Source organism: Cellulomonas marina (assembly GCF_900111925.1).
Classification (GTDB): Bacteria; Actinomycetota; Actinomycetes; order Actinomycetales; family Cellulomonadaceae; genus Cellulomonas; species Cellulomonas marina.
Genome location: NZ_FOKA01000001.1, coordinates 57,672 through 115,342, shown reverse-complemented (window position 1 = coordinate 115,342; position 57,671 = coordinate 57,672). Strand labels below are relative to the sequence as shown.

The window sequence follows — 57,671 nt, the reverse complement described above, 5'->3', positions numbered from 1 at the left end:
AGTACTTGAGGCTCTTCGACGTGTCCGGGCCGGTGCGCACGTGGCCGCCGTCGGGGCCGGGGCCGCCGCTGTGGTCGGTGCGCTCGTCGGTGTCGTCGCGGTCGTCCTGGCTCACTGCGCCTCCTCACCTGCCGGCCGCCGCACGGCGGCCCGGTCTGCCCACGGCCCGCCACCTGCCAGCCGGCCGCGTCCATGCCACCCCGGGCCCCGCGACGCCGCAACCGCGGCGTCTCAGGAGGCGCGGGCGGTGGCCGTCGCGGTCAGGGGGACGCCGTCGGTGAAGGGCGCGAGCACCCCGCCGACGAGCGGGACCGGGACGACGGCCGCCAGGCGGACCACGACCGAACGTCCGTCCGGGCTGCCGGCCGACACGACGCGGACGGTGCCGAGGGCCGGGTCGGGGTGCGCGGCGACGTGGTCGCGCACCTCGGCGCCGACCGCCGCGTCCGCGAGCGGGAGCCCGTCGGACGGCAGCCCGCCGGCGTAGTAGGCGGAGGCGCTGAGCGCATCGGCCGCGTCGAGCGCGGCGAGGTCGGCGAGCGCGAGCAGCCTCTTGCGGTCGAGGTGCACCCCGGCGGCCCCCGTGACGACGAGGACGAGGCTCGCGGCGACCACCACGAACCCGAGCGCGAGCAGCGCGATGCGTCCCTCGTCGTCGCCGCGGCGCAGCCGGTCGACGAGGCCGGCTCGCCGACCCGCGCGCGGCTCCCCGGCCCTCACGGCGCGGCCGCCGTCGACCGGAAGCGATCCACGCCGGCGGAGCGCTCCGCGCTCACCGGCACCTCCAGCGGCACGGCGCCCCGGACCGCGGCGGGGACGAACGGCAGCGGCACGCGCACGGCCACCCGGGCCGTCACGGTGCCGCCCGGCGCCAGGCACGGCCCGGACGGGCACGCCAGCGCCAGCGCGGCCGCGGGGTCGTCGCCCAACCCGGCGTCCCGCAGGGCGATGCCGGTCGCGGCCACCGCGCGGACCGTGCCCGCCCGTGCGTCGTCCGCCGCGGCGAAGGTGCGGGCGGCGTCCCGTGCGGCGCCCTCGACCGCGAAGGTCGCCGCCTCGAGCCGTGCGAGCACGAGGACGAGGTAGACCAGGGGCACGAGGAGCAGGAGCGCGACGCCGAGCAGCTCGAGCACGGCGCTGCCGGCGTCGTCGCCCCGGCGCAGCGCGGTCGCGGCCGTGCAGCAGCGCTGCCCGGCACGGGTGCCGAGGCGGATGCACGCGGCGCGGAGGCGCCTCACGGGCCGTCCTCCGCCAGCGCGTGCCCGACGACCTCCACGCGGCCGGCCGGCCCGAGCAGGCCGAGGACCGGCAGCGGTGCGCTCACGTGCACGGCGACGACGTCGAGGCCGTCCAGCCGCTCCGGGCCTGCGGTCACGTCGCGGGCGTACGCCTCGTCGAGCGCGGCGACGACCAGGGCACGGGTCCGGGCGACGCCGTCAGCCGGGGTGCGTCCCCCGACCGCCGCGTACCGCGCGCCCTCGGCCGCGCTGTCGGCGAGGACGGTGCGCACGTGCAGGGCGAGCGCGAGCTGGAGCACGCCCGCGACGAGCACCGCCAGCAGGGCGGCGGCGAGCACGAACTCGACGACGGCCGATCCGGCGTCGGCGTCTAGGCGCCGGTGACGCCCGCGATCGCCGTGCGGAACACGTCCTCGAGCACCGGCCGCGCGACCACCCACAGGGCGGTGACGAGGCCCGCCGTCATGAGGGTCACGAGCACCCAGCCGGGCACGTCGCCCCGGTCCTCCCGCAGCCGCCGCCCCAGCCGCAGCAGGGTCAGCGAGGCCGCCGACGAGGCGCGCAGCGCGAGGGCGGACGGGTCGGCCGGACGGTCGCGCCGCGGCAACGACGGCGTCGCCGCCCGTCGCAGCGGGACGACGGCCGCGTGGTCCGACGACGGCGACGGCGACGAGGCTGACGACGCGGGTGCCGCCGTGCGCGGCGCGAGCCCCGCCGCGAGCGGGGAGGACGAGCGGGCGCCGCGGGTGGGGAAACGGGCGGTGGAGCGGGACATCGAGGACCTCCGTGGTGGGGGCGGGGGGACGGGCGAGGGGACGTGGGTGGTGCCGGACGCAGTGCCGGGAGGGGAGCCCGGAGTGGGGGCGGACGTGCGGCCCGACGCGGGGCCGGACGCGGGGACGGACGCGGGGACGGGGCCGCCGGCCGTCGGCGCTCACAGGCCCACCTGCAGGACCACGGCGCTGGGGAAGACCGCGAAGAGGACGGTCACCGGCAGGAGGAGGAAGACGACGGGCACCATCATCTGGACCTCCTTGCGGCCGCCGGCCTCCATGAGCGCGCGGCGACCCTCCTCGCGCACGTCCTGGGCCTGCGCGCGCAGCACGTCGCCCAGCGGCGTGCCGCGGTCGACGGCCACGGAGACCGCCTCGGCGAACCGGGCCAGCGCCGGGACGCCGGTGCGCCGGGCGAGGCGGTCGAGCGCGACGGTCAGCGGCGTCCCGGTCCGAGCCTCGGCGAGCACCGCGCCGAGCTCGGCCGCGAGGGGGCCGTGGGTGGTGCGCACGACGCGGTCCAGCGCGCCCGCGGCACCCTCGCCCGCGCCGACGGCGAGCGCGAGCAGCTCGGCGACCGTCGGGAGCTCGAGCAGGATCCGCGCCTCCCGCCGCCGGACGTGCGCGGTGAGGCGGACGTCGGGCAGCAGCACGCCGGCGGCTCCGGCCAGCACCGCGAGCAGCGCGAGGGCGAGGGGACTTCCGCCGCGCAGCACGCCGAGGACGAGCGCGGCGGCCAGGCCGCCCGCGAGCCCGACGGCGCCGTGCACCACCTGCTCGGCGCGGAACTCCTCCACCCCGCGGTGCCCGCCGGCGCGCACGAGACGCCGCGCGAGCTCGTCGCCCGGCCGCCCGACCCGGGCGACCAGGGCGGCCGCGTCCGCGACGACCGGGGCGAGCAACCTCTGCAGCGTGCCGCCCGCACCGCGCGCCACCAGGAGGTCTGCCCCGCGACCGCCACCGCTGCCGGCCTCGCCGAGGAGCCCCGAGGAGCGCCGTTGCGCGCGCAGGTAGGGCGCGAGCCGCTGGTCCAGCGTCACCCGGCGCGCCCGGTGGGCCGCCAGGACGAGGACCGTCCCGACCCCGGCGGCGAGCCCGAGCAGCGCTCCGACGGCACCCGGCGCGAGCGCCGCCGCACCGGCCCCCGACACGAGCACGGGGCCGCTCACCGCAGGACCCGCGGGTCGTCGGGCAGCCGCCCGAGCCGGACCATCGCCGCGTAGGCGACGACGGAGCACACGAGCCCGACGAGGAGCACCGTGGCCCCGGCCGGGGTGCGGTACGCGACGGCCGCCTCGGGCCGCGAGGACAGCAGCGCCAGCACCAGCCACGGCGCCGCGACCGCCAGCCGCGCGCCGTGCACGGTCCACGACTGCCGCGCCTCGAGCTCGCCGCGCGTGCGCAGGTCGTCGCGGAGGAACGCCGACAGCGTCCGCAGCAGGCGCCCGAGGTCGGTGCCCCCGACGTCCCGCGTCAGCCGCAGGGCCTCGACGATGCGGTCGGCCACCGGGTCGGCCAGCCGCGCTTTCAGCGCGTCGAGGCTCTCGGTGAACCGACCCGTGGCGCGGTGGTCCTCCGCGAAGGCGACGAACGGAGCCCGCAGCTCGGCCGGCCCGCGCTCCCCGACCTGGGCGAGCGCCTCGGGGACGGTCATCCCGGCGCGCACGGCCGACGCCAGGTGGTCCACGACGTCCGGCCACAGCGCACGCACCCGGGTACGGCGACGGCGCGCCCGCCCCTGCACGACGAGCACCGGCACGGCTGCGGCGAAGGCGCCGAAGCAGGCGGCGACAGCCGGCACGCGCACGGCCGCGAGGACGACCAGGGCGGTCACGAGACCGAGCACGGCACCGGCGGCGGCGACGTGCCCGGGCCGCACCCCGGCCATGCCCGCCTGCACGAGCGCGTCCTGCCACCGGGCGGGCACGCCGTCGTGACGGACCGCGCGGGCGGGGCGCACCCACAGCGAGGACCACACGCACGCCAGGCCGGCCCCGAGCAGGAGCCCCGTCAGCACGCCCATGCCGTCACCACCGCGCCCGCAGCAGTGCCGCGACGTCCGTGCCGGTCCGCGCGTAGCGGTCGGCGTGCGGCGGGAAACCCTCGCCCCGCACGAGGACGCCGTCGCGGGTGGTGAACAGCTCGGCCGTCTCGACCACCCCGGCCTCGACACGACCCGGCACGCCGAGCACCTCGCGCACGCGCCGGCGCCCCCGGGCGTCGCGCTCGACGTGCACGACGAGGTCCACCGCCGACGCGACCGTCGGCACGACGAAGCGGTCCGACACGTTCTCCCCCGCCAGGAGGGGCAGGGTGCACAGCTTGACGAGGGCCTCCCGCGCCGAGTTGGCGTGCAGGGTGCACATGGCCGGCAGGCCGGCGTTGAGGGCGATGAGCAGGTCCAGCGCCTCGGCCTCGCGCACCTCCCCGACGACCAGCCGGTCGGGGCGCATGCGCAGCGCCTCCTTCACCAGGCGGCGCAGCGGGATCTCGCCCTCGCCCTCGAGGTTCGCCGACCGCGTCTGCAGCGCCACCCAGTCGCGCGCGTCGAGCCGCAGCTCGAAGACCTCCTCGCAGCTGATGATGCGCTCGCGCTGCGGCACGGCGCCGGCCAGCGCGTTGAGCAGCGTCGTCTTGCCCGCCTGGGTGCCGCCGGACACGAGCACGTTGAGGCCGGCGCGCACCGACGCCGCGAGGAACGCCGCGACCGGCACGGGCACCGTGCCGAGCGCGACGAGGTCGTCGAGCGCACGGGCGCGCACGACGTGCTTGCGGATGTTGACGCTCCAGTGCCGCCGCGTGACGTCGGGGATGACGGCGTGCAGGCGCTCGCCGCCGGGCAGGCTCGCGTCCACGAAGGGGCTGGAGACGTCCAGCCGACGCCCCGACGTGCGGAGCATGCGCTCGACGAGCTCGCGGACGCCGTCCTCCGTGAGGATCGTCGTCGTCAGCTCGGCCTCGCCGCGGCGGGCGACGAACACCTGCGAGGGGCTGTTGATCCAGATCTCCTCGACCTCGTCGTCGTCGAGGTAGGGCTGGAGCGCACCCAGACCGGCCACGGCGTCGAGGACCCGGCGGTGCGCGACCGCGGGGTCCGGCAGCCGCGGCACCGCACCGCGCACGGCCCGCTCGTCGTAGTCGGCCAGCGCGTCGTCGAGCAGGTCGACCACGCGGGCGCGGTCGGTCACGGGGTCGAGGCCGCGCCGGCGCACGAGCTCGCGCACCTCGTCCTCGAGGATGGTCACCGCCTCGCCCGACATGCCCTGCCCGCCCCCCTTGCGTCCGGTCCGTCCGGTCTGACCGGAACGCTAGGGGCGGCGGGGCCCCCGGAAGCCGTCGTCCACAGGCCCTCACCCGTCCGCTGCACCGGTCCCGCCCGATCGGACGGCCGCACCTCACAGGCGCGCTAGCGTGGGTGCGTGAACATCCCCTTCCCCTCCGGGGGGCAGCACCCCCTGTCCCACGGCGACCACCAGGCCGTCGTCACCGAGGTCGGTGCGTCGCTGCGGCTGTACGCCGTCGGCGGCCGCGACGTCGTCGTGCCCTTCGCCCCCGAGGAGCTCGCGCCCGCGTTCTCCGGCGCCCTCCTCGCGCCGTGGCCCAACCGGCTGCGCGACGGGCAGTTCACGTGGGCGGGGACCGAGCACCAGGTGGCCGTCTCCGAGCCCGACCGCAGCACGGCCCTGCACGGCCTCGTCGCCAAGGCGCGGTTCTCCGTCGTCGAGGCGACGCCGTCGTCCGTCACCCTCGAGCACCGGCTCGTGCCCACCGACGGCTACCCCTGGCCGCTCGTCGTCGAGGTCACCTACGCCCTGTCCGACGAGGGCCTGCGCGTGACGACCCGCACCACGAACCTCGGCGCCGACGAGGCGCCCTACGGCCTGGGCTTCCACCCCTGGCTGGCCCCCGCCGGCACGGTGGACGACTGCGTCCTGCAGGTCGGCGCGGAGAGGCACGTGACCGTCGACGAGCGGCTGCTGCCCACCGGCACCGAGCCGGTCGCGGGCACCTTCGACCTGCGCGAGCCGGTCTCCCTGCGCGGCGTGGCGCTCGACGACGCGTGGGTCGAGCCCGTGCGCGAGGCGGACGGGCGCACCTGGGCCCGGCTGACCGGCGGCGACGGGCGGACGGCGGCGATGTGGGCCGACGACGCCTTCGCCGCCTGGCAGGTGTGCACCGGCGACGGCATCCCGCGCGTCGAGCGCGGCGGCGTCGCCGTCGAGCCGATGACGTGCATCGCCGACGCCTTCCGCACCGGGGACGACGTCGTCGTGCTCGGCGCCGGCGCGACGCACGAGGCGACCTGGGGGCTCACGCTCGTCTGAGCGGTTCCGCGACGACGCTCGCAGGACGACGGAGGGCGGCACCCGCGGGTGCCGCCCTCCGTCGTCGTCGACGTCTCAGCTGCCGTAGTACTCGCCGTCGGCCTTGACGCCGGTGAGGTACTCCCAGTGCCACCGCTCGTAGGGGCCCGAGCCGCCGGGCTGCGCCCAGTCCGGGTTCTCCCAGCCGAACACGCCCGCGTTCTCGTTGAGCCACTCCCACTTCGCGCCCGTCGTCGCGGCCGAGCAGATGTCGACCGCCAGGCCCCAGCCGTGGTTGCTCTTGCCGGGCGTCGCGGCGAGCCCGCCCTTGGCGGCCTTCACGGCGCGCTGCTGGGCCAGCGTGCGGTAGCCCGAGACGAGGCAGAGGTCCTCGCCGAAGCGGGCCGCGTACGCCTCGTTGAGGCCGGCCAGGGCGACGGCGGCGTCGGCCCGGATCTCCGTCGTGCCGTCCCAGAGGGTGCACAGGTCGGACTGCGGCACGAGCCCGTTCGACGGGCTCGACGAGGCGACGACGCCGGAGCAGCCCGGCAGCGGCGACCGCGCCTCGGAGCGGCTCGCGGCCTCGAGGGAGCGGGACGCGGGGGCCGAGGCTAGCGCGGGCGGGACCGCCGGTGCGTCGGCCGGGGCCGTCAGCGCGGTCACGGTCGAGGGCAGCTGCGTCGTGGCGGCGGCCGCCGCGGTGCCGGCGGCGGGCGCCTCGTCGTCGCCCAGGCCGTGCACGACGGGCACGACGACCGTGGCCGCGACGAGGGCGGACAGCACACCCGCGCGCCCGGCGCGACGGCGACGGACCGGGGCCACCGGCGCGGTCGCGGCGCGCAGCTCACGACGGCTGCGGACGGTGCCACCGCGCACCGCGTCGGCGGCGTGCGTGTGCACCTCGACCGGCCGGAGCACGAGGGTGTCGCCGTCCCCGCCCGCGTGGGTCCGCACGGTACGCAGGACCCGCTCGGAGGTGGCGGCGTCGGCGTGGGGCGCGTCGTCCGTGGCCGCGGTGGCGGCGCCGTGCTGCGCGGCGGCGAGCGCGCGCAGCTCGCGGCGGGTGAGGACGCGCGGGGCGACGGGCACGAGGACGGGCAGCGCCGGGGAGGGCACCGCATCGTGCGCCGGGGAGGGCACCGGGTCGTGCGTCGGGGTGTGGACCGAGTCGTGCCGACGGGCCGACACCACGGCGGGCACCGGGGAGGACACGGGAGCGGGCACCGGGGACGGGACCGTGGCGACGGTGGTGGGGGTCGCACCCGCCGCCCGCGCCGCGCGCAGCGCCCGCCGGGTCAGGGGTGCCGTCACGGGGGACGTGACGCTCGCCGTCGGCACCTGCTGCTCCACGCCACCTCCGCTGCTGTCCTGCGCTGCTGTCACGGCTCTCGTCGAGCGCCGTCCGTCGTCCTGCCACGTCCCCCGTGCACGGGCAGGCGTCGGCCGCGCGCCGGGCGCGCAGCCGGACCGGGGTCCGCGGGAGGACCGCCACCGCGCCCCGGCGCGGGCCGGCTCGGATGAGCCAGACGGTCAGGGCACGCCGCGCTCCGGCGTCGGGGCCGGTCCGCGATGCGGTCACGAAACCATAACGGCCGATCGCGGCGCCTCCAAGCCCCTGCCCGCGTGGTGTGCACGACCGGCCGGGCGCGCTGCCTGCGCAGCGCACCGCGCGACCCCTCGTGTGTGACCAAGGTCTCGGGTCCCCGCCGTGCGACCGGCGCCGACCACCGGTAACGAGGCCCCGGGAAAGCCGTCAGCGGATGCGCCCCCGCTGCATCGCGTCCCGGACCTCGCCGACGAGCTCCTCGAGGATGTCCTCGAGGAACACGACGCCCACCGTGCGCCCGCCGTCGGTGACGCGGGCCAGGTGCGTCCCGGAGCGCTGCATGGCGGCCAGCGCCTCCTCCACCTCGTCGCCGGGGCGGACCTCGGCCAGGGCGCGCCGGCGCCACGGCGGCACGGGCAGGTGCCGCGTGCCCTCCACCGCGTACAGGACGTCCTTGACGTGCAGGTAGCCGACCGGCGAGCCGTCCGGCCCGGCGACGGTGAACCGCGAGTACCCGGTCCGGGCGACGAGGTGCTCCAGGTCGTCCGGCGTGCCCGCCGCCGGCAGGCTGACGAGCTGCTCCACGGGGACCATGACGTCGGCGGCCGTCCGCTCGGAGAACTCGAGGGCGCCGGCGAGCAGCCCCTGGGAGTCCTCCAGCAGCCCCTCGGCCTGCGACCGCTCGACGATCGACTGGACCTCCTCCGCGGTGTAGGCGGAGGCGACCTCGTCCTTGGGCTCAACCCGCACGAGGCGCAGGGCGTGGTTGGCGAGCCAGTTCAGCGCGGCGATGACGGGCCGCACGACCCGCGCGATCCACACGAGCGGCGGGCCGAAGACGAGCACGGCCCGGTCCGGCCCGGCGACGGCGAGGTTCTTGGGGACCATCTCCCCCAGCACGACGTGCAGGTAGACGACGACGACCAGCGCGATGACGAAGGCGATCGGGTGCGCGAGCGCCGTGCTGACGCCCACGGCGTGCAGCGGCGTCTCGATGAAGTGGGCGATCGCGGGCTCGGCGACGACGCCGAGGCTCGTCGAGCAGACCGTGATGCCCAGCTGCGCGCAGGCGAGCATGAGGGAGACGTGCTCCATGGCCCACAGCACCGTGGTCGCGCGTCGGTTCCCGGCCTCGGCCAGCGGCTCCAGGGCGCTGCGGCGCGCGGAGATGATGCTGAACTCCGCGGCGACGAAGAACGCGTTGCCCGCCAGCAGCAGCACGGCGAGGAGGAGGGCGACGCCGGTGCTCATGCGGCCCCCGTCCGGACCTCGCGACCGCGGCCCGCGGGCTCCGGCGCCTCGGCCGGCGCGACCGGCACGGCCCGGACCTGCTCGACCCGCCGCCCGTCCATCTCCTCGACGGTCAGCCGGACGGTGCCGACCTCGACGACGTCGCCGGCGACGGGGATCCGCCCGAGCGCGGCCATGACGAGCCCGCCGAGCGTCTCGTAGGGGCCCTCCTCCGGCACGCGGAGCTCCGTGAGCTCGGTCAACTCGTCCGGCCGCGTGGTGCCCGGCAGCAGCCACGAGCCGTCCGAGCCGCGCAGCACGGCGGCCTGGCGCGGGTCGTGCTCGTCGGCCACCTCCCCCACGAGCTCCTCGACCACGTCCTCCAGCGTCACGAGCCCCGAGGTGCCGCCGTACTCGTCGACGACGACCGCCATCTGCAGGCCGTGGTCGCGGAGCTCGACGAGGAGCGGCCCCAGGCGCACCGTCTCCGGCACCCGGGGCGCCTCGACCATGAGCGCGGCAGCCGGCACGTCCGCGCGGCGGTCGTGCGGGACGGCGATCGCGCGGCGCAGGTGCACCAGCCCGACGACGTCGTCCGCGCTGTCCCCGATCACCGGGAAGCGGGAGTGCCCCGACCGCTGCGCGAGGCGCATGACGGCCGTGGCGGAGTCCTCGCGCCGGACCGTCACCATCCGCAGCCGGTCGGTCATGACGTCGACGGCCGTGAGGTCCTCGAAGTCGATGGAGTTCGTCAGCAGCGTGGCCGTCGACTCGTCGAGGGTGCCCTCCTGGGCCGAGCGGCGCACGAGCGCGGCGAGCTCCTGCGCCGACCGTCCGCCGGACAGCTCCTCGCGCGGCTCGACGCCGAAGCGCCGCAGGATCGTCTCGGCCGTCCCGTTGAGCGCGGCGATGACGGGCCGCAGCGCGGTGGTGAACCCGGCCTGCGCGGGCACGACCGCCTTCGCGGTGCCCAGCGGCCGGGCGATGGCGAAGTTCTTGGGGACGAGCTCCCCGATCAGCATGGAGAAGCCGTTCACGAGGACGACGGTCAGCACGCCGGCGACGACGCCGCCGACGGCCGGGCCGAGCGCGGACCCCTCGAGCGGCAGGCCGAGCAGCCGCGCGACGGCGGGCTGCGTCGTGTAGCCCAGCAGGACGGTCGTCATCGTGATGCCGACCTGCGCGCCGGACAGCTCCGTCGACAGGCGGCGCAGCGAGCGCACCACCCGGGCGGCGCGGCGGTCGTCGGGTCCGGCCTGCTTCTCGACGAGGTCCGCGTCGAGCGTGACCAGCGAGAACTCGGCGGCGACGAAGACCGCGGTGCCGACCGTCAGCACGATGCCGAGGAGCACCAGCCCCCAGTCGCCTAGCACGGGTGCACCGACGCGGTCGGGTGCCCGGCGGCCGCGGCGCGACGGGCGCGCGGGGCGGGGGCAGCGGTGGAGGTCGGCAGGTGGCTGCCGAGGTGCAGGGGGCCGGCGCAGGTGCGGCCGGGTCGCACGGACCCGGGGGCAGGCCGGCTCGGACTTGAGCCGCTCATGGTGGCGACGATGATACGGACGCGCGCCCCGGCGTGCGCGGGGTCCTGTGCCACGCTGGCCCCATGTCGACGACGGCGCGCACGACCCCCCTCGGCAGCACCCCTGGCAGCACACCCGGCAGCACACCCGGCAGCACCCCCGGCGGCGCTCCGGGCACCAACCACGGCACCGCGCCCACGGTGCTCGTCGTGGAGGACGAGCCCGCCATCGCGCAGGCGGTCGCGCGCCGCCTGGCCGCCGAGGGGTGGCGCGTGGACACCGTCGGTGACGGGCCGGCCGCCGTCGAGGCGGCGGCGCGGCTGCGGCCGGACGCCGTCGTGCTCGACGTCATGCTGCCCGGCATCGACGGCCTCGAGGTGTGCCGCCGGATCCAGGCGGACCAGCCCGTGCCGGTGCTCATGCTCACCGCGCGCGACGACGAGACGGACATGCTCGTCGGGCTCGGCGTCGGCGCGGACGACTACATGACCAAGCCGTTCTCCATGCGCGAGCTCGTGGCGCGCCTCAAGGCCCTCGTCCGGCGGTCGGAGCGGGCGCGCCAGGCGGCCGCGCAGGCGGTGGCCCGGGCCCCGGAGGCGCCCCTCGTCGTCGGGGACGTCACCGTCGACCGCGCCCAGCGCCGCGTGGTGCGCGGCGGGGCCGAGGTGCACCTGACCCCGACCGAGTTCGACCTGCTCGTCGCCCTCGCGTCCACGCCGCGCACGGTCCTCACCCGCGAGCGCCTGCTGGCCGAGGTGTGGGACTGGGTCGACGCGAGCGGCACCCGCACCGTCGACTCCCACGTCAAGGCGCTGCGGCGCAAGCTCGGCGCGGACCTCGTCCGCACGGTCCACGGCGTCGGCTACGCCTTCGAGCCGGCGGCGGCGCCGTCGTGAGCGTGCCGCGGCACGGCCGGGAGGTCCGCGGCGGCCGACGCGTGCCCGGGTCGGCCGGCGGCGTGCGCGACCCGCGCCGCGACGTCCGGCCGCTGGACCGCCTGCGGTCCCTGAAGATGAAGCTGGGCGTGCTCGTCGCCGCCACCGTGACGCTGGCGGCCTTCCTCACCTGGGCCGGGCTCTACCAGCACCTCGGCCCCACGCGCACGCTGCCGGTCGCGATCGTCGTGTCCCTGGTCGTGACCCAGGTGCTCGCGCGGGGGATGACGTCCCCGCTGCGGGAGATGACGGCCGCGGCCCGCGCGATGGCCGCCGGGGACTACTCCCGCCGCGTGCGGGCGACGAGCCGCGACGAGGTCGGTCAGCTCGCGGCGGCCTTCAACACGATGGCCGAGGACCTCCAGCAGGCGGACCTGCAGCGGCGCGAGCTCGTCGCCAACGTCTCCCACGAGCTGCGCACCCCGGTCACGGCGCTGCGCGCGCAGCTGGAGAACCTCGTCGACGGCGTCGAGGACCCCGATCCCGCGACGCTGGCCACCGCGCTCGCGCAGACCGAGCGGCTGGGACACCTCGTCGCGACGCTGCTGGACCTGTCCCGCCTGGAGGCGGGGGCGGTCGGGCTGCAGGTGGCCGAGGTCCCGCTCGCCCGGCTGCTCGCCGACGCCGCCGACGAGGGCGCGCTCGTCGCCCCGGCCAAGCACCTCACCTTCCCCGTCCGGGTCGAGCCGGCGGACCTCACCGTGCCGGCCGACGCGGCACGGTTGCAGCAGGTGCTGGCCAACCTCGTGCAGAACGCCGTGCGGCACTCCCCCTCGGGCGTCCCCGTCGACCTCGTGGCGCGGCGGCAGGGTGCGGAGGTGCTCCTCGAGGTCACCGACCGGGGCCCGGGCATCGCACCCGACCAGCGCCAGCGGGTGTTCGAGCGGTTCGTGCGCGGCAACACGCCGGCTGTGACGGGCCAACACTCGACGGGCGGCACCGGGCTGGGCCTGGCGATCGTGCGGTGGGCGGTCGAGCTGCACGGGGGACGGATCGAGGTGGCGGACACGCCGAGCGGGTGCACGATGCGCGTGCACCTGCCCGCCCGGCGGGCCACGACGACCAGCACGGTCACGACGAGCGACGGCAGGGGCGACGGCAGCACGGCAGACGCCGGGCGTGCGCAGACGCGCGCTTGACCCCGCGGACCAGCCGGCGGGACCCGCTTGCCCCGCTGCTGCCGCCCCTCTGACCTCCGCATGGGACGCCGGGTGAAGACCCCGTGCGGGACCCGCCCGGCGGCGCGCCCACGGACGCGCAGGGCCCTCCGGGGCACGTAGTGTTGGCGTCGAGAGATCCGGCCGACGACGACGGAGCCGGACGCAGGCGGAAGTGGGCGAGCCCAGCGTGACGCAGAAGGCCGAGTCAACACCGAACCGCGCCGACTTCGGCGCCAACGAGTGGCTCGTGGACGAGCTGTACGAGCAGTACAAGCGGGACCGCAGCGCGGTCGACCCCGCGTGGTGGGAGTTCTTCGAGGGGTACGAGCCGGGCTCCGGGACCGCGGGCGAGGCCGGCGGCTCCCCCGCCCCTGCTCCAGCCGCAGCACCGGCAGCAGCATCTGCGTCGACGGCCGGGTCCGTGACGTCCGCGCCGACGACGTCCGCACCGGCGGCCGCCTCGCCGGCGGCTGCCTCGTCGCCCGCCGCCGCGCCCGCGCCGGAGCGCCGCCCGCGCTCCGTCGAGGACGGCGCGCCGATGCCGGTTCCGACCGCCACCGCGGCCAAGCGCCCGGTGACGCCGGCCGAGCCGAGCGCCCGCAACCCCGCGCTGCCCGAGAAGGTCACGGAGAAGGTCACGGAGAGGGTCACCGCGAAGGTCACGGCGAAGGACGCGGCCGCGGTCGCCGCCGGCGCGCCGGTGCCGCACCGGCCCGACGTGGAGTCCCCCTCCCCCGTCGCGACCGCGCAGCCCGCGACGGCGCCCTACGCCGACGTCGCCCGCACCACGAAGCCCGGCACCGACGGGCCGGCGACGGACGACGTGCAGAAGCTCCGCGGCCCCGCCGCGCGCGTGGTGACCAACATGGAGTCCTCGCTCGAGGTCCCCACGGCGACGTCCGTCCGCGCGGTCCCGGCCAAGCTCATGGTCGACAACCGCATCGTCATCAACAACCACCTCGCCCGCGGCCGCGGCGGCAAGGTGTCGTTCACGCACCTCATCGGCTTCGCGCTGGTCGAGGCGCTGGGCGAGATGCCGGCGATGAACGCCGCGTACACGCTCGTCGACGGCAAGCCCGGCGTCCTGACGCCGGCGCACGTCAATCTCGGCCTCGCGATCGACCTGGCCAAGCCCGACGGCACGCGCCAGCTCCTCGTGCCGAGCATCAAGAAGGCCGAGACGCTCGACTTCGCCCAGTTCTGGGCCGCGTACGAGGACGTCGTGCGCCGGGCCCGCGGCAACAAGCTCGGGGTCGAGGACTTCCAGGGCACGACGATCTCGCTGACGAACCCGGGCACCATCGGCACGGTCCACTCCGTGCCGCGCCTCATGCAGGGCCAGGGGACGATCATCGGCGTCGGCGCCATGGACTACCCCGCGGAGTTCGCCGGGACGAGCGAGGACCGCCTGTCGCAGATGGGCGTCTCGAAGGTCCTCACCGTCACGTCGACCTACGACCACCGCATCATCCAGGGCGCCCAGTCCGGTGACTTCCTGCGCATCCTCGGCCGCAAGCTGCTGGGCGAGGACGGGTTCTACGACCGGGTCTTCGCCAGCCTGCGCGTGCCCTACGAGCCCGTGCGCTGGGTCCGCGACACCCCCACGGACCCGGACGCCGAGGCGGTCAAGCCGGCGCGCATCGCCGAGCTCATCCACGCCTACCGCTCGCGCGGGCACCTCATGGCCGAGACCGACCCGCTGGCCTACCGCCAGCGCCGGCACCCGGACCTGGACATCCAGAGCCACGGCCTGACGCTGTGGGACCTCGACCGCACGTTCCCCACCGGGGGCTTCACGGGCAAGCCGCGCGCCACGCTGCGCCAGGTGCTCGCGCTGCTGCGCGACTCCTACTGCCGCACCGTCGGCATCGAGTACATGCACCTGCAGGACCCGCGGCAGCGCCGCTGGCTCCAGGAGCGGCTCGAGTCCGGCTACGCCCGCACCCCGCGCGAGGACCAGCTGCGCATCCTGCGGCGCCTCAACGCCGCAGAGGCCTTCGAGACGTTCCTCCAGACGAAGTACGTCGGGCAGAAGCGCTTCTCCCTCGAGGGCGGCGAGTCCGTCATCCCGCTGCTCGACGCCGTGCTGTCCCGCGCGGCGGACAACGGGCTCGACGAGGTGGCCATCGGCATGGCCCACCGCGGCCGGCTCAACGTCCTGGCGAACATCGCCGGCAAGTCCTACGCGCAGATCTTCAGCGAGTTCGAGGGCAACCAGGACCCGCGCACGGTCCAGGGCTCCGGCGACGTGAAGTACCACCTGGGCACCGAGGGCGTCTTCACGGCCGAGTCCGGCGCCACCACGGCCGTGTACCTGGCCGCCAACCCCTCGCACCTCGAGGCGGTCGACCCGGTGCTCGAGGGGATCGTCCGCGCCAAGCAGGACAAGATCGACCTCGGCGGGGACGGCTACTCCGTGCTCCCCCTGCTGATCCACGGCGACGCGGCCTTCGCGGGCCAGGGCGTGGTCTGGGAGACGCTGAACCTGGCGCAGCTGCGCGGGTACCGCACCGGCGGCACCGTGCACGTCATCATCAACAACCAGGTCGGCTTCACCACGGGCCCGTCCTCGTCGCGCTCCGGGCAGTACGCCACGGACATGGCCAAGGGCCTGCAGATCCCGATCTTCCACGTGAACGGCGACGACCCCGAGGCGTGCGTCCGCGTGGCCGAGCTCGCCTTCGAGTACCGCGAGCAGTTCGACCGGGACGTCATCATCGACATGGTCTGCTACCGGCGCCGGGGCCACAACGAGGGCGACGACCCCTCGATGACCCAGCCGCTCATGTACAACCTCATCGAGGCCAAGCGATCCGTGCGCAAGCTGTACACGGAGGCCCTCGTCGCCCGCGGCGACATCACGATGGAGGAGGCCGAGCACGCGCTGCGCGACTACCAGCAGCAGCTCGAGCGGGTCTTCACCGAGACGCGCGAGGACGGGTGGACACCCGCTGCGGCGGCCGACGGCGACGACCGCGTCGCCGGCCTGGAGCGCCCCGAGTCCCAGCGCGAGGACGCGGGCGTCATGGTCGGCTGGCAGACCGCCGTGCCGAAGGCCGTGCTCGAGCGCATCGGCGCCGCGCACGTGCGCCCGCCGGAGGGCTTCACCGTCCACCCCAAGCTCGCGCAGCTGCTGACGAAGCGCGAGCAGATGTCCCGCGACGGCGGCATCGACTGGGGCTACGGCGAGCTGCTGTCGTTCGGGTCGCTGCTCCTCGAGGGCACGCCCGTGCGGCTGGCCGGGCAGGACTCCCGCCGCGGCACCTTCACGCAGCGCCACGCGGTCTTCCACGACCGCGAGACCGGTGCGGAGTGGACGCCCCTGCTGTACCTCAGCAAGGACCAGGCGAAGTTCTTCGTCTACGACTCCTCCCTGTCGGAGTACGCGGCCCTCGGCTTCGAGTACGGCTACTCCGTGGAGCGGCCCGAGGCGCTGGTCCTGTGGGAGGCGCAGTTCGGCGACTTCGTCAACGGCGCGCAGACGATCATCGACGAGTTCATCTCGGCCTCCGAGCAGAAGTGGGCGCAGCGGTCCTCCGTGGTCCTGCTCCTGCCGCACGGCTACGAGGGCCAGGGGCCGGACCACTCCTCGGCGCGCATCGAGCGCTTCCTGACGATGGCCGCGCAGGAGAACATGGTCCTGGCCCAGCCCTCGACGCCCGCGTCGCACTTCCACCTGCTGCGTCGCCAGGCCTACGCCCGGCCGCGACGGCCGCTCGTCGTCTTCACCCCGAAGTCCATGCTGCGCCTGCGGGCCGCCGCCTCGTCGGTCGAGGACTTCACGCACGGCACCTTCCGGCCGGTCATCGGCGACGACGTCGCCGCCGCCCGCGCGCAGGGCGTGGACCGCGTCCTGCTCTGCTCGGGCAAGGTGTACTGGGACCTCGTCGCGCACCGCGAGAAGACGGGCGACGAGCGCACCGCCATCGTCCGGTTCGAGCAGCTCTACCCGCTCGACGCGGACGGGGCCCGGCGGGCGCTGGCGCCGTTCGACGGCGCCGAGCTCGTGTGGGTCCAGGACGAGCCGCGCAACCAGGGCCCGTGGGGCTACGTCTCCATGCACCTGCCGCAGCTCGTCGAGCGCACGGTCCGCGTGGTGTCGCGGGACGAGTCGGCGTCGCCGTCGACCGGCTCCGCCAAGAAGCACCACGCCGAGCAGGAGCAGCTCGTCACGACGGCCTTCGCCCGCTGACGCGGCGCGGTGCCGGGCCCGCGCGCCCGCGCCCTGGGACACTGACCCGGGCGTGGGCGCCGGCCCGGCACCACCGCCACGCCACCGAGCACCAGGAGGACGACCGTGGGTGACAGGCCGCTGCGCATCGTGGTGGTGGGCGACGAGCTGGCCGCCGGCGTGGGCGACCCGCGGGCGCTGGGCTGGGTCGGCCGGGTGGCCGCCCGGACGCTCACGCCGGAGCCGCTGACGCTGCTCACGCTGGCCGTCCCCGGGGAGACGACCTCCGCGCTCGGTGCGCGCTGGGAGGAGGAGGTCGCCCGCCGCACGAGCCCGGAGGCCGACACGCGCCTCGTCGTCGGCCTCGGTCGCGCCGACCTCGGTGCGGGGCTGTCGTTGGCGCGCAGCCGGCTCAACCTCGCCAACGTGCTCGACGTCGCCGAGCAGCGCGGGCTGGAGACCTTCGTCGTCGGGCCGCCGCCCGGGCCCGTGCACGAGGGGCCGCGGGTGCAGGAGCTGTCCGCCGCGTTCGCGGACGTCGCGACACGGCGGCGGGTGCCCTACGTCGACACCTACGGCCCGCTGGCCGCCCACGAGCAGTGGCTGGCCGACATGGCCGCCGGGCACGGCGTCCCGGGGCAGGCGGGGTACGGGCTCATGGCCTGGCTCGTGCTGCACACGGGCTGGCACGCCTGGCTGGGCGTGCCCGACGACACCGCCTGACCGGCGCAGGGGCCCGGTCCGCGCGGGTCGTCAGGCGACGAGGCCCCGCGCCCGCAGCTCGAGCGTGAGGTCCTGGGGCCGGCTCGCCGCGGCCACCGCCTCCTGGGGCGTCACGGCCCCGTCGGCGACCAGCGTCAGCAGGTGCTGGTCGAAGCTCTGCATCCCGTAGAACCCGCCCTCCCGGACGAGGTCCGCCAGCGGCGGCGCCGTCGCGGGCGCGACGATGGCCTCCGCGACGCGGCCCGTGCCGACGAGCACCTCCACGGCGCCCTGCCGGCCCCGCCCGTCGGCGCGTGGCAGCAGCCGCTGCGACACCACCCCGCGGAGCGACTGCGCGAGGGCCATGCGGACCTGCGCGTGCTCGTGCGGCGGGAAGAAGTCGACGATGCGGTTGACCGACTCGGCGGCGTCGACGGTGTGCAGCGTGGACAGCACGAGGTGCCCCGTCTCGGCCGCCTGCAGCGCGGCCCGCACCGTCTCCACGTCCCGCATCTCGCCGATGAGGATGACGTCCGGGTCCTGGCGCATCGCCGCGCGCAGCGCGACCGCGAAGCCCGCGGTGTCCTGCCGCACCTCGCGCTGCGACACGATGGCCTTCTTGTCCGGGTGCAGGACCTCGATCGGGTCCTCGACCGTGACGATGTTGACCTCGCGCTCGGAGTTGACGAGGTCGACCATCGCCGCGAGCGTCGTCGTCTTGCCCGACCCGGTGGGGCCGGTGACCAGGACGAGCCCGCGGGGCTCCAGGGCGAGGCGCGCGAGGACGGGCGGCAGACCCAGCTCCTCGAGCGAGGGCACCCCGATGGCGACGCGCCGGAAGACGAGGCCGAACGTGCCGCGGGCCTGGTACGCGTTCACCCGGAACCGCCCGACGCCGGGCAGCGAGTAGGCGAAGTCGGCCTCGTGCGTGGTGCGGAAGGTGGTGACGAGCTCGTCGGGCAGCACCTCCTCGAGGAAGCGCGCCGTGTCGCCGGGGCGCAGCTCCGGGGCGTCGAGGCGGCGCAGCCGCCCGTCCACCCGGATGCAGGGGCTGGAGCCGACCTTGCAGTGCAGGTCCGACCCGCCCGTGCCCACGAGCGCGTGCAGGAGCGGCTCCACGGACGTGACGGCGGGCGTCACGAGGGCGGGGACGGTCACGGTCCGGCTGATCGGGCCGCGAGGCCGGGCCCTGAGGGGTCGGCGGGAGCCGTCACCCGGCCGGGCGGGCGGACCGACGGGCACCGGTGGTGTGGGACCATGACAGGAACGCCCGACCGACGTCACGAGGAGGAGCCATGAGCAAGCGAGGCCGCAAGCGCCGCGCCCGCAAGGGCAACGCCGCCAACCACGGCAACCGTCCGAACGCCTGAGCGCCGGCACCACGAGTGCCGCAGGACGACGGAGGCCCGGGTGCGCGAGCACCCGGGCCTCCGTGCATCCTGCCAGCCCCTGCCGACGGGCGGGACGGCTCAGGCGGTCGTCGTGCCCGCCGCCACCCGCAGCGCCGTGATCTGCTCGATCACGCGCAGCCGCAGCTCCGCCGGCGCCTGCTCCCGGCACCCGCGCCGGACGACGACCTTGATCGTGAGGTCGAGGTCCCGCTCGCTGATGCACGGGGTGCAACCGTCGAGGTGGGCGCGGATCCGCGCCGTCTCCTCCGTGCCGAGCTCGTCGTCGAGGTACTCCCAGAGGCGGTCCACCGCCTCCTGGCAGTCGCACCCCGCCGCCGCGGCCTCCACGACGTCGCCGCCGCCCGTCGTCCCCGTCCCGCTCATCGTCCGGCCTCCCCCGCCGACGCACCCGTCAGCCCGCGCTCGCGCGCGTAGTCCCGCAGCTGGTCGCGCAGCTGTGCGCGGCCCCGGTGGAGCCGCGACATCACGGTCCCGATCGGCGTCCCCATGATCTCCGCGATCTCCTTGTAGGCGAAGCCCTCGACGTCCGCGAGGTACACCGCCATGCGGAAGTCCTCCGGGATCCGCTGGAGGGCGTCCTTCACGTCGGAGTCCGCCAGCCGGTCGAGCGCCTCGGTCTCCGCGGACCGCAGGCCCGTGGAGGTGTGCGACTCGGCGCGGGCGAGCTGCCAGTCCTCGATCTCCTCCGACCGGCTCTGCTGCGGCTCGCGCTGCTTCTTGCGGTAGGAGTTGATGTAGGTGTTCGTGAGGATGCGGTACAGCCACGCCTTGAGGTTGGTCCCCGGGCGGTACTGGTGGAAGGCGGCGAACGCCTTCGTGAACGTCTCCTGCACCAGGTCCTCGGCGTCCGCGGCGTTGCGCGTCATGCGCAGGGCCGCGCCGTAGAGCTGGTCGAGGTACTGCAGGGCGTCCTGCTCGAACCGGTCCGTGCGCGCCGCGACGTCCTCCGTCGCGGGGGCGCGGTTGGTGTCCTCGTCGTCCACGGGCTCGACGGCGAGGGCCTCGTCGACGCCCGCGCCGGAGGTCGCGGCGGTCGTCGTGGCGGCGTCGGGCGTCGGGGTGCTCTCCTGGCTCATCGCGACCGAGCGTAGTGCGCGGTCCCAGGCAGCACCCGTCGCACCGGGGGCGGTGAGGGCGGTGGACGCGACCGGGGACGCCGCACCCGCCGTCGGGAGGAGGCCGTACCCGGCGCGCAGGTCGACGAGCACGCGGGCCGCCGGGACGGGGGTGCCGAGGGCGCCGAACGGCGTCGCGGCCCCCGGCGGGGCGAGGGTCGTGGAGTCGATGACCATGCCCTGCCGAACGCCCGGACCGGCGCACCCATTCCCGACGCCCGCCGTTCGACGGGCCGCGCCCTGCCCCGCGCACTACTGTCGGTGGCGTGCTGCTGCGACGCCTCCTCCGTCCCGTGTTCGCCACGTGGTTCGTCGCGCAGGGGGTGGACGTCGTCCGCCGCCCCGCGAGCCACGCCGACGACGTCCGCCGTGCCGTGACCCGGTTCGGCCACCTCCTGCCCGAGGGCGCGGTGCGCGACGCCGTGCAGGGCCGCAGCGCGACCGAGCTGCAGACGCTCGCGCGCGTCCACGGCGGTGCCATGGCGGCCGCGGGCGGCCTGCTCGCGCTGGGCCGTGCGCCGCGCACGTCGGCCGTCGTGCTGGCGCTGCTGACCGCGCCGATCGTCGTCGCCGACCTGCCGGACAAGGCCGCCGACCGCGCGGAGCCGACGAGGGCCCGCGCGCGCCGCGAGCGCATGGTCACGGCGCTGTCCATGACGGCCGGCGCGCTGCTCGTCGCGGTCGACCGCGAGGGCCGGCCGAGCCTCGCGTGGCGCGTCGAGCACGCGCGGGCGACGAAGGAGCTGCTCGCCTCGCAGAAGCGCGCGACCGCCGGGGCGAAGGCCACGGGCACGGTCGCCAGGGCCGCCGGTGCGGCGACCGCGGCGCAGGCGGCGACGAGCGTCCGTGCCGCGCGCAAGAACGCCCGCACGACGGCCCGTGCCGCCGTCGCGGAGGCCAAGGGCTCCGCCAAGGCCGCCCGCCGCGCGACGAAGGTCGCCGCGGCGCAGGCGAAGGCGTCGACGAAGGCCGCCCGCGCGGCGGCCGAGGTCGCCGCCAAGCAGGCGAAGGCCCAGGCCGCGGTCCAGGCGAAGGCCGCCCGCGCCGCGGCGAAGAAGGCCGGCCGCACCTCCGACCGCCGGGCGACGAAGGCGGCCGCGAAGGCGGCGAAGGCCGCCCGCCACCAGGCCACCCATGCGGCCGACGAGGTGCGCGAGGCCGTCGCCGCCTGACGCCCCGCGCGCGCTGCGACGCGCACGACCCGACCGGCCCGGTACGCCCTCGCGTGCCGGGCCGTCGCGTGCCGTGTCACCGCCTCTCGGTAGCCTGCCGCTCATGACCGCCACTCCCCCGGCCGCGCCCGCGGCGACCGTCGTCCCCGACTGGGACGCGCCGACCGCCCCCGGGCCGCTCGCCGCGCAGGTGGAGGTCCCCGGCTCGAAGTCGCTGACGAACCGCTACCTCGTGCTCGCCGCCCTGGCCGACCGGCCGAGCCGGCTGCGCGGCGCCCTCCGGTCGCGCGACACCGACCTCATGGCGGCCGCCCTGCGCGCCCTCGGCACGGGGGTCGACGTCGGGGCCGACGGCACGTGGACCGTCACCCCACCCGCCGACGGCTTCCGCGGCGGGGTGTCGGTCGACTGCGGGCTCGCCGGGACCGTCATGCGGTTCCTGCCGGCGGTGGCGGCCCTGGCCGACGGGCCGGTCCGCTTCGACGGCGATCCCCAGGCGCGGCTGCGGCCGATGGGCCCCGTCCTCGCGGCGCTGCGGGCCACCGGCGTGCGCGTCGACGAGCACGGCGAGCCGGGGCGGCTGCCCTTCACGGTGCACGGCCGGGGGCCGGGGTTCGCCGGCGGGAGCGTGGACGTCGACGCCTCCGCGTCGAGCCAGTTCGTCTCGGGGCTGCTGCTCGCGGCCCCGCGCTTCACGGGCGGCCTCACGCTGCGGCACACCGGCCCCACGCTGCCGAGCCTGCCGCACATCGAGATGACCGTGGCGGTCCTGCGGGACGCCGGCGTGGCCGTCGACGACTCGCGGCCGGCGATCTGGGTGGTGTCGCCCGGCCCGGTCACGGGCGGCGACGTCCGCGTCGAGCCCGACCTGTCGAACGCGGCGCCCTTCCTGTGCGCGGCCCTCGTCGCCGGCGGGAGCGTCGCCGTGCCCGGCTGGCCGGCCACGACGACCCAGCCCGGCGCGCTGCTGCCGGGCATCCTCGAGCGGATGGGCGGCCGCACCGTGCTCGACGCGGGGGTGCTCACCGTGACCGGCACGGGGGCCGTGCACGGCGTGGACCTCGACCTGTCGGCGGCCGGTGAGCTGGCGCCGACGATCGCGGCCCTCGCGGTGCTCACGGACTCCCCGACGCGGCTGCGGGGCATCGCGCACCTGCGGGGCCACGAGACGGACCGGCTCACCGCGCTCGCGGCCGAGCTGACCCGCGTCGGCGGGCGTGCGGAGCAGACCGCGGACGGTCTCGTCATCACGCCGCAGCCCCTGCACGGGGCCCGCTGGCGCACCTACGCGGACCACCGGATGGCCACCGGGGGCGCGGTCGTGGGGCTGCGGGTGCCCGGGGTGCAGGTGGAGGACGTCGCCACGACCGCCAAGACCCTGCCCGGCTTCGTCGACCTGTGGACCGGGATGCTCGCCGGCCGGACGGTCTGAGGCGCGCGGGTGGCGGGACGGCGCACGTACGACGAGCGGGACGTCCGCGTCCGGCCGGGCCGCGGCAGCCGGCCGCGCACGAAGCAGCGCCCGGAGCACGCCGACGCGGACCGGGCGCTCGTCGTCGCGGTGGACCGCGGCCGGTACGGCGTGCTCGTCGACCCCGACGGGCCGGACGAGCGGCGCGCGACCGCCATGAAGGCGCGCGAGCTGGGCCGCGAGCGCGTGGTGCCCGGCGACCTCGTCGACGTCGTCGGGGACACCAGCGGGGCCGAGGGGTCCCTGTCGCGCATCGTGCGGATCACGCAGCGCCGCACGGTGCTGCGCCGGACGGCCGACGACGCCGACCCCGTCGAGCGCGTCATCGTCGCCAACGCCGACCGGCTCGTCGTCGTCACCGCCATGGCCGACCCCGAGCCCCGCACCCGCATGATCGACCGCTGCGTCGTCGCCGCCTACGACGCCGGGATGGACGTGCTGCTCGCCCTCACCAAGGGCGACCTCGCCGACCCCGAGCCGCTCGTCGCGCTCTACCGGCCCGTCGGCGTGGAGGTGGTCGTCACCCGGCGCGAGGTGGACGCCGACGGGACCCGGCGGATCGTCGGGCTCGACGCGCTGCGTGCCGCGCTGGCCGGGCGCACGTCGGTGCTCGTCGGGCACTCGGGGGTGGGCAAGTCGACGCTGGTCAACGCGCTGGTCCCGGACGCGCTGCGCGCGGTCGGGGCGGTCAACGACGTGACCGGGCGGGGGCGGCACACGTCGACCTCGGCCGTCGCGCTGCGGGTGCCGGACGCGGGTGCGCCGACCTGGGTCATCGACACCCCCGGTGTGCGCTCGTTCGGCCTGGCGCACGTCGAGCCCGGGCACCTGCTCGGCGCCTTCGCGGACCTCGCCGCGGTGGCCGAGGCCTGTCCGCGGGGCTGCACGCATGCCGCCGACGCGCCGGACTGCGCGCTCGACGAGTGGGTCGCCGCCGCGACGGGCGACGAGCGCGAGGCCCGGGCCGCGCGCGTCGGGTCCTTCCGCCGCCTGCTGGCCAGCCGGCTGGGCACGACGGACGCCGACGCCGATCCGACGCCGGCGGCCCCGACGACGGCCGACGACGGGCCGGACGCCCGCGGCCCGGCGGGCGCGGACGGCTAGGGTCGCCGCCATGAGCCTGCACTCCGGGTACGAGGACGACCTGCGCCTGGCGCACGTCATGGCCGACCAGGTCGACGCCCTGACGACGTCGCGCTTCCGCGCCCAGGACCTCGCCGTGGAGACGAAGCCCGACCTCACCCCGGTGACGGACGCGGACCGCGCCGCCGAGGAGCTCATCCGGGGGCAGCTCGCGCGCGCCCGTTCGCGGGACGCGGTCGTCGGCGAGGAGCTGGGCGAGAGCGGGCAGGGCCCGCGGCGGTGGGTGGTCGACCCCATCGACGGGACGAAGAACTTCGTGCGCGGGGTGCCGGTGTGGGCCACCCTCATCGCGCTGCTCGACGGCGACCGGGCGGTCGTCGGGCTGGTGAGCGCGCCCGCGCTCGGGCGGCGCTGGTGGGCGGCGGAGGGGACGGGCGCCTGGACCGGGCGCTCGCTGGCCGCCGCGCGTCGGCTGCGGGTGTCCGCCGTGGGCGGGCTCGCCGACGCGTCCTTCTCCTACTCCAGCCTGTCCGGGTGGGAGGAGCAGGGGCGGCTGGACGGCTTCCTCGAGCTGACCCGGCGCGTGTGGCGGACCCGGGCGTACGGGGACTTCTGGAGCCACGTCCTGGTGGCGGAGGGGGCCGTGGACCTGGCCGCCGAGCCCGAGCTGGCGCTGCACGACATGGCGGCGCTCGTGCCCATCGTCACGGAGGCGGGCGGCACCTTCACCTCGCTCGACGGGGTGCCCGGGCCCTTCGGGGGGTCGGCGCTCGTGTCGAACGGGCCGCTGCACGCCGCCGCCGCCGAGCTGCTCGCGCCCGTGCGGCGCGCGCCGGGGTCCGCCCGGCACCTGTAGGACGCGCGGCGACCCGCAGCGAGCGACGCGAGGGGGTGCCCCCCACGGGACCCTCGCCGGGTGCCGTCGCCGGGTGCCGTCGCCGGTGGGGCCTCAGCGCGGGATGTCGGCGACCTCGCTCGCGTCGTACCAGAGCAGGTCGCGCTCGCCGAGCCGCTCGTCGGCCGCGCTGTCGCCCGCGAGCGCCGCGGTGACGTCCGGCGCCGCGGCCGGCTCGTCGACGTGCACGCACACGACCGCGTCCCACGGCAGCGGGGAGCGCAGCGCGACCGCGCTCGGCGGCGCGTCGGGGTCGGGGCGCAGGTCGACGTCGGCGTCGGGCACGTCCGCGGACACGACGAGCCGCAGGCGTGGTGCCGCGCCGTCCGCCGCGAGGCGCACGAGGGCGTCGTCGGCCGCGGCGAGCTGTGCCGAGAACTCCCAGCCCTCGTCCTCGTCGGGCAGCGCGGCGCGCAGCTCCGGGGTCACGGCGTGCGCGCGGCGCGGCGTGAGGGGACCGCGGCCGGGGCCGGTCTCGTCGAGGGTGGCGGGGACGTAGAGGCGCACGCCGTCAGTCTGCCGCAGCGGCGCGGCGGCGGCCGGGACGGACGAGCGCCCGGCCGCGCCGGGCCGCCCCCGCCGCCTCGCGCCGGCGCCCCCCGTGCGTCCCGCCCCGTCCGCCGTCGACGCCGGGCAGGACCCCGGCTGCCGCACCCGCGGAGGGTGCGGGCGTCGCAGGGACGGGGGCGACGAGGCCCGCGAGCCCGACGAGCGCGCGCCGCGCCGGAGAGGCGGGCGCGACCTCGCGCAGCAGCCGTCCGGCCAGGAGCGCCGCGTCGAGGGCGGGGCGGTCCTCGGGGACGAGGACGGCGTCCTGGACGCCGGCGTAGCGCTCCAGCGCCTCGCGCAGCGCACGCTCGCCGCCAGGCCCGGCGGTGGACGACCGGACGCGGTTGAGGACGACGACGAGGCGCGCGCCGGCGGCGGCCGGGCGGCGCGCGAGCTCGTCGAGCCCGCGGACGAGCCGCTGCAGCCCGACCGGGTCGGCGGACCCGACGGCGACCACCGTGTCGGCGGCGTCGAGCGCACCCGTGGTGGCGGCGTTCCGGCGCGGCGCCCGCGTGTCGTAGGAGAGCAGCTCGTCCTCCTCGAGGCAGAACCCCGTGTCGACGACCGTGACCGCCGCGAGGTCGCGCGCCCGGTCCCACACGACGTCCAGCGCCGCCGGACCGAGCTCCGGCCAGCGGTCGGCGCGCGCGAGGCCGGACAGCACGCGCAGCCCGGGCGCCAGCAGCGGGCTGTGCCGGGCGAGGGTCGGCAGGTCGAGCCCGCCCTGCGCCGCGGCACGGGCGGCGGCGGCCAGTCCCGGGGCCTCGTCGAGCATGCCGACCGTCGCGGCCACCGACCCGCCGTAGGTGTCGGCGTCGGCGAGCAGGGTGCGGTGACCGAGCGCCGCGAGCTCGGCGGCGAGCGTCACGGCGACGGTGGTGCGGCCGGGCGCACCCGTCGGGCCCCAGACGGCGACGAGCTGTCCCCGCGCCGGCGGGGGCTCCGTGGGCGCCGCCGGTCGCGAGCCCGAGGAGGCCGGTTCCGCACGGCGCGGCGGGACGGGCGGCGGCGACCACGGGGCGGGCGAGCCGGTTCCCGCCTGCCGGATGTGCCCGCCGGTGGTCCCCGCCGGGTCCGTCGCCTCGCGCCGGGCGAGTGCCGCGAGCACCTCGCGCACGACGGCGTCCGCGGCGGCGTCGTCGCCGGGTGCCAGGACCAGGGCGTCCACGCCCCACGCCCGCAGCCGGTCGGCCTCGCGCTCGTCGCCCGGGGCCGCGACCCCGACGAGGAGCGCGCCCGACCCGCGCAGGGCGGCGAGGGCGTCGTGGTCGAGGTGCGCGAGCGCGCCGGACAGGAGCGCGACCGACCCGAGCCCCGCCTCCGCGGCGGCGAGGAGCTCGGCGAGGTCGGCGCAACGGCGGACGACGTCGAGCCGCGGCGAGCGGCCGGCGGCCGCGACGAGGAGGGCCTCGGCCACCCCCGGCAGCGCGGTGAGCACGGGGACCGTCACGGCGAGGCCGCCCCGTCCGCCGTGGTGGCGCCGGTGGCCGTGGTGGCGACGGCGTCCCCGGTCCCGCCGGGGACGAGCACCACGTCGACGGTCGAGCCGTCCGCCAGGGCCGCGAGGACGGCGGGCAGGTCGGCGGTCGGCACGAGCACGTGCACGACCGTGCCCGTGGCGGCGGCGAGGGCGCCGGAGCCGCGCGTGACCTCCGCGACGGTCAGGCCGGTGGCCAGGGCGACCGGCCTCGCCCGCCCACCGTCGCCGCCCGTCGTGCCCATGCCCGTGCCCATGCCCGTGCCCGCGCCGCCGACGACCGGCACCGGGGGTGTGGCCCAGAGGTCCACGGTCGAGCCGACGACGAGGTCCGCGGACGGCGCGGTCGTCGTGGGGACCGCGACGGGGCGCACGTCGAGCACGGCGCCGGGGACGACGGCCGCCGCGGGCACGAGCTCCCCCTCCCCGACGACGCGCACGACCACGGCGTCCTGCGGCAGGCCCGTCGCGGCCGGGACGTACCGCGCGGCGTCGACGAGCCGCACCTCCTCGACGGCGAGGTCGGCCGCGGCCACCACGTCGCCCGGGACGAGGGTCCCGCGGGCGACGAGCACGGGGACGGTCGCCTGCGCCGAGCGCACGACCCAGGACCCCAGCAGCACCGAGCCGGCGACGAGCGCGATCCCCACCAGCAGCCGGGGGTCGCGCCACCCGGGCCGGCGGAGCCGCACGGCGACCGGGGCCGGCAGGGCACCCGACGGCGTGCCGGGACGTCCGTCCGGACGCAGGTCCGCGCGCTCGAGGGTGGTGGCCATGACGCTCCGGGGGTCTCGGTCCGGCGCCCGTCGGACGGATGGCGGGACGGGCGGCGGGGGCGGGGGGGTCGGGACGCGCAGGTCGCGTCGCGGTGCGATCCGGGCACATCGTGCCGATCCCGGCGCCTCCGCGGGGACGCCCTGTGGACGACGTCGCCCGATCGCCACGCCGTGTCACACTGCGGGGCATGGCCCCGAGGTTCCTCACGCTCGCCGACGTCACGGAGATCCTCAACATCTCCGCGCCGCAGGCGTACGCGCTGGTCCGCTCCGGCGAGCTGCGGGCCCTGCAGATCGGCGGGCGCGGCCAGTGGCGCGTCGAGGCCACGGAGCTCGAGGCCTACATCCAGCGCATGTACGAGCAGACGAGCCGGCGCATCGCCGAGGGTGAGACCACGGAGGTCCCGACCGCTCAGGAGGTCTGACCCAGCGGAGGTCCGACCGATCAGGGGTCTGACCGATCAGGGGGTCTGACCGCCCACCGGCGACCGCGTCGGCGCACCACGCCCTACGGCAGCTCCTCGACGGCGGCCACGGCCGCCGTCGACACGGTCACCGGACCCCGCCGCCCGCCCGCCGCCTCGTCGGGCAGCAGGTCCACGTGGTCGGCGTAGACCGCGTCCAGCCGGCCGACGACGCCGTCCGCGTCGTCCGCGTCGTCGCGCAGCAGCACCCGCACCCGCACGCGGTCGCGTGCCAGCCCCCGCAGCGCGGCCGTCAGGCCGAGCCGACCCTCGACCCGTCCGGGTGGCGCGCCGGCCGCCCGCCCCAGTCCGCGCACGGTGCGCACGGCGGCGAGCACGACGAGCACCCGGCGGTGCTCCGAGGGCGCCAGCAGGAGCCACTCGGAGGCGGCGTCGAGGACGGCGCCCGCCCACGTCCGTGACCCTGCGGTCACGACGAGCGGCGCCCCCCGCGACGCGCGGAGGCGGTCCGCGAGCAGCACCGACGCCCGCTCGGCACGGACGAGGTCGGGGACCGCGACGAGCGCCTCGGCCCTCTCCTCGGCGGCGGCCTGCGCCTCCAGGTCCGCGAAGAGCGCCTCCCACCGCATGCCGTCCACCGTACGGGCGAAATGCGCCCTGCGAGACGGCTGCGGCTGGACCGCGGGCATCGTGGGGCGGTAGACATCGCGCACTGAGAAACAGCAAACAGCATCAAACAACAACGAACGAGACCGGAGCGCATCGTGGTCGTCCCTCACGCCCGTCCGCGGACGAGCACCCTCGTCTGCCGGATGGCGGGCCTGCTGGTCGGTGGAGCCCTCGTCGGAGCGCTCGGTGCGGCCGCTGCCGGCCGTGCCGCCGGGCTGGCACCGACCGTGCTCGTCGGCGGGCCGGCGCTCGCGGTGGACGACGTGGTCGAGCTGCTCGTCCTGGCCGTCGGCGCGGTGGCGGCCGCGTGGCTCGCCGTCTCCACGCTGGTCGCGGCCGCCTGCCTGGTGGTGCGCGTGGCGGGCGGGGCCTGGCGCGGCGGTGAGCGCGCCGTGCAGCGGTGGGCACCGACGGTCGTCCGACGCACGCTCGTGGTCACGGTCGGTCTCGGCCTCGGGCTCGGTGGCGCACCGGCCGCTCTCGGCGCCGGTCCCGTCACCCCGCCCGACGAGCTGGGGTGGGCCGTGAGCGGCCCGCCGAGCGCGACCTCGTCGCCGACCGCCGTCGCGCCGCCGACGCCGACATCGACCACCACCGCGGGCGCGACGACGGCACCCCGGCCGGAGCGCACCGCGTCGCCCCGGCCGACGCCCTCCTCCCCCGCCACCAGGTCCCCGGCACCGACGTCGACCGCCACCGCCGCACCGGCACCGGTACCGCCGGCGGCGTCGACCGGCACGTCGACCGGCACGTCGACCGGCACGTCGACGCCGACCGCGTCCCCCGCACCGGCGGCTCCGCCGTCCGCCACATCGGTCCCGCCGGCCGCACCGCCCGGGACCGCCGCCACGGCGGGACGCGCGACGACGGGAGGACCTCTCCCGAGCACGAGCACCGGCACCAGCACGAGCACCGGCACCAGCACGAGCACCGGCACCGGCCACGGCACCAGCACCGTCGTGGTCCGCGTGGGGGACTCCCTGTGGTCGCTCACCGACGCGCTGCTGGGTGAGGACGCGCCGGGCAGCGCGGTCGCCGCCGCCTGGCCGGCCCTCTACGCGGCCAACCGGGACGTCGTCGGGCCGGACCCGGACGTCCTGCTGCCGGGTCAGGTGCTGCGCATCCCGGCCAACCTCCCCCTTCACGGCTGAGCCAGCCGTACGCCGCCACCGCAGGACGACCAGCGACGCCGCACCACCACGTCGGACCCACCCCGGATCCGACACCCCGATTCCACCCAACCCCTTATCCACACACCGCCCACGCCTGTCCGCACCACGAACGGAAACCCGACATGAGCGTCGCCGACCTCGCCCCCGCCCTCCCGAGCACGGGCACGCGCCCGTCGGACGCAGCCGCCCGCGGCACCACGACGCTCGCCGCGCGCCTCGACGCCCTCGTGCGCCCGCACCTCGTGCCGGTGGCCCCGCCCCGCGCCAGCACGTCGCCGGCCACCGCCGTCGCGCCGGTCACCGCGGTCGAGCAGGTCACCGCGGTCGAGCAGGTCACCGCGGTCGAGCGGATCGCCTCGGTCGAGCCGATCACCTCGGTCGCGCAGGCCGCGCCGGGGCGCGGACGCACCGCGCCGGCCACGGCACGGCCAGGCGCCGACGGCCTCCAGCTGGGCGCGGCCCGCGTCCGCCTGCTGCACGGCGCGCCGGCACCCCGCGGGCCGCGGCAGGGCGCGGCTCCCCTCGTGCCGGGTCCGCCGCCGCGGCTCGCGGAGCGCGTGCGGGCCCTGCGCGTGCACGACGCGGACTTCGAGGGCGAGGTGCTGGAGCAGTCCGACGAGACGCCCGAGCACGACCCGGCGCGCGCCGCCGCCTCCGTGGCCCAGGCCGTCGTTGAGGTCCTCGCCGGGACGCGGCCGGTCGCCCAGCTCGCCCGGTGGCTCGCGCCGGCCGTCTACGAAGAAGTGCGGGTGCGCGCAGGGCTGCAGCTGCGCGTTGCCACGACCAGGACGCGCCGCAGCGCCACCGTGCGCCGCGTACGCGCGGTGCGCGTCTCGGACCGCTCCGCCGAGGCTGCCGTCGTCGTGGCCGAGGGCGACCGGGTGCGGGCCGCCGCGCTCCGCCTCGACGCCCACCGCGGTCAGTGGCGGGTGACCTCGCTGGAGCTGGCCTGACGAGCCGGCGCGGGACCCGACGGGACACCCGCCACCGACCGCGCGTCCGGCCCGACCACTGTCAGCGGCGGCGGCCCTGCTTGGCCTTGCGGCGCGCCTCCCGGTTGCTGCCCCCGTCGGCCGCGGCGTCGGCGCCCTCGGGCACCTCGGTCCGCACGACCGTCCCCGCGTCCCCGTCCACCGACGGCGCCGAGTACTGCAGGCGCACGGGCTCGGGCCCGTCCAGCCCCTTCCCCGTGAGGACCGGCGCCGGCCGGGCCGCGGGCGCAGCCGTCACGGCGGCGTCCTCGTCACCGTCCGCCGCGGTCGCCCCGCCACCGGCCCCGTCGGAGTCCGCGACGCCCGCGACCGCTCCCGCCGCCGCAGCGCCCGCCGCCCCGCCGGACGCCGCCGTGGCCCCGCTCGCCGTGGCACCTGCTGACGTGGCACCTGCTGCCGTGGCGCCGCCGGCCCGCGGCAGGCCGACGCTCGGCGCGGCGCCGACGGCCGATGCGGGCGTCTCGGCCGGGGCCACCTGCACCTCGAGCCGGTAGAGGTAGGAGACCGTCTCCTCCTTGATGGCGTCGGTCATGACGCCGAAGAGCTGGTAGCCCTCGCGCTGGTACTCGACCAGGGGGTCGCGCTGCGCCATGGCCCGCAGCCCGATGCCCTCCTTGAGGTAGTCCATCTCGTAGAGGTGCTCGCGCCACTTGCGGTCGAGGACCGACAGCGTCACGCGCCGCTCGAGCTGGCGCATCATGTCCTCGCCCAGCTGCGCCTCGCGCTCGGCGTAGGCCACCTCGGCGTCGGAGAGGATCTCCCGCTCGATGAGCTCGGCCGTCAACCGTGTCGGGCCACCGGCCTCCTCGACGACCTCCTCCGGCGTGATCGTCACGGGGTAGACGGCCTTGAGCGCGGTCCACAGCGCGTCGAGGTCCCAGTCCTCGGGGCGGCCCTCGGTGGTGCCCGCGGCGATGTAGGACCGCAGGACGTCGGCGCGGAAGTGGGACACCTGCTCCTGCAGGTCCTCGCCCTCCAGCACGCGGCGGCGCTCGTCGTAGATGACCGCGCGCTGCCGGGACAGGACGTCGTCGTACTTGAGGACGTTCTTGCGGATCTCGAAGTTGCGCGACTCGACCTGCGACTGCGCGGACTGGATGCCGCGCGTGACGATCTTCGACTCCAGCGGCATGTCCTCGGGGAAGCCCGCCCGCGTCATCATCTGCTCGGCCAGGCCGGAGTTGAACAGGCGCATGAGGTCGTCCTGCAGCGACAGGTAGAACCGGGACTCCCCCGGGTCGCCCTGGCGGCCCGACCGGCCGCGGAGCTGGTTGTCGATGCGGCGCGACTCGTGCCGCTCGGTGCCCAGCACGTACAGGCCGCCGAGCTCGACGACCTCGTCGTGCTCCGCCGCGACGGCCTCCTTCGCCTTCTCCAGCGCCTCGGGCCAGGCCGCCTCGTACTCCTCGGCGTTCTCCGCCGGGTCGAGCCCGCGCGCGGCGAGGTCCGCCACGGCCATGAACTCGGCGTTGCCGCCGAGCATGATGTCCGTCCCGCGGCCGGCCATGTTGGTCGCGACCGTGACGGCGCCCTTGCGGCCCGCCTGGGCGACGATCGCCGCCTCCCGCGCGTGCTGCTTCGCGTTGAGCACCTCGTGCGGGACGCCCTGCTTCTTCAGCTTGGAGGACAGCAGCTCGGACTTCTCCACGCTCGTCGTGCCGACGAGCACGGGCTGGCCCTTGGCGTGCCGCTCGACGATGTCCGTGACGACCGCGTCGAACTTGCCGTCCTCGGACTTGTAGACGAAGTCGCGCTGGTCGATGCGCTGCATCGGCCGGTTCGTCGGGATCGGCACGACGCCCAGCTTGTACGTGCTCTGGAACTCGGCCGCCTCGGTCTCGGCCGTGCCGGTCATGCCGGCGAGCTTGTCGTAGAGCCGGAAGTAGTTCTGCAGCGTGATCGTGGCGAGCGTCTGGTTCTCCGCCTTGATCTGCACGCCCTCCTTGGCCTCGATGGCCTGGTGCATGCCCTCGTTGTAGCGGCGGCCGGGCAGGATGCGGCCCGTGTGCTCGTCGACGATGAGCACCTCGCCGTTCATGACGACGTAGTCCTTGTCGCGCTTGAACAGCTCCTTCGCCTTGATGGCGTTGTTGAGGAAGCCGATGAGCGGCGTGTTGAGCGACTCGTAGAGGTTGTCGATCCCGAGGTGGTCCTCGACGCGCTCGATGCCGGGCTCGAGGACGCCGACCGTGCGCTTCTTCTCGTCGACTTCGTAGTCGCGCTCGGGCTCGAGGCGTCGCACGACCTTGGCGAACTCCGCGTACCAGCGGTTGATGTCGCCGGAGGCCGGCCCGGAGATGATGAGCGGCGTGCGCGCCTCGTCGATGAGGATGGAGTCGACCTCGTCGACGATCGCGAAGTGGTGGCCGCGCTGGACGAGGTCGTCGGCGGACCACGCCATGTTGTCGCGCAGGTAGTCGAAGCCGAACTCGTTGTTCGTGCCGTAGGTGATGTCCGCGGCGTACTGCTGGCGGCGCTCGGCCGGGGTCTGCCCCGTCAGCACCGTCCCCGTCGTCAGCCCGAGGAAGCGGTACACGCGGCCCATGAGCTCGCTCTGGTAGCGCGCCAGGTAGTCGTTGACCGTGACGACGTGCACGCCCTTGCCGGTCAGCGCGTTGAGGTACGCGGGCGCGGTGGCGACGAGGGTCTTGCCCTCACCCGTGCGCATCTCCGCGATGTTGCCCAGGTGCAGGGCCGCGCCGCCCATGAGCTGGACGTCGAAGTGCCGCTGGCCGAGGGTCCGGCTCGACGCCTCGCGGACGGCCGCGAACGCCTCGGGCAGCAGCGCGTCGAGGCTCTCGCCGTCGGCCAGCCGCGCCTTGAAGCGGTCCGTCTCCTCGCGCAGCTCGGCGTCCGAGAGGTCGACGAAGCCGCTCTCCAGCGCGTTGACCTGCGCGGAGATGCCCGTCAGCTTCTTCAGGACGCGGCCCTCGCCGAGGCGCAGGACCTTCTCGAGGATCGCAGGCACGTCACTCCCCAGGTTCGGGTGTCCCCGGGGCGGGCGCCCCGGGAGCAGCGGCGTCGCCGTCCTGCCGACCACCGGCCGGCACGTGCACGGCGGACGCCGCCCCCATCGTAGGCGAGGCGGCGGACCGCCCGACGAGGGCCGTCGCGAGAACGGGCGCCAGGTCCCCCACCAGGCGGTGCTCGCCCGACGACCGGTCCCCCACCTCCACCTCCCCCAGCCCGAGCCAGCCCGCCACCGCGACGAGCTCGGCCGCCAGCGCGTGGGCGACCTCCCCCGGCCCAGGCCGGGGCGCCCGCCGGTCCGCCGCCGCGGGCCCGACGACCGGCGCGGTGTGCGCGGCGAGCACGCGCAGCACCCCCGCGCCCCGGTCGGCCTTGAGGTCGACGAGGGCCACCACGTGCTCGCCCAGCAGGAACGGCAGCACGTAGTAGCCCCACGTCCGCAGCGGCTCGGGCACGTAGATCTCGATGCGGTAGCGCAGCCCGAACAGCGTCTCGACGCGCCGCCGCTCGAACACGACCGGGTCGAACGGGCTCAGCAGCGTCGCCCCCGCCGCCCGGCGCGGCACGGTGGCGTCGCGGTGGCGCACGACGGCCGTGTCCCAGCCCTCGACCCGCACGGGGACGAGCTCCCCGGCGTCCACGAGGTCGGCCACCGCCGGCCGCACCTGGTCCTGCCGGAGCCGGAAGTGGTCGGCCAGGCACCGCAGGGACGCCACGCCCTGCGCCCGGGCGGCGACGGCGACGAGCGCCCGCACGGCGTCGGCCTCCGCCGGCTCGGGCGCGTCACGCACGTGCGGCGGCAGGACACGCTCCGTGAGGTCGTAGCGACGCTCGAAGGACGCCGTGCGGCTGGCCGCCGCCACCTCACCCGTGAAGAAGAGGAACTCGAGCACGCGCTTGGCGGCCGTCCAGTTCCAGCCCCAGTCCGTGCGCGCCGCCAGGGGCTGGGCCCCGAGCAGGTCGTGCACCTCGCGGGCGGTGAGCGGGCCGCGCTCGGCGACGACCGCGCGCACGTCGGCGAGCTCGGCGGACAGCTGCAGCGGCACGGACCGGATCGACCCCCACGCCTGCGTCCGGTAGGCCCGGCGCCGCCAGCCCAGGAGCGGAAAGGTCGTCACGGGCACGTAGGAGGCCTGGTGCGCCCACGCCTCGACGAGCCACCGCGGCGCCCGGCCCGCGGCGCGGTCGAGCAGGGCCGGGTCGTACGCGCCCAGCCGCGACCACAGCGGCACCAGGTGGGCGCGCGCGAGGACGTTGACCGAGTCGATCTGCAGGACGCCCAGGCGGTCCACGACCGCGTCGACCGCCCGGCCCGTGACGGCGCGCGCGGGGCGCGGTCCGGCCAGCCCGTGCGCCCGCAGGGTCGCGCGGCGCGCCTGCGAGAGCGTCAGCTGCTCCGGGACGGCTGCCATGCCGCCATCCTGCCCGCGACCCCCGACACGCGCCGACGGGCACCGGGCGGCGCCCGGTGCCCGTCGGCAGGTCCGGTCGTGCGGTCGGCGCTCAGCGCGCGGGCACGGCCTCGCGCTCCGGCTCGGCCGGCCGCGGGAGCGGCGCCGCGCGCGTGGCCCCGTCGAGGTCGGCCGGCACGTCGACCCGACCGTCGGCGACGGCGTCCCCGCCGGTGGCCGCCTGCCGCGTCCCCAGCCCCGCGACGGGCATGTCGAGCTTGATGACCCCGTAGGTCCACCCGCGGCGGCGGTACGCCACCGACGGCTGGGCCGTCTCCGCGTCGACGAAGAGGAAGAAGTCGTGCCCGACGAGCTCCATCTCGTAGATGGCGTCGTCCACCGTCATGGGCTGGGCCTCGTGCACCTTCTCGCGGATGACGACGGGCGAGTCGCCCAGCGTCGTCTCCGTGGTGGTGCCGGCCGCCATGCGGTCGGGGGCGGGCTCGGGCGCGGGCTCGACGGGCTCCGGCGGACGCACGTCCATGGGCGTCAGCGGTGCGCGCCCGTGGTGGTCCTTTCGCCGGTCGTGGCTGCGGCGCAGCCGTTCGAGGAGTCGCGCGAGCGCGAGGTCGAGGGCCGCGTTCCTGTCGTCCGCGCACGCCTCGGCGCGGATCACCGGACCCTTGTCGATGACGGTGAGCTCGACGCGTTCGCGCACGCCCGAGGGCTTCGCGTTCGCCTCGTGCGTGACCATGACGTCGATGCGCTGCGCGCGCGGGGCCAGCTGTGCGACCTTGGCCAGCTTCTGCTCGGCGTGCGCCCGGAACTTGGGGAGCACGTCGGTGTGCCGGCCGGCGACCACGATCTCCACGGTGCCTCCATGAGGTGCAGGGGCGGGACCGAGCCCGCCCGCGTTCGGTGTCGAGGGCTGCCCGCAAGGGGCAGGGATGCTGCGTCACCTCCCTCCGGCCGCCGGCACGGGATCCCGGGAGGACCCGGACCTGCGCCGCCGTCGTGGCTGACCTCCACGCTAACCGCCCCCACCCGCACGTCAACCGCAGGTCCGGCGGCTGGGCGCGCCGCGCCACCCCGACGGGCGTCCCCCGCCCGTGGCGCCCGTGCGGGCCCGCCCGGCACCAGGGACCACGGTCCCGGCCACCGCCACCGCGCGGAGGGGCCCGCGAGCCGGCCGGGGCGCCGGGACCGCGCGCGAACCGGGCCGGCACCGGGCCCTCAGGGCGCCGCCGGCGCGGTCGGGGTCTCCGCCCGCGCCGACCCCGGGGGCGGGGTCGAGGCGAGCACCAGCGCGCCGACGACGTCGGCCCCCGCCCGCTCGAGCACCCGCCGGCAGACCGCGAGCGTCGCGCCGGTCGTGAGCACGTCGTCGACGAGCAGCACGCGCGCTTCGTGCAGGTCCGGCAGCCGGGGCACGCGGGCGAGGCGCACGCCGTCGTCGAGGTTGCGGGCCCGCGCCGCACGCCCCAGCCCCGCCTGGTCGCGGCCGCCCCGTCGGACGAGCACCGGTGCCGCCACCGCCGCCGTCCCGCCGTCGCGGCACCCGGCCGCCACCCCCGGCACCAGGCGCCCGACCCGGTGCTCGCCCCGCCGCCGCCGCGCAGCCGCCGTCGACGGCACCGGCACGACGAGGAGCGGCCGGGTCTGACGGCCCTTCCCCGCCGGCCCGACGAGGTCCGGCCCGACGAGGTCCGGCCCGACGAGGTCCGGTGCGACGAGGTCCGGTGCGACCACCGTCGCGGCGTCGCGCAGCAGCGCGGCGAGGAGCGGTGTCAGGTCGGTGCGGCCCCGGTCCTTCCACTGCACGACGACCGCCCGCGCGGGACCCGTCGCGTCCGCCAGCGCCCAGACCGGCGCGCTCGCACCGTCCAGCCGGTCCCAGCGACCCGCCCGGGACTCGCACCGCACCGGTCCGTGCGACCAGGCGGCACGGCAGGACGCGCACCACCGCTCGTCGGGCCGCCCGCACCCGGCGCAGGCGACGGGCAGCAGCAGCCCGAGCAGCTCCGTCCCCAGCCCCGCCAGCAGCCGTGCCAGCACCCGGACCACGACCGCTCGCGGGAGCCCTCCCACCGGCCCTCCCACCGGCCCTCCCACCGGCCCCCCTGCCACTCCTCGTGCCAGCCCTCGCGCGGGTCCCGCCACCTCAGCCATGGCGGCACCCTGGCCCCGTCCGGACGACCGTGACGGCAGCACGCAGCGCTCACGGGACGGGCGCACCAGGTCGCGGGCTGGGGACGGCTCGCGAGGGTCAGCCGGGGTAGGACGGGTCGCGCACGTCCTCCACGCCCGCCACGCGCACCCAGCTCGGTCCGTCGAGCCGGTACAGGCTGCCCTCGGTCGTCGCCGCGAGGAGGTTGCGCCCCCCCCGCCCGGCGGCGACGGCGGCCAGGTCCGACAGCTCCGGCTGCACGACGGTGGCACCCGCGACGGGGACGAGGTGCAGGGCCGGCGCCCCGGTGCTGCGGCCGACGACGGCGAGCGTCGTGGCGTCCACCCACGCCACCGACGTCGCGTCGACCAGCGACGCGCCGACCCGGACGGCCTCGCCGGCCGTCCGCGGCACGCCTCCCTCGTCGCGGACGACGCCGGCCACGTCCACGGCCACGCCGTCGACGCCCTCGCTGACCACGGCGACGCGCGTGGCGTCGCGGGACACGCGCAGGGACCGCACGCGCCGGTCGTCGAGCCAGTCCGCGGTCACCTCGACGACGGCACCGTCGGGCCCGGCCGCCCACAGGCCGCCGCCGTCCCCCGTGCGGGCCGTCCAGGCCCACCCCAGCCGGTCGACGCCCGGGGCGGCCAGGTCGGCGCCCGGCACGAGGACCACGGGCTCACCGCCCGGCGACGGCGCCCGGACGAGACCCGCGTCCGTGAGCAGCACCCGCACCGACCCGTCCTCCGACCGGGCCGGGGACCGCGCGCCGAGCCCCGCGAGGGAGCCGACCTCGTCCACGGGCTCAAGCCCGCCGCCGGCGAGCCGGACGAGCGACCCGTCCTGCAGCATCTCCGGTGCGCCCGACGTCACCACGCCGCTCTCGAGGGCCACGGGGTCCTCGAGCACGACGTCGCCGCTGCTGACCTGCGCGCGGCTGACCCGGGGCAGCGCGAGCGTCGCCTCGAGCTGGGCGAGCAGCAGGCCGCGGTCCGCCTCCAGCACGGCGGCGGGCGGTGCGAGGGTCACCTGCGCGACGCCGGCGGCGTCCACCGGCACCGATCCGACGAGCCGCGCGCCGTCGGGTACCGCCGTGGCCACGGCGTCGCGCAGCCACGGCGACGGACCGGCGAGCAGCGCCTGCACGACCGCCGTGGCGAGGTTGCGCTCGGGGAACCAGCGGACCTCGGGGACGAGGGAGGTGCGGTCGGGCGACAGGAACCACAGCGGTGCGCTGCGGAACTGCGTCGCGAACACGGACCGGGGCAGCACGAGGCCGTCCGGCAGGGACGCGATGCGCCACTCCCCCGAGGCGCCCTGCACGAGCCCGTACGTCACCTGCTGGGCCGCCCCGGCCGCAGCCTCGGCGTAGCGGCCGTCGGCGTCGACGCGCGCCACCACGGGGACGGAGACGGACACCTCCGAGGTCGAGGTCCGCTGCAGGTCGACCGACCCCGCGACGACGACGCCCGCGAGCGGCGACCACTCGGCGCGCGCGTCGCCCGTGAGGAACTGCCGCGCGACGACGAAGTCGTCGCCGAACCCGGCCGCCCCCGCCAGGAGGAAGCCCTGGACGATCTCCTCCGGCTGCGCCCCCTCCTGCGGCCCCTCCGCCAGCACGTCGATGCGGCCGCCCTCGTCGACGGCCACGGCACCCTCCGTGACCGGCCCGCTCGTCGGGATGGACACGCACCCCGCGAGCACGACGAGCAGCGCCGCGACGAGGGGCGCGAGCACGCCGCGGCGCCGGCGCAGCGCGCGGGGACCCGTCGGCGCCCTCACCGGGCGTCCGTCCGCGCGTCGGCCCGCGCGTCGGCCTGCGCGTCGGCCCGCGCGTCGTCGGCCAGCAGCGCCGGCAGGGCCGCGGGGTCCGGACCGCCGCTGCCGGGTGCGGCCGCGGGCGGCGCGGGGGTTGAGTCGTCCTCGGGCTCCAGCGGCAGGGGCGAGAGCCCCAGCCGGATGCCGGCCCGCCGCGGCAGGGTGAGGACGAAGTGGGCGCCGCGTCCGGGTCGTCCCCAGGCCTCGAGGCGGCCGCCGTGCAGGTGCGCGTCCTCCACGGCGATGGCGAGGCCGAGGCCGGTGCCGCCCGTGGTGCGCGCGCGGGCGGGGTCGGCCCGCCAGAACCGGTCGAACACGTGCTGGGCCTCCTGGGCGGTCATGCCGATGCCGTGGTCGCGCACGCCGACCGCCACGGCCTGGTCGTCGGCGGCCACGGTGACGACGACGTCGCTGCCCTCCGCGTGCTCGACGGCGTTGACGAGCAGGTTCCGCAGCACGCGCTCCACCCGGCGCGGGTCGATGTCCGCGACGCACGGGCCCGCGGGGAGGGCGACGGACAGCCACGAGCCGCGCCGTTCGGCCAGGGTCGCGGCGTGCTCGACGGCCCGCACGACGACCTCCCGGACGTCGGCGGCGTCGGCGTCCAGGACCGCGGCCCCCGCGTCGAACCGGCTGATCTCGAGCAGGTCGGCCAGCAGGTCCTCGAACCGGTCGAGCTGCATCGCCAGCAGCTCCGCCGAGCGCTTGACCACCGGGTCGAAGCCCTCGCGCGCCTCGTGGATCATCTCCCCGGCGATGCGGATGGTCGTCAGCGGCGTGCGCAGCTCGTGGGAGACGTCCGAGACGAACCGGCGCTGCACCGCGCCGAGCTCCTCGAGCCGCGCGATCTGGTCCTGCAGGCTGCCCGCCATCTCGTTGAACGCGCGTGCGAGCGTGGCCATCTCGTCCTCGCCGCGCACGGGCAGGCGTTCCGTGAGGTGCCCGTCGGCCAGCCGCTCGGCGACGGCCGCGGCCTGCCGCACGGGGTGCACGGTCTGCCGCGTGACGAGCCACGTGATCGCCCCGAGCAGCCCCGCCAGGGCCACGCCCGCCAGCGCGAGGGTGCGCCACAGCAGGTCCAGCCGCTCCTGCTCGGCCTGGAGGCTGTACAGGAAGAAGAGCTGGTACTGCCCCACCACGGGCACGTCGACCGGCTGCCCGACGACGACGGCCGGCTCCGTCCCGCCGCCCGCGACCGGCAGGGCCACGCTCTGCCAGTGCTGCGCGCCGTCCGTGACGGACTCGCGCAGGGCGGGGCTGACGAGGCCGACGAGGGTCGCGTCGGAGGCGACGGCCCCGACGCGCACCGGCGAGGACTGTCCCGGCGCGCGCAGGAGGAACACCTCGCGCGGCGTGGCACCGCCCGTGCGCTGGGCGCTCGACACGTCGTAGAGCAGCGTCTGCACGTCCGCACCCGTCGTCGCGGTCGAGGAGTCGAAGGTGCCCTGGGCCTGCCGCGTGCTGCGGGCGGCCTCCTGGAGGACCTGCGTGACGCGCGCGTCGAACAGGCCGTCGCGCATCCGCAGGCCGACGTAGGCGGCGACGAGGGCCAGCACCAGCACGCCGATCACCATCGTGGAGGCGATGACGCGCACCTGCAGCGAGGTCCGCCACCGGCGCGCCGCCGCCTGCAGCCGCCGGCCCGTGCGCAGCCGCAGCAGCCGCAGCGCCACCCCCGGCCGCCGCCGGGGGTGCCGGCCCTGCCGTGGAGGGGTCCCCGGTCGCGGCGCGGCTCCCGGCGCCCGGGCCGGGCTCACGCCGCGCCCGCGCCCGCCTTGTAGCCGACCCCCCGCACGGTCACGACGATCTCGGGCTTGTCCGGGTCGACCTCGATCTTGCTGCGCAGGCGCTGGACGTGGACGTTCACGAGGCGCGTGTCCGCCGCGTGCCGGTAGCCCCACACCTTCTCGAGCAGCACCTCCCGGGTGAAGACCTGCCAGGGCTTGCGGGCCAGCGCGACGAGGAGGTCGAACTCCAGCGGGGTCAGCGCCACCGGCGCGCCCGCCCGCACGACGCGGTGCCCGGGCACGTCGATCGTGACGTCGCCGATCGTCAGGTGCTCCGGCGCCGGCTCGTCCGTGCGGCGCAGGCGGGCACGCACCCGGGCGACGAGCTCCTTGGGCTTGAACGGCTTGGAGATGTAGTCGTCCGCGCCCGACTCCAGCCCCAGGACCACGTCGACGGTGTCCGCCTTGGCCGTCAGCATGACGATCGGCACACCGGACTCCGCGCGGATGAGCCGGCAGACCTCCGTGCCGTCCTTGCCCGGCAGCATGAGGTCGAGCAGCACGAGGTCCGGCTGGGTGCTGCGGAACACCGCCAACGCCTCGTCGCCGTCCTCGCAGAACACCGCGTCGAACCCCTCCGACCGCAGGACGATCCCGATCATCTCCGCGAGCGCGGTGTCGTCGTCGACCACCAGCACACGACCTCTCATGGGCGTCATCATCGCACCGGCTCCCGTGCGGACGGCCGCACCGCGCGCGAGGCGCCCGAACGGGGGACGCGACCGGCGCTGGGACGGGCGCACGGGTCTCGTCCCTGCACGGCGACCCGTCCACAGGCTGGTCCCTGTGCAGGTCCGGGCCGGTCGACGGGCCGTCCGTGGCACGATGGCCGCCACCGCACGACGACGGGGACGGCCGGCCGGGCCGCGGACCCCCAGGACCGGAAGAGCGAGGCGCATGAGCACGCCGCCCCAGGACGCACCCCCGCCCCGCTGGACGAGCCCCGGGACGTCGGGCGCGGGCGGCGACGGGGGACCCGGGGCGCCGCCGCCGGGCGCCCCCGCCGTCCCGCCGGTCCCGCCCGTCCCGCCGTCCGCGCCGGGACCCGCCGGGTACGGGCCGCAGCCCCCGGGATACGGGCCGCAGCCCCCCGGGTACGGGCCGCAGCCCTCCGGCCACGGCCCCCAGCCCCCGGGCTACGGGCCCCAGCCGCCCGGCTACGGACCGGCCCCCGCGGGGACGCAGCCGTGGGGCGCGGGCGCGTGGCAGCCGCCGCCCCTGCAGCCCGGGATCGTGCCGCTGCGGCCGCTGAGCCTGGGAGAGGTCCTCGACGGCGCCTTCCGCGCGGTCCGCGCCAACCCGAAGGTCATGTTCGGGCTGGCGGGCCTCGTCGTCACCGTCGCGGTCCTCATCGGCGCCGTGCTGCAGTGGTACCTCGCGCCCTTCCTCGTCGGGGCGCTGGGGGACCTGACGGTCGAGGCCGACCCGACGGCGCTGCCCACCGACCAGTTCGGACCGGTCCTCGGCAGCCTCGTGCAGAGCGTCGTCGTGGGCATCGCCACGCCCGTCCTCACCGGGCTCGTCATCGTCTCGGTCAGCCGGTCCGTGCTGGGCCAGCGCATCGAGCTGCGGGAGGCGCTGCGCCAGCCGCGGGCGTGGTGGGTCCTGCTGTTCACGCTCGTGCAGGGCGCCGCCCTCGTCCTCGTGGTCGGCGGCTGGGTGGCGGGTGTCGTCGCGCTGGCGCAGGTCTCCGAGGGCGGTGCGGTGGCCCTCGGCCTCGTCGGGGCCCTCGCCCTGCTCGTCGTGTCCGTCTGGGTCACGGTGCGGGTGCTCCTCGTGCCGCCGGCGCTCGTCCTCGAGGGGGGTCGGTTCTGGCCGAGCGTGGCCCGGGGCTGGCGCCTGTCCCGCGGCAGCTTCTGGCGCCTGCTCGGCACCTACCTGCTCGTCTCGCTGCTCGTCGGCATCGTCGCGCAGATCGTCCTCACGCCCGCGGGCGTGCTGGCCGCGGTGCTGGGCGCGGGCCTCGGCTCGGGCACGTACCTGGCGATCACGTCGGTGTTCACCGTCGTGGCGACGACGCTCGCGGCCACGTACCTCGCCGCGGTCGTGGCGCTCCTCTACGTCGACGTACGCATGCGGCGCGAGGGGCTCGACATCGAGCTCGCGCGGGCGGCGGCGGGCGGCGCGTGACGCCGGCGTGAGCGTCCTGACCGTCCTGCCCGGCGTCCTGCCCGGCGTCCTGCCCGGCGCGCTGCCCGGCGTCCTGCCCGGCGTCCTGCCCGGCGTCCTGCCCGGCGTCGTGCGCGCTGTCCCGGTCGACCCCGACGCGCCCACCGCCCGCCGGTGGCTCCTCGAGGAGCTGAGCCGGCCGGACTACGACCAGCAGCGCTCGCTGCTGGCCGTCCTGCTCGAGTGGCTGCAGGGGCAGCTCGAGGGGCTGCGGGTCGTGGGGCTGCCCTCGGGGTGGGCGCTGGCGCTGACGATCGCCGCGGCGGTGCTGCTCGCCGCCGTCGTGCTGTGGGTGGCCGGGCCCGTCCGCCGGTCCCGGCGCACCGCACTGCCCCGCGGCCTGCGCGCGGCCGACGACCGCCGCGACGCCGCGGCCCTGCGCGCCGCCGCCGACGCCGCCGAGCGGGCGGGCGACCACGCCCTGGCCGTGGCCGAGCGGTTCCGCGCCGTCGTGCGCGGCCTCGAGGAGCGCACCGTGCTCGACGAGGTGCCCGGCCGGACCGCCGCCGACGCCGCCCGCACCGCCGGCCGCCGCCTGCCCGCCCTCGCGGCCGACCTGCTGGCGGGCAGCGGCACCTTCGACGCCGTCGTCTACGGCCGCGTCCCCGCGGGGCCGGACGACACCGCGGCCCTGCGGACGCTCGACGAGCGGGTCCGCGCCGCGCGGCCGGCGCCGCCCGGGCAGACCGCCGCACCCGCGGACCTGGTGGCGCCGTGAGCACGACGAGCACGACCTCCGCCCCCACCGAGGCCGCCTCCGCCGGCGCCGCCTCCGCCGGCGCCGCCGCCCCCGCCGGTCCCCCTGCGGACGCCGGGCACGTCGTCGGCGACGGGACGACCGCCCGCAGCCGGGCCGCCGCCCGCTGGCGGCGGGCACGGTTCCCGCTGCTCGTCGTCGCCGGGCTCGTGCTGCTCGGGGTGCTGCTGTCGCTGCCCGAGCCGCGGACCTCGCCCGTCCCCCTCGCGCCGGACAACGTGGAGGAGAACGGCGCGCGGGCCGTCGCCGAGGTGCTGGGCGACCAGGGCGTCGACGTCACCTACGCCCGCACCACCGCCCGGGCGGTCGCCGCGGCCGGGCCCGGCACCACGCTGCTCGTGACGTCTGACGTCCTGCTCACCGACGCCCAGGTCGACGCGGTCGGCGGCACGGGCGCGGACCTCGTCCTCGTGACGCCCGGGTTCTCCCTCCCGCTGCTCACGGACGCCCTCGAGACCGCGTACGGCATCTCCGGCGCGCCGACACCCCGGGAGGCGGCGTGCGCCGACCCCGACGCCGTCGCCGCGGGGACGGTCAGCGCGGCCGGTGGCGTGCGTGCCACGGCGGCGTCGTCGGACGCGGTCGTGTGCTTCCCCGACGCGGACGGCGCGGGCGCCTACGCGACCGTGACCCGCCCGGACGGCACCCGCCTGACCGTCCTGTCCGACCCGTCGCTGCTCACCAACGACGCGGTGCTCGACGAGGGCAACGCCGCCCTCGCGCTGCGGGCGCTCGGCCGTCAGGCCTCGCTCGTCTGGTACGTCCCGTCCTTCGACGACCTCGGCGTCGACCCGACGGGCGACGACGGCGTGGGCGGGTCGCCGGCGGAGCTGCTGCCGCCTGCCGCCGGGCCGCTGGCGCTGCAGGCGCTGCTCGTCGTCGTCGTCGCCGCGCTGTGGCGGGCCCGGCGGACGGGCCGCCTCGTCACGGAGCCGCTGCCCGTCGTCGTCCGCGCCGCCGAGACCGTCCGCGGCCGCGGCCGCCTCTACCGCCGGGGGCGCTCCTACGGGCGGGCCGCCGCCGCCCTGCGCGCCGGGTGCGCCGCGCGCTGCGGGGCACGGCTGGGCCTGCCGCGGGCGGCGCCGGCCCCGGCCGTCATCGACGCCGTCGCCCGTGCGACCGGGCGCGACCGCGGCGTCGTCGAGGCCCTGCTGTACGGCCCCCCGCCCCGCGGGGACGCGGCCCTCACCCGCCTGGCCACCGACCTGGACCACCTGGAGAGCGAGGTCAACCACCCGTGAGCGAGCACCCCACCCCGCCGCCGGCCGACGCCGGGGCGACCGCGGCCCCGCCGGCGGAACCGGTCGCGCCGACCCCCGCTGCGCCGGGCCCCGTCGCACCGGGCCCCGTCGCGCCACGGCCCGACGAGGCGCTGCGCGGCACCCTGGCCGCCGTGCGCACGGAGGTCGGCAAGGCCGTCGTCGGGCAGGACGCCGCCGTGACGGGCCTGGTCATCGCGCTGCTGTGCCGCGGGCACGTGCTGCTCGAGGGCGTCCCGGGCGTCGCGAAAACCCTGCTCGTGCGGTCCCTGTCGGCCGCGCTCGACCTGGGCACGAAGCGGGTGCAGTTCACGCCCGACCTCATGCCCGGCGACGTGACGGGGTCGCTCGTCTACGACGCGCGCACCGCGGAGTTCTCCTTCCGCGAGGGCCCGGTGTTCACGAACCTCCTGCTGGCCGACGAGATCAACCGCACGCCGCCGAAGACGCAGGCCTCCCTGCTGGAGGCCATGGAGGAGCGGCAGGTGACGGTCGACGGCACCCCGCGGCCCCTGCCCGACCCGTTCGTCGTCGTCGCCACGCAGAACCCCGTCGAGTACGAGGGCACCTACCCGCTGCCCGAGGCGCAGCTCGACCGCTTCCTGCTCAAGCTCGTCCTGCCGCTTCCCGAGCGGCACGACGAGCTCGAGGTGCTCGCCCGGCACGCCGCCGGCTTCGACCCGCGCGACCTGCGGGCGGCCGGGGTCCGGCCGGTCGCCGGCGCCGACGCGCTGGCGCGCGCCCGCGAGGAGGTGACGCGCGTGCAGGTCTCGCGCGAGGTCCTCGGCTACGTCGTCGACCTCTGCCGGGCCACGCGCGAGTCGCCGTCGCTGGCGCTGGGCGTCTCCCCCCGCGGTGCGACGGCGCTGCTGGCCACGTCGCGGGCCTGGGCGTGGCTGTCGGGGCGCGGGTTCGTCACGCCCGACGACGTGCAGGCGCTCGTGCACCCGACGCTGCGGCACCGGGTGGCGCTCCGGGCCGAGGCCGAGCTCGAGGGCGTGAGCGCCGAGAGCGTGCTCGACACGGTGCTGGCCTCCGTGCCGGTGCCGCGCTGAGCGGGGCCCGCCCGTGGTGGTGACGGGGCGCGCCGTCGCGCTCGCCGGGGTCGGCGCGCTGGCGGTGCTCGTGCTGCCCGCGACGGTGACCGTCCTGGCGTGGGCCCTCGTCGTCGTGCTCGCGTGCGGCCTCGACGTCGCGCTGGCCGCCTCGCCGCGCCGTGTCGCCGTGCGCCGCGACGTGCCGGGCTCCGTGCGGCTCACGCAGGCCGCGACGTGCACCCTCACCGTCACCAACGTGGGCCCGCGGCGGCTGCGGGGGCTGGTCCGCGACGCCTGGCAGCCCTCGGCCGGCGCGCAGCCGGACCGGCACCGCCTCGACCTGCCCCCGGGCGACGGTGCGCGGCTGCGCACGCCGCTGCTGCCCACCCGCCGCGGCGACCGGCGGGCCGACCTCGTCACGGTCCGCACCCTGGGACCGCTGGGCCTGGCCGGGCGGCAGGCGTCCCTCGACGTGCCGGCCCGGCTGCGGGTGCTGCCGGAGTTCGCCTCGCGCCGGCACCTGCCCAGCCGGCTGGCGCGGCTGCGCGAGCTCGACGGGCGGTCCGCCGTCCAGGTGCGCGGCGCGGGCACGGAGTTCGACTCCCTGCGCGAGTACGTGCCCGGCGACGACGTGCGCTCGGTCGACTGGCGGGCCACGGCCCGGCGCGCCGACGTCGTGGTGCGCACGTGGCGGCCCGAGCGGGACCGACGGGTCCTGCTCGTGCTGGACACCTCCCGCACGTCGGCGGGCCGCGTCGGCGACGCCCCGCGGCTGGACGCCTCGATCGAGGCCGCGCTGCTGCTGTCCGCGCTGGCGGCGCGCGCCGGCGACCGCGTCGAGCTCGTCGCCTTCGACCGGCGGGTCCGCACCCGCGTCGTCGGCGCCTCGGGCCCCCGCCTGCTGCCGGCCATGGCCGACGCGCTGGCGGGGGTCGAGCCGGCGCTCGTCGAGACGGACTGGCCGGGCGCGGTGGCGCAGGTGCGGGAGCGGCTGAGCCGCCGGGCGCTCGTCGTGCTGCTGTCCGCGCTGGAGCCGTCCGCCGTCGAGCAGGGGCTCCTCGGCGTCGTCGGGCCGCTGGCGCAGCGGCACCAGGTGGTGCTCGCCTCCGTGCAGGACCCGGAGGCGGAGACCCTGCGCCAGGGCCGCGCCGACGTGTCCGAGGTGTTCGACGCGGCGGCGGCCGAGCGCGCCGGGCTCGAACGGGCCGCCGTCGCCGTGCGCCTGCGGCAGCGCGGCGTCGAGGTCGTGGACGCGCTCCCGGACGACCTCGCGCCCGCCCTGGCCGACACCTACCTGCGGCTGAAGGCGGCCGGCCGGCTCTGACCCGGCCCCGGACCCGGACCCGTCGACACGACGGGTGCGGTCAGCCGGGGTCGACCTCCGGGTGGCGCCGCAGCCAGGCGGCGACGAACGGGCACCGGGGGTCGACCGTCCAGCCGCGTCCCCGCGCGTCGGCCAGCGCCTGCTCGACGAGCGCCGACCCCACCCCGCGCCCCTCCACCCCGTCGTCGACGAGGGTGTGGGCGAAGACCGCCCGGTCGCCGTGCCGCTCCACGACGAGCCGCCCGACGTCGGTCCCGTCGAGCGCTGCGAGGTACTGCGAGCCGTCCTCGTCCCAGCGCACGGCCACCCCGGACGCGTCCCGCCCGTCAGCCTGCCCGTCCGCCTGCCCGTCCGCCTGCCCGTCCGCCTGCCCGTCAGCCATGTCGTCGCCCTCCGTCCGCCGGCGGCACACCGCGTGCCGCCGCCCGGTGACGCTACGCCCGCGCCGTGTCGGCGGCCGGTCGTACGGTGCGGTCGTGGGGTCCGGAGACGACCAGGACGACCAGGACGACCAGGACGACCAGGACGACCGGCGACCGGCGACCGGCGACGGCAGGGTGGTGGTGGCGTGGACGAGCCGCTGACGACGCGCGTGCTGGGTCGCACCCTCCTGGCCCGGCAGCACCTGCTGGCGCGCACGGACGCCGACCCCCTGTCGGTCGTCGGGCACCTCATCGGCTTCCAGTCGCAGAACCCGTCGTCGCCCTACGGCGCGCTGTGGGCACGCGTGGTCGGGTTCACGCACGCGGCCCTCGCCGACGCCACCGCCGACGGGCGCGTGCTGCGGCTCGCCGTGGTGCGCAGCACCGTGCACGCGGTGCTGGCGCAGGACGCGGCGGCGCTGGCGGTCGTGTCGGCCCCGCGTCTCGAGCGGGACCTCCTGGGGACGGCCGACCGGCGCGCGGGACTGGCCGGGACGGACCTGGCGGCCGTGGCGCGCGACGCCCGCGAGCTGCTGGCCGCCGCCCCCCTCACCGCGGCCGAGCTGGGGCCGGCGCTGGCCGCCCGGGGGCACGCCGGGGACCCGGCGCACCTCGCGATGGTCGCGCGGTGCCTGCTGCCCCTCGTGCAGGTGCCTCCGCGCGGGGTGTGGCGCTCCCCGGCCCGCACGCGGTGGCGGCCGCTGGACGTCCCCGCCGGGCTCGAGGAGCCCGACGTGCGCCGCGCCGCGCTCGAGGGCTTCGTCGAGCGCTACCTCGCCGCGTACGGCCCCGCGTCGGTGGCCGACCTGCAGACGTGGTCGGGCCTCACCGGGCTGCGGGCGGTGGTCGACGGCATGCGCGAGCGGCTCGTCGTCCGCCGGACCGCCCCGGGGGTCGGCACCGCCGCCGGCAGGGAGCTGCTGGACGTGCCCGGTGCCGCGCTCGCCCCCGGGGACGTGCCGGCGCCCGTGCGGCTGCTGCCGGACTTCGACGACGTGCTGCTCTCCCACGCCGACCGGACGCGGGTCGTGCCGACGGAGCTCCGTCCGCACCTCGCGAGCCGCAACGGGATGCCCCCGGCGACGGTGCTCGTCGACGGCGTCGTGGCCGGCGCCTGGCGCGTCGTGCGGGAGCGGACCGGTGCCCGCGGGGCCCGCCGGGAGCGGGCCGTGCTGCACCTGCAGCCGTGGTGCCGGTGGACGGCGGCGCAGCGGGCGGAGGCGGTCGACGAGGCCGGCCGCGCGGTCCGGTTCTGGGCCGACGACGCGGACGAGCACGCGGTCGTGCTCGACGAGGGGCCGTGACCGGCCGGCCCGACCCGCACCGCACGCCGGGGCGGACGGCGCCGCGCGTCAGCCGCTGACGGACGCCCGGTAGCCGGCGCGGTCGTCGTCGAGGTCGCCCGTCGCCCCGGCGCGCACGGCGCGACCGCCGACGACGAGCGTCCATGCCCAGAACAGCGCCAGCGCCACGGCGCCGATGACGATCTTCAGCCACCACGGCAGCCCCGAACCGGTGACGAACCCCTCGATCGCCCCCGACACGGCCAGCACGAGCACGAGCCCCACCGCGACGGTGACGAGCGCCCGGCCCTCCTCCCCCAGCGCCCGGGACCGCGGCCGCGGCCCGGGGTCCACCAGCGTCCAGAACAGCCGCAGCCCGGCACCACCGGCGACGAAGACCGCGGTGAGCTCCAGCAGCCCGTGCGGGGCGATGAGCTGCAGGAACAGGTCCAGCTCGCCGTAGGCGGCCATGAGCCCGCCCGCGGCCCCGACGCCCACGGCGTTCTGCACGAGCACCCACAGGGGCAGGACACCCGTGATGCCCGTGCCGATGGTGAGCGCCGTGATCCACGCGTTGTTCGTCCACACCACCGCCGCGAACCCGGCGCCGGGGTCGTAGTACTCGGCGAAGGCCGTGCGCACGTACTCCTCGCGCGCCTGCGGGGTGCCCATCGTGGCGAGGACGTCCGGCTGCGTCGCCACCCACCACCCGCTCACGGTGCCGAGCGCGAGGAAGGCGACCATGACGCCGACCGTCCACCAGCGGTTGCGGTACAGGGCCGCCGGCACGTCCACCCCGAGGTAGCGCACGACGTGCCGCCACGACGGCTCCTGCGCCCCCGCGATCCGCGACCGCGACCGCGCCAGGAGCTGCGAGAGCCGGGTGACCGTCTCCGGGTCCGGCGCCCCCGACCGGACGGCCGAGAGATCCGTGGCCGTGGCCTGGTAGAGCCGCACGAGTTCGTCGGACTCCTCGCCCGACAGCCGCCGCCGCCCCGACAGCGCACCCAGCCGCGACCACTGCTGCTCCCGGGTCGCCACCAGCGCGTCGAGGTCCACGCGCCCAGCCTGCCAGACGCGGCGACGCACGCGGCGGCCGCCGTCCACCGCCCGGGTGCACGGACGTCCCGCGGGTCCCGCGCGCTGCCTAGAGTGGGTCCGCGGCCGGCGACAGGGACGGCCCGGACGAGGGGACGCGCGTGGACGACGGCATCGTCACCGGCGAGGGCGTGCTGCTCGACACCCGTCCGGCCTCGTTCGCCTCGCGCCTCCTCGCGGCGCTGCTCGACCTGGTCGTGCTGGGTCTCGTGGCGATCGGCGTGCTGGTCCTGCTCTCGACGAGCGGGTGGGAGCCGTCGTCGGACACGGTCCGGGTCCTCGGGGTCGTCGTCGTCGCGGGGGTGCTCGTCGTGCTGCCGACCGCGGTGGACACGCTCACCCGCGGGCGGTCCCTGGGCAAGCTCGTCGTGGGCATCCGCATCGTCCGCGACGACGGCGGGCCGATCACCCTGCGGCAGGCGCTGGTCCGCGCCCTGGTCGGGGTGCTCGAGCTGTGGTTCACCGCCGGGGTGGTGGCACTCCTGACCTCGATGCTGCACCCGCAGGGCAAGCGGCTCGGGGACCTCCTGGCCGGCACCTACGGCGCCCGCGTGCGCGGCCGGACCCGGCGGCCGGCGCCCGTCCCCATGCCCCCGCACCTGGCGTGGTGGGCCGGGACCTCCGACGTGGCGCGGCTGCCCGACGGGCTGGCCCTCGCCGTGCGGCAGTTCCTCGCGCGCGCGGCGAGCCTGCACCCCGCGTCGCGCGTCGAGCTGGGCACGCGGCTGACGGCCGAGGTGCAGCGCCACGTGCGACCGCTGCCCCCGCCGGGCACGCACCCGGAGGACTTCCTCGCCGCGGTGCTCGCCGAGCGCCGGCGCCGGGAGCTGCTCGCCTCGCAGCGGGCCGCCGCGCGCGACGCGGAGGAGGCCGCGCTGCTGCGCCGGCTGCCGCACGGCGTGCCCGACCCGGTCGACTGACGCGACCGGTGCTCCAGCCGAGCACCGCCTCCGGCGTCGGCACGCCGGGGCGTCCCCCGCCTCAGGCGCGGGCGGCCCGCCGCAGGTCCGGCTCGAGGTAGATCGTCGTCGCGATCGGCACCGCCTCGCGCACCCGCCGCTCGGCGGCGTCGATCGCGGTGGCGACGCCTGCGGCGGTGTCGCCGGCCGCCACCTCGATCTTCGCGGCGACGAGCAGCTCCTCGGGGCCGAGGTGCATCGTCCGCAGGTGGATGACGGAGGGGACGTGCTCCCCGACGAGCGCCTCCCGCACCCGCGCGACCGTGCCGGGGGTGGCCGACTCCCCCAGCAGCATCGACGTGGTCTCCACGGCCAGCACCGCCGCGATGGCCACGAGCAGCAGCCCGATGCCGGCGGAGCCCACCGCGTCCCACCGGCCGTCGCCGGTGAGCAGCGTCATCGACACCCCGAAGAGCGCCACGACGAGCCCGACGAGCGCGCCCGAGTCCTCGAGCAGCACCACCGGCAGCTCCGGGGCCTTGGCGTTGCGCACGTACTGCACCCACGACTGGCGCCCGCGCACGCGGTTCGCCTCGCGGCGGGCGGTCCGGAAACTCAGGCCCTCCATCACCATCGCGGCCAGCAGCACGACCACGGGCACCCACTGCCAGGAGGTGATGGGGTGCGGGTCCGTGAACTTCTCGTACGCCTCGATCAGCGCGAAGAGGCCGCCGAGCGTGAACAGCACGATCGCGACGATGAAGGCGTACATGTACCGCGCCCGGCCGTAGCCGAAGGGGTGCTCGGCGTCCGCGGCACGGCGCGCCCGCCTCCCGCCGACGAGGAGGAGCAGCTGGTTGCCCGTGTCGGCCAGGGAGTGCACCGACTCCGCCAGCATCGAACTCGACTGCGTGAGCAGGAACGCGACGAACTTCGTCACCGCGATCCCGAGGTTCGCCAGCAGCGCCGCGACGATCGCGCGGGTCCCGCCGCCGTGGGCCACGCCCGTCGCCCGTCCGCGACCTAGCGCGCGACCGGACGGGCTTCGTCGGCGAGGAGCACCGGGATGCCGTCACGCACGGGATAGGCCAGCGGGCGCTCGCCATCGGTCGAGACCAGCTCCGGAGAGCCGTCCGGGCCGACGGAGTCGATGAGCGGGGCGCCGGTGACCGGGCACCTCAGCAGGTCCCGGACCCAGGGCTCGAGCGACGTCGCGGGAAAAGGGATGAATGCCACGGGCAGGAGCCTACGTCCACGACGCGCAAAGCGCCGCGCGCGCCCCCGGGTCCTTCCGCCGAGCCGGGAGGTCGTGCCGACGCCCGTGCTCCGCCCGTGGACGCCCGCGGGCTCAGCCGGGCGCGGACGGGCCCAGCGCGCTGCCGGGGTCGAGCGGGGTCCCGTCGCCGTCCACCGCGAACCAGCCCGTCGTCTCGCACCGCGGGCAGGAGACGTAGACCGCGGGCACCCCCGACGGCAGCGCCATCCGGATCCGGGTCAGCCGGTCGTTGCCGCAGGTGCGGCACGTCCCGGTGCCCGGCACCAGGCCGAGCAGGGGCTGCGTGACCGACCCCAGCGGCTCGGGCGGCTCGTCGGCCTTCCGGCGGCGCGGCACGTCAGCCCTCGTCCTGCCGGACGACGCGCAGGTGCCCGCGCCGCTGCTCCAGCCCGGCCCCGAGCCCGCCCTCGGCGGCGCCGAGCAGGGTCGCGGCCGGCTCGGCGACGAGCGCGGCGGCCGGTCCCGGCCGTCGGCCCGCCTCGCGCACGGCGTCAGCCAGGGCGACGAGGTCGTCGGTGCTGGGCGCGGTCGGCGCGAACTCGGGCATGAGCCGGACGACCTCCCAGCCGCGCGGGGCGGTGAGGCGCTCGGCGTGCTCGGGGCACAGGTCGTAGGAGTGCGGCTCGGCCAGCTGGGCGAGCGGGCCGAGCACGGCCGTCGAGTCGGCGTACACGTAGGTCAGCGTCGCCGCCGCGGGACGGTCGCACGCCGTGCGGGAGCACGTCCGGACGGATCTCACGTCCTGACGGTACCCCGGTCCCCGGCTCCGTCGCCGCTGCCCGGTCGCCTCCCCGCCGGCTGCACGCGACCGACCGGGCACCGGGGCTAGAGTCGGCCCCCGTGAGCAGCGCGGGGCAGCACGGGACGACCGGGGGGCGGGGCGGCTCCCGCCGCCCGCACGGCCAGCCCGCTGACCCCGGCCGCGAGCCCGACCGCGACCCTCGCGCCGGCGCCGGCCGGGGCGGGTCGGCGCTGCCGGCCGCCCGGGCCACCGCCCCCGGCCCCCTGCCGGCCCGCCGGCGCGACCGCCGCGGGCGCGGCCTGCGCGGGCCGCTCCTGCCGCCGACGCTGCCGGCCTACCGCACCCGGGCCCAGCGCTTCGACGACCTCGTGCTCGACGCGGTGGAGCACCTCGAGCGGCGCTGGTCGGGCGAGCTGGACGGCGCCGAGTTCGCCGTCGAGGACGTGCCGCCCTCCGACCCGGCCCCCTGGGAGCACGGCGGTGTGCCCCTGGGCCGGTGCTTCCCGCCGGACGCCGGCATGCCGGCGCGCGTGGTCGTGTACCGCCGGCCGGTCGAGGCGCGCGCGCACGACGCCGACGACCTGGCCGACCTGGTGCACGACGTCGTCGTCGAGCAGGTCGCCCTGCTGCTCGACCGGGACCCCGAGGAGCTCGACCCGGGGTACGGCGGGCCGGACTAGGGGCCGCCCGGCCCGCCGCGGCGGGTCGGGCGCTCAGCCCAGCCCCGGGCCGCGCGCGTCGGCCACCGCGACGGCGCCCTGCGCCGCGGGGGCGGGCACGGGCTGCAGCACCGACACGAACGTCCCGTGCTCGCGCTCCTGCGTGACGACGGCGGCCCACGCCGGCGCGGTCCCGCCGGCGGTGCCGTCCGCCACGCGCACCCGGACCGCGACCGTGCCGTCGGGCAGGCCGCCGGCGTCCACGGGCACGCCGGTCCCGGCACCCAGGCGCAGGTCGACCGTGCCGACGACGCGGCCCTGGGCGTCGAGGCCCTCGAGGACGCCCGTGACGTCGGGCGCCGCGGCGGCGGCGTCCTCCGCACCGTCAGCCGCGTCCGTCACGTCGACGGGGAGGCCTTCGGCAGCGACGTCCAGCGGCACCGGGTCGAGCTCGCCCGCCGGCACCGCGGCGAGGACCACGCGCGCCGTCGTCCCGGCCGGGAGCGCGACGACGGCGTCGGCGGCGGGCGTCGTCGACGCGACCCACGCGCGCTCGAGCGTGCTCGTGGCCGGGTCCAGCGGGTCGGCCGCGCCGGGACGCGTGACGAGCGCGCCGGCGACGACGGGGGCGTCGGCGTCGACGACGACCGTCCAGGCGCCCGCGGGCAGCCCGGCGAGCGGCACCTCCACCACCTCGCCGGTGGCCAGGGACGCGGTGTCGGCACCCGCCAGGGTCGCGGGCCCGTCGGGCCCGAGCAGCGTGATCCGCGCCGTCGTCGCCCGCTCCGGCGCGAGCAGCCGCAGCACCGGGCCGTCCGCGTCACCGGCCGCGGTGGCCAGGACGTCGAGCCCGGGCAGCACCTGCCGGGTCGCGGGCGCCGCACCGGGCACCACGAGGTCCGTGCCGCCGGCGGTGAAGCCGCGCAGCCGGCTGTCCTGGACGTGCGCCGCCACACGCCCGCCGTCGGCCACGAGGTGCAGCGCCAGCAGGCGCTGCGGGTCGAGGACGCCCCCGAGCGGGAGCCGCTCCTCCGACCGCGGCGCGAGGACGAGCCCGTCCGTGCCGGGCGTGAGCGGGCCGGACGCGCCCCAGGCCGACAGGCCCACGGTGACCGGCGTGCTGCCGGGGTTCTGCACGACGAGGACGTCGGTGCTGTCCAGCTCGGTGGCACCGCCGACCAGCCAGAGGTCGGCCGCCGGCCGCCGGCAGGACGCGGCGGCCAGCCCGCGCAGGTCCCCCGCGGCCGTGACGGTCGACGTCGTGCCCGCGGCGACCGCGGCGGCCGCTCCAGGTGCGGCGCGGAGCACCACCGGCGCCTCCGGCCCGGTCAGGACCGCGGACCCGCCGCCGGCCGGCAGGCCCGCGAGCGTGGCGGTGCCGTCCAGCCCCGTCACCGTGCCGGGCCCGGGGCCCGTGCCGTCGGCGGCCGTCACCAGGTCCACCGACGTCTCCGGGGCGACCGGCGTGGGGTCGAAGGCCGCGTCGCCACCCGTGCCCTCCGGCTCGACCAGCGGCCCCGCGCACACGAGCACGGTGTCCGTGGCGCCGACGCCCACGGCCCGCGCACCGGCGCCCGGCGGGACGGCGGCGTCCGCCGCGTCCGTCATCCGGGTCCCCCCGACGACGACAGCCGCCGCGAGCGCGAGCACGCCGAGCCCCGACACCACCCGCAGCCCGCGCCCGCGCGGGCGCTGCGGCGCGGGCGCGTCGTCGTGCCGGTCGTCGTGCCGGTCGTCGTGCCGGTCGTCGTGCCGGCCGTCGTGCGCGTCGGGGCGCACCTCGCCGCTCACCGCCGGCCCGCCCGGCGGCGCCGCAGGGGCAGCGCGAGCAGCAGCGTCACGGCGCCGACGCCCACGAGGGCCGCCGTCCACGCGGTCCGCCCCGGCGGGTCGTGCACCACCACGAGGGTCCCTCCGTCCGTCCCCAGCCCGAAGGCCTGCCGCCACCCCACGTCCGCGACGGGCAGCTCCCGCCCGTCCAGCGTCGCCCGCCAGCCGGGGCCCGCGCGCTCGGCGAGGACCAACCACCGGCCCTCGCCGTCGGGCGACGGCTCGAGTCGCGTCGTCACCGTCGGCACCGCGGCGCCGGGGACCGCGGGCACGGCCTCGGCGGGGGTCGCGGCGTCCGCGAGCGCCGCGGCCGCGGTCCCCGCCGGCACGAGCCGCGCCCACGCCGTGACGACGTCCGCACCCGACCCACCGGCGGCGGGCGCCGGCTGCACGCGCCACAGCGTCCCGTCGACGCCGTCCGTCACGCGCTCGAGACCCGCGGTCGCGTCCAGCAGCCCGACGAGCTCCGCCCGCGCGGCCGCGGCCGCGTCGGACGCCGGGTCCGCCGCCGGGTCCAAAGCAGGCACCAGGACGTCCGCCACGGCGAGCGCGGCCAGCGCGGCGGCGACGTCGCCTCCCGCGCCGGCGGCGAGGTCGGCCGCCACGGCGTCGACCTCGGCGGTCGCCGCGTCGACGGGAACCGCGGTCGGGCCGAGCGGGTCGCCGGTCAGCCCCCGGGCGGCCACGGCCGCGGACCCCTCGACGAGCCGGGGCCCGTCGCCCGCGAGCAGCCGCCACACGACCGTCCCCGCGGCGGCGCCGGCGGTGGCGTCAGGAGCTGCGCTCCTGGCGCCGGCGGTGGCGTCAGGAGCTGCGCTCCCGGTGCCGCCGTCGTCACCCGTCGCCGTGCCCGTCCCTGTGCCCGTCCCCGTGCCCGTCCCCATCCCGGTGCCCATCCCGGCGGGCGGCACCGCGGTGAGGGCGAGCACGCGCGCCGCGAGCCGGCCCTCCTGGTCCTGCCGCGCGACGGCGGGCACCACGGCCCGGTCGACGGCGGCGGGCAGGGTCACCCCGCCCGACCGCGCGGCGGCGGCCCAGAGACCCGTCTGCGCGAGCGGGACCAGTACAGCGACCGCCGCGACGAGGCCGGCCAGCGGCTGCCGCCAGCCGAAGGGTGCGGCGTGCAGCCGCCCGCGCGCCCCGTCGAGGCCGAGGACCGCCGCCGCGAGGAGCCCCGCGGCCGCCAGGCTGACCGCCGGCCCGACGTCACCGGCGACGAGGGCGCCGGCTCCGAGGTCACCGGCGCCGCCGGTGAGCAGGGCGCCCGTGCCCGACGCCGGCACCGACGTGAGCCCCGCGGGCAGGGCCGTGGGCAGCGCCGCGGCGGCGGACGCCGTCACCAGGCCGAGCGCGGCCACGACCCAAGCCGTGCGCACGCCACGCGCGACCGGCCGTCCGCGCAGGAGCGCCGCGAGCGCGAGCGCGACGACGACCGCACCCGTCGCGAGCACCCCGAACCGCACGACGGCCTCGGGCAGCGCGGCCGGCACCAGCCCGCCCGCGCCGCCGGGCGCCCCGAGCAGCCGCTCGAGCGCCGCGGGCAGCCCGGTCCCGGCGTCGCGTCCGGCGGGGACCGTGGCCGCCGTCAGCGGTGCCGACGCCAGGAGGCGCAGGCCGTCGACCCCCGACGGCGCCGCGGCCACGACCGTCGGCCCCAGCAGGACGAGCGCCGGGACGGCCGTGAGCAGGACCCGCAGGCGGCGGCGGGGCGCGACGGCGGCCACGACGAGCAGCGTCAGGAGCACCGGCGCGAGCAGGACGGGTGCACCGGCCACGACGAACGCCAGCGCCAGGGCGGTCCCCGCGGCGGCCTCGACCGTGCCGGTCGGACGGGCCTGCGCCGCCGGGTCGGGGACCCCCGGCTCCTCGAGCTCCGGGACGTCCTGGGCACCGGCCGCCCTCCCGGCCGCCGCACGGGTCGCCCCACCGGCCGGGTCGCCCGCCGGGTCGGCGGCCCGCTCGTCGCCGTCGGGCTCGTCGGGCCGCTGGCTGA

At 77.6% G+C, this 57,671-nt stretch carries 53 protein-coding genes and 1 pseudogene (2 of these 54 cut by a window edge); 21 read left to right on the top strand and 33 right to left on the bottom strand.

Going from position 1 to position 57,671, the window contains the following annotated elements:
* The 8 genes from BM048_RS00475 to BM048_RS00440 all read right to left on the bottom strand — a co-directional run.
* Positions 1-115 carry the 5' end (the start) of a hypothetical protein gene (locus tag BM048_RS00475; protein WP_203708744.1) on the bottom strand. It extends 323 nt beyond the left edge of the window, so 115 of the gene's 438 nt are visible here — the first part of the coding sequence; it begins with the start codon at positions 113-115; the stop codon falls past the left edge of the window.
* A gap of 116 nt (positions 116-231) precedes the next feature.
* Positions 232-720, bottom strand: a complete 489-nt coding sequence (locus BM048_RS00470) for a pilus assembly protein TadG-related protein (protein ID WP_239078696.1) — start codon at positions 718-720, stop codon at positions 232-234.
* A complete protein-coding gene (locus BM048_RS00465; RefSeq protein WP_308439484.1) occupies positions 717-1,238 on the bottom strand; it encodes a pilus assembly protein in 522 nt (173 codons plus the stop codon). Before BM048_RS00465 ends, BM048_RS00470 begins: the two co-directional genes overlap by 4 nt.
* A complete protein-coding gene (locus BM048_RS00460) occupies positions 1,235-1,678 on the bottom strand; it encodes a TadE/TadG family type IV pilus assembly protein (protein WP_090029781.1) in 444 nt (147 codons plus the stop codon). The genes BM048_RS00465 and BM048_RS00460 overlap by 4 nt, the downstream gene beginning before the upstream one ends.
* Entirely contained in the window at positions 1,609-2,013 is a 405-nt protein-coding gene (locus BM048_RS18550; RefSeq protein ID WP_239078714.1) for a hypothetical protein, read from the bottom strand. The genes BM048_RS00460 and BM048_RS18550 overlap by 70 nt, the downstream gene beginning before the upstream one ends.
* A gap of 159 nt (positions 2,014-2,172) precedes the next feature.
* On the bottom strand, positions 2,173-3,180 hold the full coding sequence (locus tag BM048_RS00450) for a type II secretion system F family protein (RefSeq protein WP_239078694.1): 1,008 nt from the start codon (positions 3,178-3,180) through the stop codon (positions 2,173-2,175).
* On the bottom strand, positions 3,177-4,034 hold the full coding sequence (locus tag BM048_RS00445) for a type II secretion system F family protein (protein ID WP_090029780.1): 858 nt from the start codon (positions 4,032-4,034) through the stop codon (positions 3,177-3,179). The genes BM048_RS00450 and BM048_RS00445 overlap by 4 nt, the downstream gene beginning before the upstream one ends.
* Before the next feature lie 4 nt (positions 4,035-4,038).
* Positions 4,039-5,271 carry a TadA family conjugal transfer-associated ATPase gene (locus tag BM048_RS00440; RefSeq protein WP_090029778.1) on the bottom strand — a complete coding sequence of 411 codons (1,233 nt, stop codon included), beginning with the start codon at positions 5,269-5,271 and terminating at the stop codon, positions 4,039-4,041.
* Positions 5,272-5,430: 159 nt separating this feature from the next.
* Here BM048_RS00440 and BM048_RS00435 point away from each other — a divergent pair, with 159 nt between their 5' ends.
* Positions 5,431-6,336: an aldose 1-epimerase family protein gene (locus BM048_RS00435; protein ID WP_090029777.1), complete on the top strand. Its 906-nt coding sequence runs from the start codon at positions 5,431-5,433 to the stop codon at positions 6,334-6,336.
* A gap of 75 nt (positions 6,337-6,411) precedes the next feature.
* On the opposite strand, the gene BM048_RS00430 is transcribed toward BM048_RS00435, so the two are convergent.
* The 3 genes from BM048_RS00430 to BM048_RS00420 form a co-directional block, all read right to left on the bottom strand.
* Positions 6,412-7,698, bottom strand: a complete 1,287-nt coding sequence (locus tag BM048_RS00430; protein ID WP_139224255.1) for a M15 family metallopeptidase — start codon at positions 7,696-7,698, stop codon at positions 6,412-6,414.
* Between the two features lie 370 nt (positions 7,699-8,068).
* Positions 8,069-9,112, bottom strand: a complete 1,044-nt coding sequence (locus BM048_RS00425) for a hemolysin family protein (RefSeq protein ID WP_090029774.1) — start codon at positions 9,110-9,112, stop codon at positions 8,069-8,071.
* Positions 9,109-10,464, bottom strand: a complete 1,356-nt coding sequence (locus BM048_RS00420) for a hemolysin family protein (protein WP_090029773.1) — start codon at positions 10,462-10,464, stop codon at positions 9,109-9,111. The genes BM048_RS00425 and BM048_RS00420 overlap by 4 nt, the downstream gene beginning before the upstream one ends.
* A 230-nt stretch (positions 10,465-10,694) precedes the next feature.
* Between BM048_RS00420 and BM048_RS00415 the strand changes: the two genes are divergently transcribed.
* The 4 genes from BM048_RS00415 to BM048_RS00400 all read left to right on the top strand — a co-directional run bounded on the left by BM048_RS00415 (position 10,695) and on the right by BM048_RS00400 (position 17,600).
* Positions 10,695-11,507 carry a response regulator transcription factor gene (locus BM048_RS00415; RefSeq protein WP_090029771.1) on the top strand — a complete coding sequence of 271 codons (813 nt, stop codon included), beginning with the start codon at positions 10,695-10,697 and terminating at the stop codon, positions 11,505-11,507.
* Positions 11,504-12,685: a sensor histidine kinase gene (locus BM048_RS00410; protein WP_373308399.1), complete on the top strand. Its 1,182-nt coding sequence runs from the start codon at positions 11,504-11,506 to the stop codon at positions 12,683-12,685. The genes BM048_RS00415 and BM048_RS00410 overlap by 4 nt, the downstream gene beginning before the upstream one ends.
* Before the next feature lie 193 nt (positions 12,686-12,878).
* The gene (locus tag BM048_RS00405) at positions 12,879-16,898 is read left to right on the top strand and encodes a multifunctional oxoglutarate decarboxylase/oxoglutarate dehydrogenase thiamine pyrophosphate-binding subunit/dihydrolipoyllysine-residue succinyltransferase subunit (protein WP_239078693.1); all 4,020 of its coding nucleotides are present in this window, start codon (positions 12,879-12,881) and stop codon (positions 16,896-16,898) included.
* Positions 16,899-17,003: 105 nt separating this feature from the next.
* Positions 17,004-17,600: a GDSL-type esterase/lipase family protein gene (locus BM048_RS00400; protein WP_090029770.1), complete on the top strand. Its 597-nt coding sequence runs from the start codon at positions 17,004-17,006 to the stop codon at positions 17,598-17,600.
* Between the two features lie 30 nt (positions 17,601-17,630).
* On the opposite strand, the gene BM048_RS00395 is transcribed toward BM048_RS00400, so the two are convergent.
* Positions 17,631-18,737 (bottom strand): type IV pilus twitching motility protein PilT, encoded by a 1,107-nt coding sequence (locus tag BM048_RS00395; protein ID WP_239078692.1) that lies wholly within the window; start codon positions 18,735-18,737, stop codon positions 17,631-17,633.
* Positions 18,738-18,874: 137 nt separating this feature from the next.
* Here BM048_RS00395 and BM048_RS19100 point away from each other — a divergent pair, with 137 nt between their 5' ends.
* The gene (locus BM048_RS19100) at positions 18,875-18,949 is read left to right on the top strand and encodes a 50S ribosomal protein bL37 (protein ID WP_372456374.1); all 75 of its coding nucleotides are present in this window, start codon (positions 18,875-18,877) and stop codon (positions 18,947-18,949) included.
* A gap of 99 nt (positions 18,950-19,048) precedes the next feature.
* Here the strand turns inward: BM048_RS19100 and rsrA are convergent, their stop codons facing one another.
* Both rsrA and BM048_RS00385 read right to left on the bottom strand, forming a co-directional pair.
* Positions 19,049-19,354 (bottom strand): mycothiol system anti-sigma-R factor, encoded by a 306-nt coding sequence (gene rsrA, locus BM048_RS00390; RefSeq protein ID WP_090029768.1) that lies wholly within the window; start codon positions 19,352-19,354, stop codon positions 19,049-19,051.
* Positions 19,351-20,067, bottom strand: coding sequence for a sigma-70 family RNA polymerase sigma factor (locus BM048_RS00385; RefSeq protein ID WP_090030369.1), 717 nt, complete (start codon positions 20,065-20,067; stop codon positions 19,351-19,353). Before BM048_RS00385 ends, rsrA begins: the two co-directional genes overlap by 4 nt.
* Positions 20,068-20,372: 305 nt before the next feature.
* On the opposite strand from BM048_RS00385, the gene BM048_RS18005 reads away from it, so the two are divergent.
* The 4 genes from BM048_RS18005 (at position 20,373) to hisN (ending at position 24,688) form a co-directional block, all read left to right on the top strand.
* Positions 20,373-21,278, top strand: a complete 906-nt coding sequence (locus BM048_RS18005) for a hypothetical protein (RefSeq protein ID WP_175499158.1) — start codon at positions 20,373-20,375, stop codon at positions 21,276-21,278.
* Positions 21,279-21,381: 103 nt separating this feature from the next.
* Complete coding sequence (gene aroA / locus BM048_RS00375; protein WP_090029766.1) at positions 21,382-22,710, top strand: 3-phosphoshikimate 1-carboxyvinyltransferase; 1,329 nt, start codon at positions 21,382-21,384, stop codon at positions 22,708-22,710.
* 9 nt (positions 22,711-22,719) lie between these two features.
* On the top strand, positions 22,720-23,853 hold the full coding sequence (rsgA, locus tag BM048_RS00370; RefSeq protein WP_090029764.1) for a ribosome small subunit-dependent GTPase A: 1,134 nt from the start codon (positions 22,720-22,722) through the stop codon (positions 23,851-23,853).
* A 10-nt stretch (positions 23,854-23,863) separates the two neighbouring features.
* Positions 23,864-24,688: a histidinol-phosphatase gene (gene hisN, locus BM048_RS00365; RefSeq protein WP_090029762.1), complete on the top strand. Its 825-nt coding sequence runs from the start codon at positions 23,864-23,866 to the stop codon at positions 24,686-24,688.
* A gap of 93 nt (positions 24,689-24,781) precedes the next feature.
* Here the strand turns inward: hisN and BM048_RS00360 are convergent, their stop codons facing one another.
* The 3 genes from BM048_RS00360 to BM048_RS00350 are packed head-to-tail and all read right to left on the bottom strand — an operon-like array spanning position 24,782 to position 27,529.
* Positions 24,782-25,234, bottom strand: a complete 453-nt coding sequence (locus tag BM048_RS00360; RefSeq protein WP_090030367.1) for a DUF6912 family protein — start codon at positions 25,232-25,234, stop codon at positions 24,782-24,784.
* Between the two features lie 4 nt (positions 25,235-25,238).
* Positions 25,239-26,726, bottom strand: coding sequence for a CpaE/TadZ family protein (locus tag BM048_RS00355; RefSeq protein WP_090029761.1), 1,488 nt, complete (start codon positions 26,724-26,726; stop codon positions 25,239-25,241).
* A complete protein-coding gene (locus BM048_RS00350; protein WP_239078691.1) occupies positions 26,723-27,529 on the bottom strand; it encodes a hypothetical protein in 807 nt (268 codons plus the stop codon). Before BM048_RS00350 ends, BM048_RS00355 begins: the two co-directional genes overlap by 4 nt.
* Positions 27,530-27,717: 188 nt before the next feature.
* On the opposite strand from BM048_RS00350, the gene BM048_RS00345 reads away from it, so the two are divergent.
* Entirely contained in the window at positions 27,718-27,954 is a 237-nt protein-coding gene (locus BM048_RS00345; RefSeq protein WP_090029759.1) for a helix-turn-helix domain-containing protein, read from the top strand.
* Between the two features lie 83 nt (positions 27,955-28,037).
* Here BM048_RS00345 and BM048_RS00340 read toward each other — a convergent pair whose 3' ends face one another.
* Complete coding sequence (locus BM048_RS00340; protein ID WP_239078690.1) at positions 28,038-28,583, bottom strand: hypothetical protein; 546 nt, start codon at positions 28,581-28,583, stop codon at positions 28,038-28,040.
* Between the two features lie 135 nt (positions 28,584-28,718).
* Between BM048_RS00340 and BM048_RS00335 the strand changes: the two genes are divergently transcribed.
* Entirely contained in the window at positions 28,719-29,774 is a 1,056-nt protein-coding gene (locus BM048_RS00335) for a LysM peptidoglycan-binding domain-containing protein (RefSeq protein WP_175499157.1), read from the top strand.
* Between the two features lie 143 nt (positions 29,775-29,917).
* On the top strand, positions 29,918-30,748 hold the full coding sequence (locus BM048_RS18000) for an Rv3235 family protein (protein WP_175499156.1): 831 nt from the start codon (positions 29,918-29,920) through the stop codon (positions 30,746-30,748).
* Between the two features lie 61 nt (positions 30,749-30,809).
* On the opposite strand, the gene secA is transcribed toward BM048_RS18000, so the two are convergent.
* The 7 genes and pseudogenes from secA to mtrA all read right to left on the bottom strand — a co-directional run bounded on the left by secA (position 30,810) and on the right by mtrA (position 41,573).
* Entirely contained in the window at positions 30,810-33,755 is a 2,946-nt protein-coding gene (secA, locus tag BM048_RS00320) for a preprotein translocase subunit SecA (RefSeq protein WP_090030364.1), read from the bottom strand.
* A 1-nt stretch (position 33,756) separates the two neighbouring features.
* Positions 33,757-35,169 carry a winged helix-turn-helix domain-containing protein gene (locus tag BM048_RS00315; RefSeq protein ID WP_090029751.1) on the bottom strand — a complete coding sequence of 471 codons (1,413 nt, stop codon included), beginning with the start codon at positions 35,167-35,169 and terminating at the stop codon, positions 33,757-33,759.
* A 217-nt stretch (positions 35,170-35,386) separates the two neighbouring features.
* A pseudogene (hpf, locus tag BM048_RS00310) lies at positions 35,387-36,019 on the bottom strand (ribosome hibernation-promoting factor, HPF/YfiA family); the annotation flags it as partial.
* 362 nt (positions 36,020-36,381) lie between these two features.
* On the bottom strand, positions 36,382-37,236 hold the full coding sequence (locus BM048_RS00305) for a ComF family protein (protein WP_239078689.1): 855 nt from the start codon (positions 37,234-37,236) through the stop codon (positions 36,382-36,384).
* A gap of 178 nt (positions 37,237-37,414) precedes the next feature.
* Positions 37,415-39,100: an LpqB family beta-propeller domain-containing protein gene (locus BM048_RS00300; protein ID WP_239078688.1), complete on the bottom strand. Its 1,686-nt coding sequence runs from the start codon at positions 39,098-39,100 to the stop codon at positions 37,415-37,417.
* Positions 39,097-40,809: an MtrAB system histidine kinase MtrB gene (gene mtrB / locus BM048_RS00295; protein ID WP_275407327.1), complete on the bottom strand. Its 1,713-nt coding sequence runs from the start codon at positions 40,807-40,809 to the stop codon at positions 39,097-39,099. Before mtrB ends, BM048_RS00300 begins: the two co-directional genes overlap by 4 nt.
* An 80-nt stretch (positions 40,810-40,889) precedes the next feature.
* Positions 40,890-41,573 carry an MtrAB system response regulator MtrA gene (gene mtrA, locus BM048_RS00290; protein ID WP_203708742.1) on the bottom strand — a complete coding sequence of 228 codons (684 nt, stop codon included), beginning with the start codon at positions 41,571-41,573 and terminating at the stop codon, positions 40,890-40,892.
* A 247-nt stretch (positions 41,574-41,820) separates the two neighbouring features.
* Between mtrA and BM048_RS00285 the strand changes: the two genes are divergently transcribed.
* Genes BM048_RS00285 through BM048_RS00265 form a run of 5 tightly spaced genes read left to right on the top strand, consistent with a single transcriptional unit; the run spans position 41,821 to position 47,469 of the window.
* On the top strand, positions 41,821-43,053 hold the full coding sequence (locus tag BM048_RS00285) for a DUF7847 domain-containing protein (RefSeq protein ID WP_090029747.1): 1,233 nt from the start codon (positions 41,821-41,823) through the stop codon (positions 43,051-43,053).
* Between the two features lie 7 nt (positions 43,054-43,060).
* A complete protein-coding gene (locus BM048_RS00280; protein ID WP_239078937.1) occupies positions 43,061-43,810 on the top strand; it encodes a DUF4129 domain-containing protein in 750 nt (249 codons plus the stop codon).
* Positions 43,807-45,090 carry a DUF4350 domain-containing protein gene (locus BM048_RS00275; RefSeq protein WP_090029745.1) on the top strand — a complete coding sequence of 428 codons (1,284 nt, stop codon included), beginning with the start codon at positions 43,807-43,809 and terminating at the stop codon, positions 45,088-45,090. The genes BM048_RS00280 and BM048_RS00275 overlap by 4 nt, the downstream gene beginning before the upstream one ends.
* A complete protein-coding gene (locus BM048_RS00270; protein ID WP_090029744.1) occupies positions 45,087-46,163 on the top strand; it encodes an AAA family ATPase in 1,077 nt (358 codons plus the stop codon). Before BM048_RS00275 ends, BM048_RS00270 begins: the two co-directional genes overlap by 4 nt.
* Before the next feature lie 13 nt (positions 46,164-46,176).
* Positions 46,177-47,469: a DUF58 domain-containing protein gene (locus BM048_RS00265; RefSeq protein WP_090029742.1), complete on the top strand. Its 1,293-nt coding sequence runs from the start codon at positions 46,177-46,179 to the stop codon at positions 47,467-47,469.
* 40 nt (positions 47,470-47,509) lie between these two features.
* Here the strand turns inward: BM048_RS00265 and BM048_RS00260 are convergent, their stop codons facing one another.
* Positions 47,510-47,851, bottom strand: coding sequence for a GNAT family N-acetyltransferase (locus BM048_RS00260; protein WP_090030354.1), 342 nt, complete (start codon positions 47,849-47,851; stop codon positions 47,510-47,512).
* Between the two features lie 186 nt (positions 47,852-48,037).
* On the opposite strand from BM048_RS00260, the gene BM048_RS00255 reads away from it, so the two are divergent.
* Positions 48,038-49,195: a winged helix DNA-binding domain-containing protein gene (locus BM048_RS00255; protein ID WP_090029740.1), complete on the top strand. Its 1,158-nt coding sequence runs from the start codon at positions 48,038-48,040 to the stop codon at positions 49,193-49,195.
* A gap of 48 nt (positions 49,196-49,243) precedes the next feature.
* On the opposite strand, the gene BM048_RS00250 is transcribed toward BM048_RS00255, so the two are convergent.
* Entirely contained in the window at positions 49,244-50,233 is a 990-nt protein-coding gene (locus BM048_RS00250; protein WP_090030353.1) for a stage II sporulation protein M, read from the bottom strand.
* A gap of 140 nt (positions 50,234-50,373) precedes the next feature.
* Between BM048_RS00250 and BM048_RS00245 the strand changes: the two genes are divergently transcribed.
* Complete coding sequence (locus BM048_RS00245; protein WP_090029739.1) at positions 50,374-51,192, top strand: RDD family protein; 819 nt, start codon at positions 50,374-50,376, stop codon at positions 51,190-51,192.
* 61 nt (positions 51,193-51,253) lie between these two features.
* On the opposite strand, the gene BM048_RS00240 is transcribed toward BM048_RS00245, so the two are convergent.
* The 4 genes from BM048_RS00240 to BM048_RS00225 form a co-directional block, all read right to left on the bottom strand.
* The gene (locus tag BM048_RS00240; RefSeq protein WP_090029737.1) at positions 51,254-52,174 is read right to left on the bottom strand and encodes a cation diffusion facilitator family transporter; all 921 of its coding nucleotides are present in this window, start codon (positions 52,172-52,174) and stop codon (positions 51,254-51,256) included.
* 20 nt (positions 52,175-52,194) lie between these two features.
* Positions 52,195-52,407, bottom strand: coding sequence for a Trm112 family protein (locus BM048_RS00235; protein ID WP_239078938.1), 213 nt, complete (start codon positions 52,405-52,407; stop codon positions 52,195-52,197).
* Between the two features lie 112 nt (positions 52,408-52,519).
* The gene (locus tag BM048_RS00230) at positions 52,520-52,783 is read right to left on the bottom strand and encodes a hypothetical protein (RefSeq protein WP_090029736.1); all 264 of its coding nucleotides are present in this window, start codon (positions 52,781-52,783) and stop codon (positions 52,520-52,522) included.
* Position 52,784: 1 nt separating this feature from the next.
* A complete protein-coding gene (locus BM048_RS00225; RefSeq protein ID WP_090029734.1) occupies positions 52,785-53,186 on the bottom strand; it encodes a DUF3499 domain-containing protein in 402 nt (133 codons plus the stop codon).
* 101 nt (positions 53,187-53,287) lie between these two features.
* On the opposite strand from BM048_RS00225, the gene BM048_RS19005 reads away from it, so the two are divergent.
* Entirely contained in the window at positions 53,288-53,869 is a 582-nt protein-coding gene (locus BM048_RS19005; protein ID WP_308439531.1) for a metallopeptidase family protein, read from the top strand.
* A gap of 33 nt (positions 53,870-53,902) precedes the next feature.
* Here BM048_RS19005 and BM048_RS00215 read toward each other — a convergent pair whose 3' ends face one another.
* Together BM048_RS00215 and BM048_RS00210 are read right to left on the bottom strand one after the other, a co-directional pair.
* The gene (locus BM048_RS00215; RefSeq protein ID WP_139224251.1) at positions 53,903-55,639 is read right to left on the bottom strand and encodes a DUF5719 family protein; all 1,737 of its coding nucleotides are present in this window, start codon (positions 55,637-55,639) and stop codon (positions 53,903-53,905) included.
* Positions 55,636-57,671: the 3' portion of a glycosyltransferase gene (locus BM048_RS00210; RefSeq protein ID WP_239078939.1), read on the bottom strand. The gene runs 1,720 nt beyond the window's last position; 2,036 of the gene's 3,756 nt are visible here — the last part of the coding sequence; its start codon lies beyond the right edge, outside the window; it ends in the stop codon at positions 55,636-55,638. The genes BM048_RS00215 and BM048_RS00210 overlap by 4 nt, the downstream gene beginning before the upstream one ends.

Coding starts and splice junctions, on each gene's coding strand:
- BM048_RS18550 (WP_239078714.1), bottom strand. CDS start 2,013: ATGTCCCGCTCCACCGCCCGTTTCCCCACCCGCGGCGCCCGCTCGTCC.
- BM048_RS00445 (WP_090029780.1), bottom strand. CDS start 4,034: ATGGGCGTGCTGACGGGGCTCCTGCTCGGGGCCGGCCTGGCGTGCGTG.
- BM048_RS00440 (WP_090029778.1), bottom strand. CDS start 5,271: ATGTCGGGCGAGGCGGTGACCATCCTCGAGGACGAGGTGCGCGAGCTC.
- BM048_RS00425 (WP_090029774.1), bottom strand. CDS start 9,112: ATGAGCACCGGCGTCGCCCTCCTCCTCGCCGTGCTGCTGCTGGCGGGC.
- BM048_RS00415 (WP_090029771.1), top strand. CDS start 10,695: ATGTCGACGACGGCGCGCACGACCCCCCTCGGCAGCACCCCTGGCAGC.
- rsrA (WP_090029768.1), bottom strand. CDS start 19,354: ATGAGCGGGACGGGGACGACGGGCGGCGGCGACGTCGTGGAGGCCGCG.
- BM048_RS00385 (WP_090030369.1), bottom strand. CDS start 20,067: ATGAGCCAGGAGAGCACCCCGACGCCCGACGCCGCCACGACGACCGCC.
- aroA (WP_090029766.1), top strand. CDS start 21,382: ATGACCGCCACTCCCCCGGCCGCGCCCGCGGCGACCGTCGTCCCCGAC.
- hisN (WP_090029762.1), top strand. CDS start 23,864: ATGAGCCTGCACTCCGGGTACGAGGACGACCTGCGCCTGGCGCACGTC.
- BM048_RS00350 (WP_239078691.1), bottom strand. CDS start 27,529: ATGGCCACCACCCTCGAGCGCGCGGACCTGCGTCCGGACGGACGTCCC.
- BM048_RS00345 (WP_090029759.1), top strand. CDS start 27,718: ATGGCCCCGAGGTTCCTCACGCTCGCCGACGTCACGGAGATCCTCAAC.
- BM048_RS00340 (WP_239078690.1), bottom strand. CDS start 28,583: ATGCGGTGGGAGGCGCTCTTCGCGGACCTGGAGGCGCAGGCCGCCGCC.
- BM048_RS18000 (WP_175499156.1), top strand. CDS start 29,918: ATGAGCGTCGCCGACCTCGCCCCCGCCCTCCCGAGCACGGGCACGCGC.
- BM048_RS00315 (WP_090029751.1), bottom strand. CDS start 35,169: ATGGCAGCCGTCCCGGAGCAGCTGACGCTCTCGCAGGCGCGCCGCGCG.
- mtrA (WP_203708742.1), bottom strand. CDS start 41,573: ATGAGAGGTCGTGTGCTGGTGGTCGACGACGACACCGCGCTCGCGGAG.
- BM048_RS00285 (WP_090029747.1), top strand. CDS start 41,821: ATGAGCACGCCGCCCCAGGACGCACCCCCGCCCCGCTGGACGAGCCCC.
- BM048_RS00260 (WP_090030354.1), bottom strand. CDS start 47,851: ATGGCTGACGGGCAGGCGGACGGGCAGGCGGACGGGCAGGCGGACGGG.